The 57,671-nt window shown below is 56.7% G+C and carries 46 protein-coding genes and 1 pseudogene (2 of these 47 running past the window's edge); 17 read left to right on the forward strand and 30 right to left on the reverse strand.

Going from position 1 to position 57,671, the window contains the following annotated elements; all coding sequences use genetic code 11:
• Window positions 1-427: the start of an ABC transporter permease gene (locus ACR0BI_RS10985; protein WP_170422810.1), read on the reverse strand. 698 nt of this gene lie to the left of the window's left edge; 427 of the gene's 1,125 nt are visible here — the first part of the coding sequence; its start codon is at window positions 425-427; the stop codon falls past the left edge of the window.
• A 396-nt stretch (window positions 428-823) separates the two neighbouring features.
• On the opposite strand from ACR0BI_RS10985, the gene aspT reads away from it, so the two are divergent.
• From aspT to ACR0BI_RS11005, 4 genes are read left to right on the forward strand one after another with little or no spacing between them, the layout of a single operon-like run.
• On the forward strand, window positions 824-2,509 hold the full coding sequence (gene aspT, locus ACR0BI_RS10990) for an aspartate-alanine antiporter (RefSeq protein WP_170394528.1): 1,686 nt from the start codon (window positions 824-826) through the stop codon (window positions 2,507-2,509).
• A gap of 18 nt (window positions 2,510-2,527) precedes the next feature.
• Complete coding sequence (locus ACR0BI_RS10995) at window positions 2,528-4,144, forward strand: bifunctional aspartate transaminase/aspartate 4-decarboxylase (protein WP_480562016.1); 1,617 nt, start codon at window positions 2,528-2,530, stop codon at window positions 4,142-4,144.
• A gap of 55 nt (window positions 4,145-4,199) precedes the next feature.
• Window positions 4,200-6,101, forward strand: a complete 1,902-nt coding sequence (locus ACR0BI_RS11000; RefSeq protein WP_480562014.1) for a PAS-domain containing protein — start codon at window positions 4,200-4,202, stop codon at window positions 6,099-6,101.
• On the forward strand, window positions 6,102-6,803 hold the full coding sequence (locus ACR0BI_RS11005) for a response regulator transcription factor (RefSeq protein WP_170394537.1): 702 nt from the start codon (window positions 6,102-6,104) through the stop codon (window positions 6,801-6,803). It begins immediately after the preceding gene.
• 73 nt (window positions 6,804-6,876) lie between these two features.
• On the opposite strand, the gene ACR0BI_RS11010 is transcribed toward ACR0BI_RS11005, so the two are convergent.
• The 5 genes from ACR0BI_RS11010 to ACR0BI_RS11030 all read right to left on the reverse strand — a co-directional run bounded on the left by ACR0BI_RS11010 (window position 6,877) and on the right by ACR0BI_RS11030 (window position 15,575).
• A complete protein-coding gene (locus ACR0BI_RS11010) occupies window positions 6,877-8,187 on the reverse strand; it encodes an HlyD family type I secretion periplasmic adaptor subunit (protein ID WP_480562012.1) in 1,311 nt (436 codons plus the stop codon).
• On the reverse strand, window positions 8,171-10,303 hold the full coding sequence (locus tag ACR0BI_RS11015) for a type I secretion system permease/ATPase (protein ID WP_480562010.1): 2,133 nt from the start codon (window positions 10,301-10,303) through the stop codon (window positions 8,171-8,173). The genes ACR0BI_RS11010 and ACR0BI_RS11015 overlap by 17 nt, the downstream gene beginning before the upstream one ends.
• A complete protein-coding gene (locus tag ACR0BI_RS11020; RefSeq protein ID WP_170394547.1) occupies window positions 10,300-10,482 on the reverse strand; it encodes a hypothetical protein in 183 nt (60 codons plus the stop codon). Before ACR0BI_RS11020 ends, ACR0BI_RS11015 begins: the two co-directional genes overlap by 4 nt.
• A gap of 367 nt (window positions 10,483-10,849) precedes the next feature.
• A complete protein-coding gene (locus ACR0BI_RS11025; RefSeq protein ID WP_480562008.1) occupies window positions 10,850-11,656 on the reverse strand; it encodes a SapC family protein in 807 nt (268 codons plus the stop codon).
• 64 nt (window positions 11,657-11,720) lie between these two features.
• Complete coding sequence (locus ACR0BI_RS11030; protein WP_480562006.1) at window positions 11,721-15,575, reverse strand: Ig-like domain-containing protein; 3,855 nt, start codon at window positions 15,573-15,575, stop codon at window positions 11,721-11,723.
• 349 nt (window positions 15,576-15,924) lie between these two features.
• Between ACR0BI_RS11030 and ACR0BI_RS11035 the strand changes: the two genes are divergently transcribed.
• Complete coding sequence (locus tag ACR0BI_RS11035) at window positions 15,925-17,838, forward strand: M10 family metallopeptidase C-terminal domain-containing protein (protein ID WP_480562004.1); 1,914 nt, start codon at window positions 15,925-15,927, stop codon at window positions 17,836-17,838.
• 20 nt (window positions 17,839-17,858) lie between these two features.
• Here ACR0BI_RS11035 and ACR0BI_RS11040 read toward each other — a convergent pair whose 3' ends face one another.
• The 3 genes from ACR0BI_RS11040 to ACR0BI_RS11050 form a co-directional block, all read right to left on the reverse strand.
• A complete protein-coding gene (locus ACR0BI_RS11040; RefSeq protein WP_170561493.1) occupies window positions 17,859-19,166 on the reverse strand; it encodes an HlyD family type I secretion periplasmic adaptor subunit in 1,308 nt (435 codons plus the stop codon).
• Window positions 19,166-20,905 carry a type I secretion system permease/ATPase gene (locus tag ACR0BI_RS11045; protein WP_480562002.1) on the reverse strand — a complete coding sequence of 580 codons (1,740 nt, stop codon included), beginning with the start codon at window positions 20,903-20,905 and terminating at the stop codon, window positions 19,166-19,168. Before ACR0BI_RS11045 ends, ACR0BI_RS11040 begins: the two co-directional genes overlap by 1 nt.
• Window positions 20,906-21,265: 360 nt before the next feature.
• Window positions 21,266-22,597 carry a nucleotide sugar dehydrogenase gene (locus ACR0BI_RS11050; protein WP_480503043.1) on the reverse strand — a complete coding sequence of 444 codons (1,332 nt, stop codon included), beginning with the start codon at window positions 22,595-22,597 and terminating at the stop codon, window positions 21,266-21,268.
• Between the two features lie 358 nt (window positions 22,598-22,955).
• Here ACR0BI_RS11050 and ACR0BI_RS11055 point away from each other — a divergent pair.
• Together ACR0BI_RS11055 and ACR0BI_RS11060 are read left to right on the forward strand one after the other, a co-directional pair.
• Window positions 22,956-23,166 (forward strand): annotated as a pseudogene (locus ACR0BI_RS11055) (hypothetical protein); the annotation flags it as partial.
• Between the two features lie 144 nt (window positions 23,167-23,310).
• The gene (locus ACR0BI_RS11060; protein ID WP_480562000.1) at window positions 23,311-25,290 is read left to right on the forward strand and encodes a bifunctional 2',3'-cyclic-nucleotide 2'-phosphodiesterase/3'-nucleotidase; all 1,980 of its coding nucleotides are present in this window, start codon (window positions 23,311-23,313) and stop codon (window positions 25,288-25,290) included.
• 89 nt (window positions 25,291-25,379) lie between these two features.
• On the opposite strand, the gene ACR0BI_RS11065 is transcribed toward ACR0BI_RS11060, so the two are convergent.
• From ACR0BI_RS11065 to ACR0BI_RS11095, 7 genes are all read right to left on the reverse strand, one after another.
• Window positions 25,380-26,528, reverse strand: coding sequence for an amidohydrolase (locus ACR0BI_RS11065; RefSeq protein ID WP_480561998.1), 1,149 nt, complete (start codon window positions 26,526-26,528; stop codon window positions 25,380-25,382).
• A gap of 108 nt (window positions 26,529-26,636) precedes the next feature.
• Window positions 26,637-27,653, reverse strand: a complete 1,017-nt coding sequence (locus ACR0BI_RS11070) for a GlxA family transcriptional regulator (RefSeq protein ID WP_170394570.1) — start codon at window positions 27,651-27,653, stop codon at window positions 26,637-26,639.
• Between the two features lie 317 nt (window positions 27,654-27,970).
• Window positions 27,971-28,966 (reverse strand): helix-turn-helix domain-containing protein, encoded by a 996-nt coding sequence (locus ACR0BI_RS11075; protein WP_170637185.1) that lies wholly within the window; start codon window positions 28,964-28,966, stop codon window positions 27,971-27,973.
• A gap of 96 nt (window positions 28,967-29,062) precedes the next feature.
• Window positions 29,063-31,918, reverse strand: coding sequence for an aminomethyl-transferring glycine dehydrogenase (gcvP, locus tag ACR0BI_RS11080; protein ID WP_480561996.1), 2,856 nt, complete (start codon window positions 31,916-31,918; stop codon window positions 29,063-29,065).
• 111 nt (window positions 31,919-32,029) lie between these two features.
• Complete coding sequence (gcvH, locus tag ACR0BI_RS11085) at window positions 32,030-32,395, reverse strand: glycine cleavage system protein GcvH (RefSeq protein ID WP_170393732.1); 366 nt, start codon at window positions 32,393-32,395, stop codon at window positions 32,030-32,032.
• A gap of 17 nt (window positions 32,396-32,412) precedes the next feature.
• Entirely contained in the window at window positions 32,413-33,510 is a 1,098-nt protein-coding gene (gene gcvT, locus ACR0BI_RS11090; RefSeq protein ID WP_480439042.1) for a glycine cleavage system aminomethyltransferase GcvT, read from the reverse strand.
• 291 nt (window positions 33,511-33,801) lie between these two features.
• Window positions 33,802-34,989, reverse strand: coding sequence for a Zn-dependent hydrolase (locus ACR0BI_RS11095; RefSeq protein WP_480561994.1), 1,188 nt, complete (start codon window positions 34,987-34,989; stop codon window positions 33,802-33,804).
• Between the two features lie 129 nt (window positions 34,990-35,118).
• On the opposite strand from ACR0BI_RS11095, the gene ACR0BI_RS11100 reads away from it, so the two are divergent.
• From ACR0BI_RS11100 to ACR0BI_RS11115, 4 genes are read left to right on the forward strand one after another with little or no spacing between them, the layout of a single operon-like run.
• Window positions 35,119-35,769: a histidine phosphatase family protein gene (locus tag ACR0BI_RS11100; RefSeq protein WP_170514965.1), complete on the forward strand. Its 651-nt coding sequence runs from the start codon at window positions 35,119-35,121 to the stop codon at window positions 35,767-35,769.
• A gap of 10 nt (window positions 35,770-35,779) precedes the next feature.
• A complete protein-coding gene (locus ACR0BI_RS11105) occupies window positions 35,780-36,394 on the forward strand; it encodes a glutathione S-transferase family protein (protein WP_480561992.1) in 615 nt (204 codons plus the stop codon).
• A 14-nt stretch (window positions 36,395-36,408) separates the two neighbouring features.
• Window positions 36,409-37,464 carry a saccharopine dehydrogenase gene (locus tag ACR0BI_RS11110; protein WP_480561990.1) on the forward strand — a complete coding sequence of 352 codons (1,056 nt, stop codon included), beginning with the start codon at window positions 36,409-36,411 and terminating at the stop codon, window positions 37,462-37,464.
• Between the two features lie 3 nt (window positions 37,465-37,467).
• Window positions 37,468-38,610, forward strand: a complete 1,143-nt coding sequence (locus tag ACR0BI_RS11115) for a saccharopine dehydrogenase family protein (RefSeq protein ID WP_480561988.1) — start codon at window positions 37,468-37,470, stop codon at window positions 38,608-38,610.
• 66 nt (window positions 38,611-38,676) lie between these two features.
• Here ACR0BI_RS11115 and ACR0BI_RS11120 read toward each other — a convergent pair whose 3' ends face one another.
• The 4 genes from ACR0BI_RS11120 to ACR0BI_RS11135 all read right to left on the reverse strand — a co-directional run bounded on the left by ACR0BI_RS11120 (window position 38,677) and on the right by ACR0BI_RS11135 (window position 40,477).
• Window positions 38,677-38,877: a DUF1127 domain-containing protein gene (locus ACR0BI_RS11120; protein ID WP_480561986.1), complete on the reverse strand. Its 201-nt coding sequence runs from the start codon at window positions 38,875-38,877 to the stop codon at window positions 38,677-38,679.
• A gap of 57 nt (window positions 38,878-38,934) precedes the next feature.
• Window positions 38,935-39,171, reverse strand: a complete 237-nt coding sequence (locus ACR0BI_RS11125; RefSeq protein WP_480561984.1) for a DUF1127 domain-containing protein — start codon at window positions 39,169-39,171, stop codon at window positions 38,935-38,937.
• 130 nt (window positions 39,172-39,301) lie between these two features.
• Window positions 39,302-39,619 (reverse strand): DUF3775 domain-containing protein, encoded by a 318-nt coding sequence (locus ACR0BI_RS11130; RefSeq protein ID WP_170408475.1) that lies wholly within the window; start codon window positions 39,617-39,619, stop codon window positions 39,302-39,304.
• An 87-nt stretch (window positions 39,620-39,706) separates the two neighbouring features.
• Window positions 39,707-40,477 (reverse strand): DUF1365 domain-containing protein, encoded by a 771-nt coding sequence (locus tag ACR0BI_RS11135; RefSeq protein WP_170598437.1) that lies wholly within the window; start codon window positions 40,475-40,477, stop codon window positions 39,707-39,709.
• A 147-nt stretch (window positions 40,478-40,624) separates the two neighbouring features.
• Here ACR0BI_RS11135 and ACR0BI_RS11140 point away from each other — a divergent pair, with 147 nt between their 5' ends.
• From ACR0BI_RS11140 to ACR0BI_RS11150, 3 genes are all read left to right on the forward strand, one after another.
• On the forward strand, window positions 40,625-41,281 hold the full coding sequence (locus ACR0BI_RS11140) for a sigma-70 family RNA polymerase sigma factor (RefSeq protein ID WP_170408600.1): 657 nt from the start codon (window positions 40,625-40,627) through the stop codon (window positions 41,279-41,281).
• 10 nt (window positions 41,282-41,291) lie between these two features.
• Entirely contained in the window at window positions 41,292-41,942 is a 651-nt protein-coding gene (locus ACR0BI_RS11145) for a ChrR family anti-sigma-E factor (protein WP_170408477.1), read from the forward strand.
• Window positions 41,943-42,054: 112 nt separating this feature from the next.
• Window positions 42,055-42,396, forward strand: coding sequence for a hypothetical protein (locus tag ACR0BI_RS11150; protein ID WP_255611950.1), 342 nt, complete (start codon window positions 42,055-42,057; stop codon window positions 42,394-42,396).
• Between the two features lie 3 nt (window positions 42,397-42,399).
• Here the strand turns inward: ACR0BI_RS11150 and ACR0BI_RS11155 are convergent, their stop codons facing one another.
• The 6 genes from ACR0BI_RS11155 to ACR0BI_RS11180 all read right to left on the reverse strand — a co-directional run bounded on the left by ACR0BI_RS11155 (window position 42,400) and on the right by ACR0BI_RS11180 (window position 49,710).
• A complete protein-coding gene (locus ACR0BI_RS11155) occupies window positions 42,400-43,629 on the reverse strand; it encodes a DNA recombination protein RmuC (protein ID WP_170394608.1) in 1,230 nt (409 codons plus the stop codon).
• A gap of 52 nt (window positions 43,630-43,681) precedes the next feature.
• Window positions 43,682-45,532, reverse strand: coding sequence for a DNA mismatch repair endonuclease MutL (mutL, locus tag ACR0BI_RS11160; RefSeq protein WP_480561982.1), 1,851 nt, complete (start codon window positions 45,530-45,532; stop codon window positions 43,682-43,684).
• 283 nt (window positions 45,533-45,815) lie between these two features.
• Window positions 45,816-46,745: a metal ABC transporter permease gene (locus ACR0BI_RS11165; RefSeq protein ID WP_170426196.1), complete on the reverse strand. Its 930-nt coding sequence runs from the start codon at window positions 46,743-46,745 to the stop codon at window positions 45,816-45,818.
• Window positions 46,742-47,947 carry a metal ABC transporter permease gene (locus tag ACR0BI_RS11170; RefSeq protein ID WP_480561980.1) on the reverse strand — a complete coding sequence of 402 codons (1,206 nt, stop codon included), beginning with the start codon at window positions 47,945-47,947 and terminating at the stop codon, window positions 46,742-46,744. Before ACR0BI_RS11170 ends, ACR0BI_RS11165 begins: the two co-directional genes overlap by 4 nt.
• Window positions 47,948-47,949: 2 nt before the next feature.
• A complete protein-coding gene (locus ACR0BI_RS11175) occupies window positions 47,950-48,753 on the reverse strand; it encodes a metal ABC transporter ATP-binding protein (RefSeq protein ID WP_480561978.1) in 804 nt (267 codons plus the stop codon).
• 3 nt (window positions 48,754-48,756) lie between these two features.
• Complete coding sequence (locus ACR0BI_RS11180) at window positions 48,757-49,710, reverse strand: metal ABC transporter solute-binding protein, Zn/Mn family (protein WP_170426190.1); 954 nt, start codon at window positions 49,708-49,710, stop codon at window positions 48,757-48,759.
• Window positions 49,711-49,909: 199 nt separating this feature from the next.
• Between ACR0BI_RS11180 and deoC the strand changes: the two genes are divergently transcribed.
• The 3 genes from deoC to ACR0BI_RS11195 are packed head-to-tail and all read left to right on the forward strand — an operon-like array spanning window position 49,910 to window position 54,094.
• The gene (gene deoC / locus ACR0BI_RS11185) at window positions 49,910-50,908 is read left to right on the forward strand and encodes a deoxyribose-phosphate aldolase (protein ID WP_480561976.1); all 999 of its coding nucleotides are present in this window, start codon (window positions 49,910-49,912) and stop codon (window positions 50,906-50,908) included.
• An 11-nt stretch (window positions 50,909-50,919) separates the two neighbouring features.
• Window positions 50,920-53,253: an aldehyde dehydrogenase family protein gene (locus ACR0BI_RS11190; RefSeq protein WP_480561974.1), complete on the forward strand. Its 2,334-nt coding sequence runs from the start codon at window positions 50,920-50,922 to the stop codon at window positions 53,251-53,253.
• Window positions 53,254-53,278: 25 nt separating this feature from the next.
• Window positions 53,279-54,094 (forward strand): SDR family oxidoreductase, encoded by an 816-nt coding sequence (locus ACR0BI_RS11195; protein ID WP_480561972.1) that lies wholly within the window; start codon window positions 53,279-53,281, stop codon window positions 54,092-54,094.
• Between the two features lie 69 nt (window positions 54,095-54,163).
• On the opposite strand, the gene ACR0BI_RS11200 is transcribed toward ACR0BI_RS11195, so the two are convergent.
• The 4 genes from ACR0BI_RS11200 to ACR0BI_RS11215 all read right to left on the reverse strand — a co-directional run.
• On the reverse strand, window positions 54,164-54,313 hold the full coding sequence (locus tag ACR0BI_RS11200) for a hypothetical protein (RefSeq protein ID WP_170426181.1): 150 nt from the start codon (window positions 54,311-54,313) through the stop codon (window positions 54,164-54,166).
• Window positions 54,314-54,620: 307 nt separating this feature from the next.
• On the reverse strand, window positions 54,621-55,925 hold the full coding sequence (locus ACR0BI_RS11205; protein ID WP_170426179.1) for a M16 family metallopeptidase: 1,305 nt from the start codon (window positions 55,923-55,925) through the stop codon (window positions 54,621-54,623).
• Complete coding sequence (locus tag ACR0BI_RS11210) at window positions 55,922-57,262, reverse strand: M16 family metallopeptidase (RefSeq protein ID WP_170513933.1); 1,341 nt, start codon at window positions 57,260-57,262, stop codon at window positions 55,922-55,924. The genes ACR0BI_RS11205 and ACR0BI_RS11210 overlap by 4 nt, the downstream gene beginning before the upstream one ends.
• Before the next feature lie 85 nt (window positions 57,263-57,347).
• Window positions 57,348-57,671 carry the 3' portion of a DUF3035 domain-containing protein gene (locus ACR0BI_RS11215; RefSeq protein WP_170466572.1) on the reverse strand. Its footprint extends 192 nt past the window's final position, so only the last 324 of its 516 coding nucleotides appear in the window; its start codon lies beyond the right edge, outside the window; its stop codon occupies window positions 57,348-57,350.

The following is a 57,671-nucleotide window of genomic DNA, read 5'->3' on the forward strand; positions in this document are numbered from 1 at the left end:
CCAATCGATGCAGAGTAAGGCCAAGAAAGCCGATGATTGATAATGTGTCCTGCCAGGCGCCAAAAGTTTTTTGCCCAATCCGGGCAACCCAATTCACAAAGCCATGCGGCGGCAGTTCTTCTCCTGTAACCTCGGATATGTTGTGCGATACTGTTTCGATCAATGACGAATGCGCAGGGGCCAACCCTTCGAGCTGGACCTGAGCGCCCTCGCTTCCCATCCGCTGCACCAGATTGGCGACTAGCCAGGCCCCTCCGGTATCCAGCGATTCCACCTGCGACATGTCCACAATGACATCTTGGCCGTTGGGCTTTTGGGCAGCAAAACCCGCTTCGACACGATCCAACGATTGAGTGCGCAGATCTCCGGCAAGGCGGATACAAACGCCGGTTGCGCTGGTCTCGGAAATAATCGTCGGCCGTGTCATAGCGGTATGTGATGGCAAACACCGGGTCGCTGCAATGGATTTGTTCGAACCCCTCAGGATTTTGCACCCGCGCATTGCGGTAGAGCGACAGTGAAGCCCATGGTTCCGGTTCTGGAGCAGGCAGAGCGGGCGAGCCATGCGTTTCGCGTGTTTGCATTGTGGCGCAGGCTCAGTCGGGGTGTTCTGAATGAGGGCGGACAAGCAGAACTATTAATATTCAGATAATTATAGACAAATGTCCTTTGTAAGGTATCGTGAAGCCGAAGTTTTCCTGTTGCGGTTGTGTGTTCGAACAGGCGGCTTGGTCGGGCAGTAAGTGGGCCAATTGGGCGCTTCTTCACCTTGTCTCCGGCTTTTGCCTCAAATGCCTGTCAGGCGCGGATTGAGAGGTGATTGATGGTCGATTGGCTGGTGCATATTCTTCAAAATTACCCTGAACTGGCGGTGTTCCTGTCCATCGGTATCGGCTTTCTCGTTGGTCCTTGGAAACTGATGGGGTTCAGTCTGGGCACGGTCACGGCAACCTTGTTGGCGGCGGTGGTGATCGGACAGGCCCAGATTGAAATCGACTCGGCGGTCAAATCGACTTTCTTCATCTTGTTCATCTTTGCTGTGGGCTACGGTGTCGGACCTCAGTTCATCCGCGGCCTGAAAGCAGACGGCGCTCGCGAGGTGTTCTTTGCGCTCAGCGTACTTGCGCTTTGCCTTGTTATCCCAATCATCGCAGCTAAGGTCGCGGGTCTGGAACTTGGCTATGCTGCGGGGCTTTATGCCGGATCGCAGACGATTTCAGCGGCGATCGGTGTTGCCACCGACCAAATTGGCCAGCTGGGCCTGTCGGCGGAACAGGCCAAAACCTATGCTAACCAGATTCCGATTGCCTATGCGGTGACCTATATTTACGGCACAATCGGGTCGGCCATCATTCTGGCCAAGATCGGCCCGCGTCTGATTGGCGTCGATCTGGTCGCGGCCTGCAAGGAATATGAGGCTAAGCTGGGTGGCACGACGTCGGTTGAAACCGGTGATGGCATCGTCTCGGCATATCGCGCGATCGAGGCGCGGGCCTTTGAGATCCCAGAAGGTAGCGATCTGCTGGGGCAACCGGTCAAAGATCTGATGCCCGGTATCCGCATCTATGCCGAACGCCTGAGACGTGACGGGAAGATCATAGAGGTAGATGATAACACCGTATTGCAGGCCGGAGATGTTGTGATGTTCTCAGGCCGCCGCGCTGATCTGGTGGGTTTGCTTGAGACCAATCTTACAGAAGCTGACGCGCCTGATCTGCTGAGCATACCGTCGGAAAAACTGGATGTGCTGATCACCAGCAAAGAGGTTCATAACAAGACGCTTGAAGAGCTAAGCAAACTGTCGATCGCGCGGGGCATTTATGTCTCGAAACTGATGCGAAACATGCAGGATTTGCCGCTGCTACCCGGGACAGTCGTGCATCGTGGTGACATCGTCACAATTCAGGGCAGCAAGCGGCATGTCGAGGCCGCAGTTGCCCAGATTGGCTATGCCGACCGCCCGGTAGACACCACAGATCTGGCCTTTGTAGGCTGGGGGATTTTCATCGGCGGCATCATTGGAACACTGTCAGTCATGATGGGTGGTTTCCCGATCAGCCTTTCCACTACCGGAGGCGCGCTGCTGGCTGGGCTGGTGCTGGGTTGGCTGCGTACGGTGCACCCGACCTTTGGGCGCATCCCGGGTCCGGCGCTTTGGTTGATGAACACTCTGGGTCTGAACGTGTTTATCGCGGTGATAGGGATCACCGCAGGGCCGGGATTTGTCGCGGGACTGCAACAGGCCGGTATTGCGCTGCTGCTATGGGGAATCGTCGCGACTTCGCTACCAATGATCTTTGCAGTTTACGTCGGGCATTACGTGTTCAAATTCCACCCGGCCATTCTGTTTGGTGCCTGCGCAGGTGCGCGCACCACGACGGCGGCGTTGGGTATGATCCAGGAAGCCGCGCAAAGTCGCATCCCGGCGCTTGGCTACGGAATGCCGTATGCGATCGGAAATACATTATTGACCATCTTCGGGATGGTCGTTGTTTTGATCCTAAGCTGATTTGGAGAGGTTCACGTTATGGATAGAGTAACGCTGCACGATTACGAAGCACTCAGCCCGTTTCAGATCAAGGATGAGCTGATCAAACTGGCCTCGGCCGAGGCGCGTAAGGCCAATAGTGCTTTCCTGAACGCGGGGCGCGGCAATCCTAACTGGGTTGCCACCCGTCCGCGTGAGGCGTTCTTTGCCCTTGGTCAATTTGCCATAACTGAATCCAAACGTGTGATGGACCACCCCGCTGGTTTAGGCGGAATGCCGGCGCAGAAAGGTTGCCATGGACGGCTGCAGAGCTGGGCGTCTGATCATTCCGACACGCCGGGCGTCGATACGCTGCTTGAGGTCGTGGCGCATGCCATATCCGCATTTGATTTCGATGCGGACGAGTTTGTGCATGAACTGACGGATTCGATCATCGGTGATAACTATCCGGTGCCTGACCGCATCCTGAAACACAATGCCACCATTGCCCATGAATACCTGATGTGGTCCATGTGCCGAGGTCACCGGCCTGACGCTCAGTTCGATCTGTTCGCAGTCGAAGGCGGCACGGCGGCGATGTGTTATATCTTCAAGTCTCTCAAAGCCAATCGGCTGCTGAACCCGGGTGATACGATCGCGTTGTGTACACCGATCTTCACCCCCTATCTGGAAATGCCAGAGCTTGAGGATTACAGCCTTGAATCCGTCCATGTGGAAACCGACGAGGAAGACGGCTTCCAACTGACGGATGCCGCAGTGGAAAAGCTGAAAGATCCCAAGGTAAAGGCGTTCTTTCTGGTCAACCCGGGCAATCCGTCTTCGGTTGCACTAAGCACCGCATCACTGCGAAAACTGGCGGATTTGGTGGAAAACCACCGTCCCGATCTGATCGTGTTGACGGATGATGTCTACGGCACCTTTGTGCATGATTTTACCTCGGTCATGGGCCATCTGCCACGCAACACGATCGGGGTGTATTCCTATTCCAAGTACTTTGGCTGCACCGGCTGGCGTCTTGGCGTGATTGCTGTCGCGCAAGACAACATCTTCGATCTGAAACTGGCGGATCACCCGGATGAGATCAAACAGGCCCTGGACAAGCGCTATGGCACGCTTAGCCTGACACCGCGCGACATTCGCTTTATCGACCGGCTTGTGGCCGATAGCCGCGATGTGGCTTTGAACCACACGGCGGGCCTGTCGCTGCCGCAGCAGGTGATGATGACACTGTTTTCACTCAGTGAGTTGGTCGACAGCAAGAAGATCTATCAGACCGCCTGTATGGAGTTGGTTCATCGCCGTTTCAAACTGCTGACCGAAGCGATGGGCATCGAGGTGCAGGCAGGTGAGCATTACGACGCCTATTACGGCATCATCGATTTCGAATACTGGTTGCGAAAATATGTCGGTGAAGATGTCGTGGCTTGGATCAAGCAGAATGTTCATCCATTGGATATCGCGTTCAAGCTGGCCGAAGACTATGGCATCGTTTTGCTGAACGGCAGCGGATTTGATGCGCCCGGATGGTCGGCCCGTGTGTCCTTTGCCAACCTGCCGGACGAGGCTTATTCGCAGATTGGTACAGCCGTTCGATCAGTGGCACGCGGCTATGTTCAAGCCTACCGTGCCGCGAACAATTTGCCGCTGCACGGATAGGTAAATCTCCCTACACCTGCGCCTGAACTGGTGATACCCATGGGCGCAGGGGAGGATGAATTTGGACATTTCCGAACAGCGCATCAAGGCGATGACCACGGCTGGCCTGAACCTGATCGGTCAGGCGCTGTCAATTTATGACAGCCAATTGCGTCTCGTTGTCAGCAACCTGCGGTTTCAGGAAATGTTCGACCTGCCAAACGAACTTGTCGAGCCGGGGGCTCTGTTTCGCGACACAATTTATTTTCTCGCTAGCCGCGGGGAATACGGTTCGGTCGGCGATGTTGACGAGATGGTCGAGCTACGCGTTTCACAGGCCCTCGCGTTCGAGCCGCATTATATGGAGCGCACCCGGCCCAATGGTCAGGTGATCTCGGTTGAAGGTGCACCTTTGCCCAATGGGGGTTGGGTGGCCGTCTATACCGACATAACTCGCACGAAGCGGGTAGAAGATTTGCTGCGCGCCCGTTCAGAAGAACTGTCTGGCCAACTTCTGAGCCATGCCGAAGAGCTTTCTGCAACAAACCGCAAACTGGCCGCAACCATCACCGCGCTGGAAGAAGCCAAGCGTCAACTGACCGAGATCGAGGCCCGCACGCGGATGACGACCGAGATGATGCCGGCTCATATCGCGCATCTGGATGCCGATGGACGATACGACTACTCAAACCGCCGCCTTAGTTCGGTCATGCCCGGCCGTCCGTCTGACATTCTGGGCCTTCATATATCAAAGGCTTTGGGGTCATCTGCCTATGACCGGGTAAAGCCACATCTGGAACAGGCCTATGGAGGCCAACCTTCGGTTTTTGAGTTTACCGAAGATCAGGATTCACGCCGCATTCGGGTATCATTCACCCCGGATAAAGCGGGTGGTGTTTATGTCATGTCGGTGGATATCACCGAAGAAACTCAAGCCCGTGTTGCCCTTCAGCAAACGCGGCGCAGAGCCATGGCGGCGCAGATGACAAGCGGTCTTGCCCATGACTTTTCTAATTTGCTGACCATCATTCTGGGCATGCAGGCGCGATTAGAGAGGATGAATCTGCCCGAGGAAGCCGATCAGCTAGTCACGGCTACGCAACAAACTGCCCGACGCGGGGGGCAATTGCTGAATCGCATCGCAGACATGACCGGCAATCGCACGCCTCAACCTCAGGCGACGGATATGCGCGGTTTACTGGAGGATTTGCGAATCCTTGCCACCCCGTCCTTGCCGCGGGGCATGGGGTTGTCGGTGGTCAATACTCTACCCGACAAGGCGCTGATGCTCGATCCCGGCATGGTTCAGGATGCACTGCTGAACCTGGTTCTGAATGCGCGGGATGCTTGCGGCACATCGGGCCAGATCACGATCACTGCGCATGCAATCGGGACAATATGGGTTGAGATCACGGTGTCGGACACTGGCCCGGGGTTTACCGGGGAAGCATTAAAGAAGGCGTTAAACCCATTCTTTTCCACCAAAGGCAGCGATGGCTCGGGGTTGGGACTTCCAATGGTCTACGACACGGTAAAGCTGGCGGGCGGTGACCTTAATTTGCGCAACACGCCTTCTGGTGCTTCGGTCGTGATACGTTTGCCCTACCGTCCTGCCCCATCCGCGCAAGCGGGTCTCGTATTGTTGGTTGAAGACAGCGATGACCTGCGCAGTCAGTTCCGGGACATGCTGGTCGATTTGGGTTGTTCGGTGATCGAGGCAAGCTCGGTCGATGAAGCTTTGACCTTGACGTCGGAAATCGGTGATATCGCGCTGGTTCTATCAGATATTAAGCTGGAGGGCGAAGGCACTGGGATCGACATTGTCGACCGGCTGAATGGTGCGTTGCCCTGCATACTGATGACGTCGCTGCCGCTAAATGACCCGCTACATCATAAGGCATTGACCCGTGCACCTGTCCTAAGCAAACCATTCACATCGTCGCAATTGTCGGCGTTGATCCGAACCGAGGCCGCCTGAATGACACAACCTTTGGTGACCATTCTCGATGACGAACCTGAAATCCGCCGTATCCTAACGGAAGCGCTGGAAGATGCCGGGTTTCAAACTCAAAGCTTTTCACGTGCCCGTGAATTTGAAGCTTCGCTGAAAAGGGTCACTCCGGATCTGTGTTTGGTGGATTTATCATTGCCGGATACCGACGGTCTTGCACTTGTGCACAAACTTGCGCTTGAGCAAGGTGCTGCCGTCATCATCATTTCAGGCCGCGCTCAGGTACAGGACCGGGTAACGGGATTGGAGCTTGGCGCAGATGATTACATCACCAAACCATTTGATCCAGCCGAAGTAATTGCTCGGGTCCGCGCCCGGCTACGCTCTACTGGACCAGCAACGCCGAATTCAGACATAGCCGAATTCAATGGTTGGACCGCACAGTTTGATCGATATGTCTTGATCAATGCCGATGGCGTCGAGACACCTTTCAGTCATGCCGAAGGTGAGGTTCTGCGATTGTTTCTTGAAAGTCCCAAACGACTGATCAGCCGCGCGCGCATGCAGGACATGTTGGGTGGCGGGGCAGGTGACAGCTTTGACCGCGCTATGGATGTTCGGATTTCCCGCTTGCGAACGAAGCTGGGCGAAGATCCCAAAAACCCGCGCCTTATTAAAACGATATATGGTGCGGGATATATCTTTCTTGGTGACGTGACCTGGTCTTAGTCGTCGGTCCCCTCGACGCCTAAGATGTCTATCGGCTGGCGCTTTGCTATCTGCTGCCCACCTGTCGGTCTCTTCAATCGCGCAGCGCCTCGTCTTTTATCTTCAGAACAGGTTGGATCAGATAATCCAGAACTGACTTTCGGCCTGACAGAATATCGACCTGAGCGATCATTCCTGGGATGATTTCAACCGCTGTACCACCCGCATCCAACATCGTGTCTGACGTCTGAATTTCGACGACGAAAACCTCTTCTTCACTTCGTTCCGAGCGAGTGATGGTGTCGGCACCGATTCGAACGATCTCGCCATCCAGACTGCCGTACCGCGAAAAATCGTAGGCCGTGATCTTGATTTTGACCTTTTGCTCTGGGTGCAGGAAGGCGATGTCTTTGGGTCGAACATAGGCTTCCACCAACAATCGGTCGTCCAACGGAACAATCTCAATCAGTTCCTCACCGCTTCGGGCCATCCCGCCGATCGTCGTCCGGTGAATCCGGTTTACGACACCCCGTACGGGGGCCCGGATCTGCGCGCGAGACGCACGGTCACGCAAAGAGGGCAGGGCAGGTTGCAAGGCGGCAAGCTCTGCCGAAACCAAAGCCAGATCAGTTAGTGCGGCACTACGAAACCGACTGCGCGTAGCGCGGACCTTGTCATCCACTTCATCCAGCCCGGCCTTCAACCGGTTGATCATCGCCTCTGCTCTGACCTTGCGGCCCTTCCATTCCGCCTCGCTACGACGCAGGGCCAAAAGGGTTGTTGCCGGTTCCATCTTCTGTTTGACCAACGGCATCATCATAGCGCGCTCATCGGCCAACACATTCAGGGTCTCGGTTGACGTGACCTGGTCAACCAATCCCTCTTCGTACTCGCGTTGCCTCTGGTCGCGCTGTCGAGAGAGAATTGCAATCTCAGCTTCAAGTTCTGCTTGCCGCCCGTGGTACAGCGCAGTCTCCGACCGCACGACATCTGGCGCGCCAGTCAGAAGATCGTCGTCGAACTCAAGCTCAGCCCCATCGATTTCGGCACGTAGTCGTTGTGCGCGGGCCATCAAACCATAGGCACGCTGTTGCTCTTGGCTCAACTCTCGTTCGATCTGAGTAGTATTCAGTTCCATCAGCAATGTACCAGCCTCAACCACCAGACCCTCGCGCACGTGAACGGACCGCAAAACACCGGGTTCGGTCGCTTCGATCACCTGAATGTCGCCGGATGGCACGATACGCCCATCTGCCCTCACGACATCGTCGAGTTCAGTTAAATGAGCCCAGGCGACGGCGCTTATCAAACAACTGAGTATCAGGAGGAGCAGCAATGATCCCCGCAGCGGTGACCCGCCACGCATTTCACGGGCGAGGCTTTCCAGATCAGGATGCCGCGACATTCAGATGCCTCCCGTGTTTGCGAACTGTCTGCGTCAGGATGTTTTTGGGTCCGTCCATCGCAATTTTGCCTTCCTCAATCACTATGACCCGATCAACCAGTTCCAGCAGGCTGGTTCGGTGCGTCACGATGATCATCGTGGTATCTGGCGTGGTCTTTTTAAGGCGGCGTATAATTTCGGATTCGGATTTGACGTCCATCGCGCTCGTAGGCTCATCCAGCAGCAGGACAGGAGGATGCCCGATAAGCGCCCGGGCCAATGCAATCGCCTGCCTTTGACCACCTGACAATCCTTCTCCTCGTTCGGCTACAGGCTGATCATAGCCCCGTGGGTGCCGCGCGATAAAATCTTCGACACCTGCAATGCGCCCTGCACGGATCAGTTCATCATCACGCGGGCGCACCGACCCGCTGGCAATGTTTTCCCGGACGGTACCGGAAAACAGCCAGATGTCTTGCAAGACTGAACCAATATTTCGCCGCAAGTCGCCGGGATCAATCTGGCGAATGTCCAGCCCGTCCAACATCACCGAGCCCACACGCGGTTGGTAGAGGCCCAACAGCAGTCGCGCAATCGTACTCTTGCCCGACCCAATCTGGCCCAGGACAGCGACTTTTTCACCGGGTTCGATTGTAAATGAAACACCTTTCATCGCATCTTCCGTTTGATCAGGATATGCGAAATGAACATTGTTAAACGTTATCCGCCCGGAAAACTCGGATCTGCTGATCCAAGATTTGCCTTCAGGCCGCTCATTGCTCGCCTGCATTAACGTGTCCAGATTGCGGTAGGCACTGCGTGCCTGATTGACACGTGTCAGGGTTTGCGCCAATTGTCCCAGCGGTGCCAGGGCACGGCCGGTCAGCATCACCGACGCAACAAGTGCCCCCATGCTCGTCTGGCCATCCGTGATCAGAAATACACCATAAAAGACGATAAGTACTTGCGCGGCCTGCTGAGTAAATCCAGTTAGGTTCAGGGCAAATTGAGTAACGGCCCTGCTGCGTGATCCGTAGTTTGACTGGCGTGCAATTGCACCTTCCCACCGCATTCGCATCTGCCGACTGGCGGCGGTTGTCTTGATGGTTTCCAAGCCTGATACAGCCTCAACCAGAACAGATTGCTTGGATTGTCCGTCTGCAAAACTTTGTTCAGCAAGACGCGACAGGATCGGTTGAACAGCCAGTCCGCTGAGAAGAACGACTGGTACAGCGAGTGCCGGAACAAGCGCCAGCGGGCCGCCCACCATATAGATCGCGAATATGAATACCGCGATGAATGGCAAGTCTACGACAGCGACGAGTGTGGCAGAAGTAAAGAATTCACGCAAAGTTTCGAATTCGCGGATGGTACTGGCCATTGCACCCGTTGAGCCCGTTCGGGACGACATGCGAATATTCAGCACCTGGTCAAATACTCGCCGTCCCATGGACATGTCAGCATTCTGGCCGGCGCGATCTATGAACCCCGCGCGAAGGAGCTTCAACGCGAAGTCAAAAAGAAGCGCCAACCCCACGCCAAGCGTCAAAGCAATCAGCGACTCGGTCGCCTCGTTGGGCAAGACCCGGTCGTAGACGATCATGATAAAGACTGAGGTCGTAAGTCCCAGAACGTTTGCCATCGCCGCAGCCAGCGCCACCTGAACGTAAGACCAGCGGTTTGCGGAAAGGGCCGACCAGAACCAATGACCCCGCTGATCCGCTTGATCTGCGTTAACCTCGTCGCGGTGCAAGGGTCGAAACAACAATGCATAGCCCGTGTAGACTTCGCCCACGCCGCTTTCAGGAACCTCTCCGATACCGTCATCTAAAGCGGGGTCGTAAAGCAATAGATCGCCATTGCGCGTGCGCCCGTGGTACACAACGGCGCGATCGCCTTCCAACAACAAGATCGCAGGTGCCAGCGATGCATCAAATGCCGACAGCTTTCGCGCACCAAACCCGACCTGCAGGCCTGCTCGTTGTGCCGCGTGCATCGCATCGCGCACGGTCAACTCACCTGTATCACCAGATTGGCAGGCGTTCAGTGCTGCCACTGTCAACGGTCGCTCAAGTGTCGCCGCGACATTCAACAAGCAAGCTTCCAGTTCGGTCAGAGTTGCACGATCAACATTCATAGCGACTTATCCAGCGTGTCCATCGTGAACCCCGGAAAACCCAGAATGGTCTCGGTTCGGATCGATGAGGTGTAATTGGCCAAAGCGAAGTTCTGTTCTGCCAGAATCAGCCGTTCCTGTAGCTGCATGTCGTTGCGTTTCGCACCCGACACTCGGGATCTCGCAGTCAATACATCCATTCTAGGTTCATGACCTTCCGATACCCGCCAGTAAGGGGGCGCTTCACTACTATTGGAGTTCGTCTGAACGGGCCGCGCTATCAACCCCAATAAGGCCTGAGCCAAGAATGCACCGCCAGCGGCATTCTGGTAAGCTTGGATTGTCCTTGTTTTGGACCCACTTCGTGCCACAATCGAACTGCTCTGAACAGCCTGTCGCACTTGTTGGTCAAAAGCGTTCTTTGAAAGTTGTTTTGATCGTGCTGTTGCGCTTGCTCCGGTCGTTCCTCGCGTTAAAGATGTCTCGACATCGGCTAGGTTGGGCGTTGAGGTGCAGGCTGAAACTGACAGTAACCCCGCTGTTATGCCAAGGATTCCAAGCCCGAGCTTAACCCATTGCATGGATCGCGCCCTCCTTGCATTGTCCGTGCCGAACCTCTTCAGCAAGTGCAGTCATGAATCCGCCAAAGGTGCCGTTTTGTTCTGAACTCCTCGTGCCTGATTGGCTCTGTGCACTGGACAGCCAAACGCAATGCGACAGGGATACTTGATGAGCGTGAATCAACCGTAGCGCGCCGCTGGAAAGCAGGGCCAATTTATAAGACTCGGGCAATCGTTCCAGCAGAATTGGATCAACGCCCCAGTAACCCTCGGTCAAAGTGACGCCATTCTGTTCGTCCAGTGGTACAAGCAGACCCATTTCAGCGATCAAAGAGCAGACTTGGTCCGTTTTGTTTGCCGAGGCCAGGCGATTTTGCAGAAAGCGGCGCACACGGCAGAGATCCTGCGTCAAAAGTCCGTCCACTGTAAAAAATGGTTGGTCCTTAGGGTCATGTGTTACCAACCCTGAATCCTCGTCGACAAACAGACGTGACCGAGAGTCGCCCTTTTTTAAAGCTTCTGCCTGGAATGGAAAGCAACGCAACGCTGAAGGCACATAAGGCGCAAGCCAGCGACCGTTTTGGTCGACGAAGGGCGGTGCCATTTCCGGGATGACTGAGAATAGTGCGACGGGAGAAAAACCTGTTTGGTTTGACAGGAACACAATCGGAAAAGATGTGGCAATTTGCGGAACTTCTGAGATGACGATGGGACAGGCGTCCATCTCTGCAACAAATTGGTATGATGTGAACCGGCGCCAGAATCGATTCCTGTGCCGTACAAGGCTGACTGGGAAAAGGCCGTTCTCTTCCATGTGATCCTCTTGTTCTGAAGAGGCGAGGCTACATTTGTGCATCGCCCCAAGCTACGTGCGCCGTTTAGGCTGAAGCGCCAGTTGGGTCAGTGATCAGGATGTTGTCGTCGGACAAACTGCTCAGATCGGAAAGGCCATCGAACTGTGCAAGCGCTTCGACCGACGCCGAATCTGGGCCAGAGTAGTCAACCTTGACCAGAATGCTGTCAGTGCCGTCCGTTGCCAGCAGATACATCTCATCACCTGATTGAGCACCATTCAGGTTTTCGGCTGCGCTAGTGATTGTATCCAGATCAAGGTCCGAAAGCGTGGTCTCCAGCCCGACGAACCCGGTGTTGGCACCAATTGTGCCGCCGGCCACCAAGGTCTCCACACCGGTCCCGTCGCCGCGAAGCGATGTGGTATTCAACCCCTGGAACATCAAGGCGTCAGAAACGCTGGCTGCTGGGCCCAGTGTGAAACCATTGATCGTATCAATGCCATTTGAAGATGAGTCAGCTTCGAAAACGATGACGTCTCGACCCGCCCCGGACACATCTATGGTGTCGTCGCCCTGGTTGCCGCGGATGACATCATCAACATCCGAGCCCGTAATGGTATCATTCCCACCGGTGCCGAGATGGAGCTGTGATGGCCCTCCGTCTGGAGTGGTCAACGTCAAGACGATGGGTTGGTTCGCGTCCTGAACTGTCATGGTAAATGTCACCACAGGCTGCGATAAATCCCCATAGCTCGTGGCCGCGCCCGCGAAACTGATTGCGGAACCTCCATTCGGGTTAGCCAGAAAGAGATTGAAGTCAGGGTTTTCTGACTCGGAGCCGCTATCGTAGGTCGCCACCGAAGGATCGAACCCCAGCTCGGCGGTAAAGGCCAGACCGCTTGAGATATCGCGATCGGAATCTGCGTAGACCTCGAACGTCACTGTCGTTCCGCTGCGACCGGCTTCAACGATGGTGTAGGCCGCCGGAACATGAGCAATTGCCTGTTCGGACACCGGATCAGGATCGGGGCCGCCTGCGACTGTCGCCTGTGCTTCGAAATCGAGGGCGTCTCCCGCTTCAATCGAGGCAAAGCTTGCAGCAGGCGCGGACAGGGTCCAGCTCCCATCGGCTGCAACTGTGGCCGAACCAAGCGAGACCGAGTTAAGCGTGAGATCGACCGCTTGTCCGGCAGACAGGCCTGCGGAACTGCCTGATACGGTCATTCCAGTGTTTTGTGCATCGATCAGCGACACGGCACTATTGGCACCCACATCATCGATGTAGAGGATAGGTTTGAAATCCGTGGCCAACATGGTTGTCGCATCGGTTGCCGGGTTTCCTGCGGCGTCTTGAACCGATGCCGTGACCGCAAAATTGCCTCCATCGGCCAAACTGGCCAAATCCGCCGAAGGAATGCTTGTGCTCCACAAGCCACCAGAAACCACCGCACTGTAGGTCTGGCTATTAAGGCTAATCGTTACAATCTGCCCGTCCTCGGCATTTGTTGTCCCCGACACATTGAGGTCTGTTCCCTGTTCAACGATATCCAGAACCCATCCAACCGAAAGCGGGTTCAATGCAATTGTTGGTGCGCTGAGGTCGGTGCTGAAACTGGTCGTCGCAGCATTCGTGTTGCCAGCCGCATCCGTGATTGAGGCGTTCACGTCATACGTTTGCCCGTCCTGCAGGCTGCTCAAATCGGCAGCAGCCGCTGTGAATGTCCAGATGCCACCATTTACAGTGGCGGTTCCGCCGGTCAGAACCGCACCTCCGGATTGGATGATCTGTACCGAAACTTGCGTACCATTGGCCGCATCAGAAGTTCCCGAGACCACCAGATCCGTTGCTTGTTCGGTCAGGTTGACTACTGCTCCATCTGAGAGTGATGATATGGCGAGCGACGGGGCGGAGAAGTCCGTGTCGAAGCTGTTGGTCGCCTGTATCGCCGGATTGCCGGCGGCATCCGATACATCCGCTATCGCGCTGATCGTAGCTCCATTGGGTAACGTCGCCAAATCCGCCGAGGGGACACTCACCGACCACCCCCCGGTTGAAGCCTGTCCAGTGTAGGATTGGCCGTTCAGATTTACGGTGATTGTCTGACCATCTTCGGCGGATGTAGTGCCCGTAATGGTCAAGTCCGTACCACGTTCCGCAGCATTCAAAACCGCTCCGCCCGAAAAACTGTCGATACTCAGAGTTGGGGCGGTGACATCTTTGGATAAGTTGACGCTGACTTGCGGTGCGACAAGGCCGTCGGCGTCCGTCACGTCGCCCGTGATATTGAAGTCTCCACCATCGGCAAGCGCTATGAGATCGGCGCTGGGGATTGTCACACTCCAACTGCCGCCCGAGACCGAGTCGGTATAAGTCTGCCCATCAAGGGTTACTGTTACCTGCTGCCCGTCGGTTACGTTCCCTGTTGTCCCGCTTACGACCAGGTCAGATCCGGTTTCGACCGCATTCAGGATAGCCCCGACCGACAAGGGAGTGATTGCAATTGATGGGCCCGTAAGATCGACCGGAACGGATACCGATATCGGTGTTGCCGAATTGCCTGCTGTGTCGCTGACGGCAACTGAAACGGATGCGGGCACACCGGTAGTCAAACCAGACAAATCGGCATTCGGGATCGTCACTGACCAACTGCCGCCCGATACAGAACCCGTGTAATCCTGACCGTCGAAAGATACATTGACCATCTGGCCGTTTTCAGCTGTGGTCGTGCCCGACAAGACAAGATCCCCAACGACATCGGCCAGATCTATTGAACCGCCACCCACTGGGTTTAATGTCAGATCAGGCGCGGTCAGATCAGTTTCAAAACTTCCATTGGCCTGAGCTGCTGGGTTCCCAACGCGATCTGATACATCAGCCGTCACCGTGACGCTTGACCCGTCTGGCAGCGTGGTAAGATCTGAAGCGGGCACCGAAACGCTCCAGCCGCCGCCCGAAACGGTGCCACTATAGGATTGCCCACCAATCGCTACCGTTACGGTCTGCCCATTCTCGGCATCCGTTGTGCCAGAGATTTCGAGATTTGTACCTTGTTCTGCAGCATTCATTACCGCACCCGGCGAGAATGTATCGATGGTCAGGACCGGCGGAATGGTATCAACGTCGAACCTTGCGGTTTCAGCCGATAGCTCCATCCCGCTACCATCCAGATGGCGCACGGAAACATCCGAGATCCCCTGAGGCAGGGCCGCTGCCTCGGCCTGCGTCAGTGAAACGCTCCAGCTTCCGTCGCCTGCAGGAGTGACTGATTTTGTCACCGATCCGATGGTAACTTCGACAGTCGTCGTTCCATCCGGCGCTGTTGTTTGGCTGCTGAGATTGCTCAATGCGTTTGATTGCAGCTCAGCCAGGTTCAGGCTGGGCGGTCGAGGAGGTGAGGGGGTAACGCTGGGTTCGGCATCAGTTTCATCGTCGCTGTCTCCACCGCCGCCGCCTCCGCCACCAGCAGCTGCAGCACCGGCTATTCCCAGCCCGCCCAAGGCCAGCCCGGCACCGCTTACGCCACCTGCGGTCGCTGCGGTCGCACCTGCGGCCTCTGCGGCTAGACCTAATTGTGCAATTTCGCCGACGACTTCATCTGCAACCATTATGGTGCCGTTTTCCAGAATCTGTACGTTCTCGGCAGAGACAACAATCGTCCGCCCATCTGTCAGTTTCAGCTGCACGTCGCCATTCGAAAGCAGCTTTGCCACCCGAACGCCCGGAATTGACTCAGCAAACTGATGTGACGCAAGCTGTTCATCGGTGGCCTGCGCAAGAGCTGGTAATGCGAATAGTGTCGAGCCAAGGCCGCCAGCAACCCCGCGTCCTACCCATCGCTGAAGTTTTTTGTCGAACCATTTGCGGATATGGCGCGTACGTTGCGCATCGGGCCCGGCGTCCGTGGTCGATTTATTGGTCGAAACGGTATCTTTGGTCATTTTGCCCTCTCATTAGATGGACGCTGGTCGTTGCGTGATATGCTGTTTTCGGCCGATCTGGTCTGTGGTTTGATCTTATGCGCCATTCGACCGCTGCGAAAAATTTGAGTTAATCTGGAACTGAAGTCCTTGTTTTCACCACATTTCTGTTCTGGTTCAGAACCGAACATCGTTTCATCCTGTATGTGTTGCCAGGGGTGGCAGGGGGTAACGGGCGATGATGCTTCAGTTCGAAAGAGTGGTGGCAACGGGGACCGCAGCGCTCGATTCAGGTATCGGCGATACGGCTTTAAAAACGTTTAACGGGGAAACGTATCTTTACAGCACGAGCGGATCCGGGGGAGGGCTCGTGTCTTGGCGCCTTGTGGAGGGGGCTGGCCCACAAGAACAGGACCAACAATATTTCGATGCCTCGATTGCCCATCAGGTCGGGCACAGCGGAACCCCGATTCATCTGGCGGGCAATGATCAACTGGTCCTCGACGTCGATACTGCCACAGGGCTTGTGGGTTATGAACTAAACGCGGATGGCACTATCGGTGCCTTGCAAGAAACCAATGCCTTGACGGGCGGCGGGGATATCGCTGCAGCGGTCCAGGTAACGATTGGGGCTGGCGACTTGCTTGCGCTTGCGCATGAGGACACAGGCCAGATCGGCACCTATAGTATCAATGGTGATGGATCGCTGAGCCCGGCGCATAGCATCAACGCGTCTGCCAGTACGCTTCAGACCCTGCAATCGGGGTCGAATCATTTCATTGTCGGCGCAGATGCAACCAGTGGAACAATCTCGTCATATTCGATCGATCAAGGCAGTGGCGTGCTCTCTGAGGTTGCCGGTAATGACGATATCCAAACGCTGGGCATCAGTTCTCCTACGGCGGTTGAGACAATTCAAGCCTATGGAAAGTCATGGATTGTTGTGGCCGGATCGCAAAGCAATTCGCTAAGCGTTATGGAATTGGACGCCAGCGGGCAGTTAAAGCCGACGGATCATATTCTGGATACCCTGCATACCCGGTTTGGGGCCGTACAGGATCTTTCAATTCTTGAAGTTAATGGTCGGGTTTTCGTGGTGGCTGGGGGCGGGGATGATGGGATCACGCTGTTTACAATGACGCCGGACGGGCAGCTCATCCATATGGATAGTTTTGCTGATACCCTGGACAGTGGATTGCAAAATGTCCAAACGATCAGCGTTGCGCATATGGGGGATGAGCTGCAGATATTTGTATCATCTCAACAGGATGCAGGGCTCACTCAGTTGAGCGTATCGATTGCCGACCTTGGAATTGTTGTCGAAGGCTTCGGTACAGTAACCGGTACCGCGCAGGACGACATGCTAAAAGGCGGCATACTGGACACTATTCTGGACGGCGGAGCAGGGGACGATATGCTGACTACCGGCACTAGTTCCACGACCATGACGGGTGGTGCTGGCGCGGACATCTTTGTGATCCGTCAAACAAGTGGCCCGACTGTGATCACGGACTTTCAGGCCGGCACCGATCGTTTGGATCTGACCGATTATCCTTTTCTGCGCACCCCAGCGCAGTTGGATTTCACTTCCACCGCTCAAGGCGCCCAAATCGCTTATCGCGACGAAACGATAGAACTTGTTTCAGCTAATGGCACCTCCCTGACAACTGAGCAGGTATTCGGCGCAGGGTTTGGTGGTCCCGATCATATTCCTGTCAATCTGGGTAGCGGGCCGGATAACAACTCATCAGACGGGGTAGCTGGTGGGTTCACGCTGAATTCGACGACTCCAAACGCAGCGTTGGGAAATGCTGAAATCCGGTTCACCCCAGACGGAGGGTCTGCAATTGTTGCGCAGGCAAATGCACAAGGTGAATTTGATCTGGATCTACCAGACGGCGCGTTTCCCGGCCAATTGGACATCATTAAATCGTATTCAACGGCAAGCAGCGAGATAACAGCGCTGGATGCATTGCAGGTTTTGCGCATGTCGGTTGGACTTGATCCGACATGGGGTCCGGCAACGGCCGAAAATTACATCGCGGCCGATATCACCCGGGATGGATCGGTAAACGCGTTGGATGCACTGGCAATTCTTCAGGTTGCGGTTGGCCAGCCTTCTGCGCACAACGCTGAGTGGGTTTTTCTGGATGCAAATGCGGATCTATCCGGAATTTCACGCAGCAACGTCACCTACGAAACCGGAGCAGAGGTCACTATTGTTGATAGTGATCTGTCGGTCGACATGACCTCAATACTGCTTGGCAATATCGAGGCAGTTTGAATGAGACTGCGTGACCGGTGCTATTCTCGAAACGCGCGGTAGAAGTAATCTGCCAATGGTTTGACCAGGTAAGAAAGCGGAGTGCGTTCATCAGTTTTGATCATGGCTTCGACAGGCATACCCGGCAACAGTTCCTGGCCATTCAAACGGTCCAGTTGTCCTTCGTCAGGCACAACTTCAGCACGGTAGAAGGTAAAGCCGCTTGTCTCATCTGTGAATGAATCTGCTGAGACATTGATCACACGGCCATTCAGCTCGGGCGTGTCGCGTTGATTGAATGCGGGAAAGCGCAGGGCGACTTCCTGTCCGCGATGTAACTGATCCACATGCAACGCATCCACCCGTGCTGCGACCAACAAGGGCGTATCCTGCGGCACTACATACATCATCGGCTCACCCGGCTGGATCACAGACTGGATGGCAAAAACCTGACTGTCGTAAACTGTGCCAGCGACGGGTGCACGGATGTCTAGACGCGACAAACGCTCGGAAAGGGAAAGACGACGTTCTGCCAGTTCTACAACGCGAGACTGCACATCCCGAAGCTCGGTGATGGCTTCTTCGCGCCGCGTGGCCTGCAATTCAACAATTTGAATTTCGGTCGTAGCGATCTGGCCTGTCAGTCGCGCAACTGTGGATTCGAGGCTGCCAATTTGCCCTGTTAGATTTGCCTCTTCCCGCTGCAATGCAGAAACGCGGCTGGCCTGCGTCAGGCCGCGATCAAGCAAACCTTGCTGATCTTCGAGCTCCGTTCTGATCAATTCAACCTGAGTATTCAGTGACGCCAATTGCGCCTGCGTCCCCTCAATCTCGTTCTGGATCTGTATCTTCTGTTTCCCAAGCTGGTCGATCTGCTGGGTCAGCGTTTCCAACCTGGCGTTGAACAGACGTTGTTGGCCTTCCAACAGATCGTCGTCGATCGATTCGCGGGTTTTGAGCTCTTGCAGATTTTTCTTCAACGTATCTGCGTTCGCACCATCCCGTTCAGCCTCTAGCCGGGTCTTTCGGGCAAGTAACTCAAATAGCTGAGATTCCACGATCGTTTGTTCCGAGGCCAAAAACGTATCGTCAAGCCGCAGCATCATGTCCCCACGCGCCACTGCGTCACCGTCACGAACGAATATCTCGCCTACAACGCCACCATCGGGGTGTTCGATGACCTGACGATTGCTCTGAACTTCGATCACACCTTGCGAGATAATAGCACCGGCCAGCTCAGTGCGGACGCTCCATAATCCCAGTCCCAGGATCAAAACTGCCAGAGCCAAAAGGCCGACAAAAGCGGGCGCTTTAATACTCCAAACGGGACGTGAACTCTTGTCTGCCATTATTCACCCACCTTGTTCAGGTGCCTTTTGATAACGTTGGCGTTTTGGACCATCGTGTTCAAAACTTCATCGCGCCCACCGGATTTGACGATCTGGCCTTTCTCGACAACGACAAGATCGTCGCATTCCGAGATCGCTTGAGGCCGGTGCGTCATGATAATCGTGGATTTGCCCGCGCTCTTGAGCTCGCGGACCGCGTTGTTCAGGGCGAGGGTTCCGTCTGCATCCAGGGCCGAGTTTGGCTCATCCAGAATCAACAATACCGGATTACCATAGAGAGCGCGCGCCAATGCAATCCGCTGTTTCTGCCCACCGGAAAGCTGGCTGTCATTGCCCTCAAGGAAAGTATCGTATCCTTTCTCAAGCCCCAGAATCAGCTCATGCGCATTGGCTGTTTTCGCTGCGGCAACTACAGCTTCGGGATCAGGGGTTTGTGACATCCGGGCGATGTTTTCAGCAACCGTTCCGTTAAAGAGGGTCACTTGCTGTGGCAAATAGCCAATATGTTGCCCAAGATCATCAGGGTCGTATTGATCAAGTGTAGCGCCGGCCAAACGGATTTCCCCTGCCGCCGGTTGCCAAAGGCCCAACAACGCTTTGGCTAGGGTTGTTTTGCCAGACCCACTTTTACCAATCACACCCAGAGCTGTGCCGGGGCGCAACTCAAGTGCCGCATTCCGTAGTGTCGGTGTCTTCGCGCCCGGAGGGATCACCGTCAGGCCCTTTGCGACAAGATGTGCTTTGGGAACGGGCAGTTTGGTGCGCGACGCCTCGGGGGGCGTTGAATCAAGAAATGTGTTCAGGTTAATCCATGCCGTGCGCGCGCGTTCGATCATCGACCATTGACCCACCGCCATTTCGACCGGAGCCAAAGCGCGACCTAGAAGGATCGTGCCAGCAATCATAGCACCGGGCGTCATTTCGTTGCGCAGAACCAGCAACGCGCCAAGCGCCAGCATGGCGGATTGCAAAAACAGCCGCAGAGACTTGGTCAACGAAGTAAAGCTGCCGGTCCAGTCGCTTGCGGATATGGATTGAGAAAGCGCCTCGGTGCGTTGGTTCAACCAGCGTTTTGAGACATCTTCCTGCATGCCCTGAGATCTGACGACCTCGGCAGCTTGTCTGGCGTGTTCAGAAAATGCATTTGCTTTGGCAGAGGCGATTTGAGCATCTGCCACTTTGCGATGGGTCAACGCTTGGTTTAGTAGGGCGATAACAACCAGAAGCGTTCCGCCTGCGACGGCCAACCAGCCTAGCAACGGGTGGAACAGGAAAATTGCAGCCACAAAGACTGGAGTCCAAGGGATGTCCATCACCGCCAACAAAACGGGCGAGGCACATAGTGCACGGATCGATTCTAGATCTCGCAATGCAGTCGCAGGTGCTGATCGAACCTGTGGGAACAATGCGCGTCGCATGGTCCCTTCAAACACGCGTTCATCGAGTGCTGATTGAAATCGCGCTCCGAACCGAGCCACAATTCGGCCGCGCGCATAGTCCAACATCGCCATCAGCGCATAAAGCAGCGCGACAAGCAGAAATAGCGCTGATAAAGTCTCGACCGAGCGTGACCCAAGGACCCGATCATACACTTGCAGCATGAACAGCGGTCCGGTCAGCATAAGCAGATTGACAAAAACGCTGAAAATGAAGGCAAGCGCCAGGAAACTGTTCCCCTGATTACGCACCTTTCGCAGCTCATGGCGCTGAGGCGGGGTGTTGCGGTTTTTCAAGCTCACGCGTTTTGGCCCTTGATTGCTCACAATTGGAACTCGTCAACAGCCAATCTTCCTGTACCCGAAGGCGGCCTGACATTTCCCGCAACTATATCTGCCTACCTGCACCGGAACAACGCGCGTTTCATGCGCCGCCAATTGTTTAGGCGGTGTTCGTACCGATGAATTGATTGGAATGGCAGGAAAGTGCCGACATTTTTGCCTTGCGGGTCCAATTCTAAGCGCATTCATCCAGCGCTTAGGACACCGTCAAACCATTCAGAGTTTTGGTCCCGCGTAAGCGGTCATACGAGCGACAGCCGTTCCTAAGTACCATCCGCCAGGTGTTCCGGCCCTGCTCGGCAAAGCCGGTCGCAGTTTCATTTAAGCACGAACAATATTTTGCTCAGAGGTACGGTATTTACCGCGGGTGTCGATGAGGAGCTTCGCGTGATTTTTGATCAACTCATAATCAAAGGCATCGTGATTGGTCGCCAGAATAACTGCATCCTGCTCCGACAGAACCTCAGGGGTAAGGGTTTCAGATGACAATTCAAAGAAGTGTTCCCGCATCGTGGGAAATTCGGGCACATGGGGGTCCGAGTAGCTGAGATCTCCTCCATTGTCTCGGATCAGCTCCATCAAGGTGACAGAAGGGCTCTCTCGCATGTCGTCGACATTTTTTTTGTACGCGATGCCCAAAACCATGATTTTACTGCCACGAATCGCTTTGCTGCGATCATTCAGCGCATTGGCGAGTTTGCCAAACACATATTCCGGCATCGCCGTGTTCACTTCACCGGCCAATTCGATGAAGCGTGTGTTGATGCCGTATTCACGTGCTTTCCAGGTCAGGTAAAATGGATCGATAGGGATGCAGTGCCCTCCAAGTCCCGGACCCGGATAGTAAGGCGTAAACCCGAAGGGTTTGGTCGCGGCCGCGTCGATAACCTCAAAAATATCGATCCCCATGCGGTCAGCAACGATTTTCATCTCGTTCACGAGGCCAATGTTTACCGCCCGGTGGATATTTTCCAGAAGCTTTGTCATCTCGGCAGTCTCGGTCGAGCTTACCGGTACGAGCTTATCAATCGCGTGCTCATAAAGCGCGATGCCCGCCCTCAGGCAAGCCTCTGTATGTCCGCCGACCACTTTTGGGATTGTATTAGTCGTAAAATCAGGGTTGGCGGGGTCTTCGCGTTCGGGTGAGTAGACAGCAAAAAGATCCTCACCAACCTCAAGTCCATTTTTCTCAAGCCGAGGCAAAACTTCTTCTTTGGTTGTGCCTGGATAAGTCGTGCTTTCCAGCGCAATAACCTGACCCGGACGCAAATGATCTGATATTTGGTCACACGTATCGGTGACAAAGCTCAGATCTGGCTCGCGATATTTGTTGAGTGGCGTTGGCACGCAAAGCATAATGCCATCCGCCTCAGCGATACGCGAAAAATCCGTGGTAGCCTCGAACCCATTTTCCCGTGCCGCTGTGATGCGGGCATCGTCGATATGCTCAATCGAACTGTGACCGGAGTTTAAGTCCTGCACCTTTGTGGCATCCAGGTCGAAGCCAATGACCCGGTATCCAATTTCGGTATATCTGAGGGCCAGGGGCTGTCCGACATATCCCAGTCCAACAATCCCGATCACAGCCTGCTTCGCATTAAGTTTGTGTAGCAGGTTGTCCAGTGATGTCTGTGTCATGACAAAATCGCTCATTATCTAAGTCTGCGCAGGAAAGTCAGAGGGGGCCCGAATACGAAGTCGCGTCTCTACTAGTTGCTTTGGTGGAAAAGGCAATGGGTATTTGCTTTGCAAACAGTTTTGGCCATTGTAACTTCGTCAAGTTCGGAAGCCATTGACTTGCAGCTTTCACTTTTTTCCCGATTGGAAAATTGAACTGAAATCATGATTGAGTTCATCGGCTGGCTGACGCGCAGATAGCACGCCTAGACCCTTCATCCCGAAGTCGCCTAGAAAGCCCCGGTTCGACGATAGGTGTGTACTGAGAGAAATAGTCTTTTTCATTCACAATGATATGCACTGACGTGCCGCTCCTGCCGATTATGGTCCGTGCAAGACCCCGGTCAAATATGACAAGCGTCGGTACAGACGGCAAAACCGCATCGAGATCATATCCGATAGGCTCAAGGGTCTAATGCGCGTTGCGACGCGCTTTGACCGCTGTCTGTCACTCAGCCATCGCTCTCGCGGAAACCGCCATCCATCGGTTGGAAGGCCTGACGATGGGGGCAGTTCGCTGCAATCGCCTTTGGTGCGTAAAGTGACTTGGACTGTGCAATTCAATACAATAGGCTTTTAGGATCCTACCCCCAAGTTCGACATGTTTGATGCAAAGATCTTCACTGTCATACCCTTGTTGTGAAAAGCATCCAGAACACGCGTCGATCCACAAACCTGAGAGGTGCCTTATGTCCTATTCCAATCGTAGTTTGATTTCGCGCCGTCAGTTTCTTGCCACTACGACCGCCAGCGCAGCTGCCATCACCTTGCATCCCTTTTCGGCGGCGGCGGCCAACAATCAGGCGCATCTGAGGATCATGGAAACCACTGACATCCATGTTCACGTGTTCCCATACGATTACTATGCGGACAAACCGCGCGATACTGTCGGACTGTCGCGGACCGCTTCGATCATCAATGAGATTCGTTCCGAGGCGACAAATTCGCTGCTCGTCGATAATGGAGATTTTCTGCAAGGCAATCCGATGGGCGATTACATCGCCTATGAGCGTGGCATGAAAGAAGGCGACAGCCATCCGATCATCACTGCCTTCAATACTGTTGGTTATGACGCTGCCACTTTGGGCAATCACGAGTTCAACTATGGTCTAGATTTCCTTGAAAAGGCGCTTGCTGGTGCAGAATTCCCTGTTGTTCTGGCCAATGTTGCAAAAGAGACTGGGGCGTCCCCCCGCGATGATACGACTCTGGTAAAGCCCTATGCCATCCTTGAGCGTGAGGTTGAAATGGGGGATGGCAGCAAGCATCCGATCAAGATTGGTGTCATCGGTTTCACGCCACCGCAGATCATGAACTGGGATCGCAAGCATCTGGAAGGCAACGTGCAGGCGCGTGACATAGTCGAAACGGCGCAGGCTTACGTACCCGAGATGCAAGAACAAGGGTGCGACCTGATCATCGCCTTGTCGCATTCCGGCATTGGGGATGCGGATCACGCTGATGGAATGGAAAATGCTTCAGTCGTTTTGGCAGGGGTCGATGGCATCGACGCGCTGGTGACCGGGCACAATCACCTCGTATTCCCGTCCGCTACCTTTGCTGATCGTCCCGGCATTGATGTCGACAAGGGGACCTTGATGGGCAAACCGGCGGTGATGGGCGGATTTTGGGGGTCACATCTTGGCCTGCTGGACATGCTGCTTGAGCGCGACGGAAACGAATGGCGGGTTGTGACGACAACGTCCGAGGCGCGCCCGATTTCAAAGCGAAACGAAGACCGTTCGATCACAGCACTTGTTGGCGACGATCAGAAGGTGCTGGACTCGGTCGCGAAAGATCACGACGAAACACTGGCTTATGTACGCCGCGCGGTCGGCAAGACTTCGGCTCCGCTGCACAGCTACTTCGCGTTAGTTGCGGATGACCCATCGGTGCAAATCGTCTCGATCGCGCAGAAATGGTACGTCGAAGAGATGATGAAGGGCACCGAACATGAAGGTCTGCCCATTCTATCGGCTGCAGCGCCGTTCAAGGCCGGGGGTCGCGGCGGCCCGGACTATTACACAGATGTTCCGGTGGGCGATGTTGCGATCAAAAACGTAGCTGATCTTTACCTGTATCCCAATACCGTGCGCGCGGTACGCGTGAACGGTGCTCAGGTTCGGGGTTGGTTGGAACGCTCGGCGGGTATGTTCAACCAGATCGAGGCGGGATCCGAGGATGCGATTTTGCTAAACCCGGACTTCCCTTCCTACAATTTCGACGTGATGGACGGTGTGACCTACCAGATCGACTTATCGCAACCGTCGCGCTTTGGACCCAAGGGGGAAGAGATCAACCCGGATGCAGCCCGTATCGTAGATTTGGCCTTCAACGGTGAGACGGTCACGGATGACATGGAGTTCATCATTGCCACCAACAACTATCGTGCTTCGGGCGGCGGTTCTTTCCCGGGCGCAATGGGTGATACCGTCGTGTTCGAAGCCCCTGACACCAACCGCGACGTGATCGTGCGGTATATCGTCGAGCAAGGAACAATCGATCCCAAGGCCGATGCAAACTGGTCGTTTGCGCCGCTTTCTGACACCACCGTGTTGTTTGAAACTGGTCCAAAGGCGCGCGACTACATGGGCGAAGTCAAAGGCGTCACCATCGAGGATGCCGGTGAAGGCGCTGATGGGTTTGCGGCATTCCGCATCAGGCTCTAGCAAGGGTAAGGTCCAAATTACAGTGTGAGCGGCCGTCTTAGATCATTCATCTGACGGCCGTTCGAAGGTGCTATGTTGCTGGGCCCCGTTCAGTCTTCGTCTTGAAGCGGAAGCCTATCGCGCACGAGATTTGCCCAGAATTCCGCGCCGATCGGCAGTAACGCATCGTTGAAGTCGTAGTCATTCGAATGCAGCGGTTGCCCATTCGGGCCAGTTTCACCGTTGCCCAGTAGAATAAAGCAGCCGGGTACGGCTTCGCAGAAATGCGCGAAATCCTCTGAAAAGCTCATCGGTTGACGATTGGGAAGTGTGTCCAGCCCGGATTGCTGCGCGACGCGGATGGCAGCTTCGGTCGGGATCGGTGCGTTGATCGTTTCGATGAACTCAGTTTTGAAATCCACTTGGACTTCGACGCCATGCGCGGATGCGATGCCATGCGCAATCTTGCGCATGTGTTCTTCAATCATATTTCGATCTTCAGGGCTGCGAGCCCGCGCATCACCCTTTAGCGTTGCAGTTCCAGGTAGAACGTTGCGCTGCCCGTCGGTCAGAAACTCGGTCACTGACACAACCGCCCCGGCGCCCGGGGCCAGCTTGCGCGCGACAATTGTCTGAAGCGCCAGAACGATTTCTGACCCAACGGTTAGCGCATCACGTCCAGACTGCGGCATGGATGCATGGCCGCCTTGTCCATTGATCGTAATTTCGAAAAGGCTTTCTGATGTGCATATTAAACCGGTTCGGGTCGACATCTGCCCGACGGGTGCCCCAGGCAGGTTATGTATGGCGTAGACTTCTTCGATTGGAAATCGCGTCAAGACATTCTCGTCCAGCATTGCTTTAGCCCCCAGTCCAAGCTCTTCATTCGGTTGAAACAGGAACACCACCGTGCCGCTGAAACCGGGATCCGAGGACAAAGTCTTTGCTGCGCCCAACAGCATCGTCATGTGACCATCATGGCCACAGGCGTGCATAATGCCGGGATTTTGCGACACGTAATCATGATCGCTGGCTTCCTGAATGGGTAGCGCGTCCATATCTGCGCGTAATCCGATCGCGCGGTTGCCTTGACCGGCCCTGAGGATACCCACTACGCCCACGCCTTCATGAACTTCAAGCCCGTATTGACGCAGCAGCGCCGCAACTTTGGCTTTGGTTTTCGTTTCATTGAAGCCCAATTCGGGGTGTCTGTGGAACGACCGCCTAAGTTGGCGCAGTTCGGTTTGGTTCAATTCCATGGCGGTTAATGTTCCCAGATTACAGGTGCTATCCGAGCGGGGCGAACTCAGACTCTAGCCCTGATTGGTAGAGTACGATGGCAGACGGGTCCACCGGCCCGGCATCTCTCAATCGTTCTGTCCCGACCAGCCTCGCCTGAATGAGGTCGGCGCTGCGCCGTATCGTTTCTTGAACCGAACTGTCAGTTGGGTCGCGCTGCCAAAACCCGTGGCGGCCGCAATTTCAGCAACGGTCATTTCTGTTTCGCTTAGCAACGCGTAAGCGCGCGCCACACGCAACTCGATGTAGAATTGTACCGGGGAAACCTCGACATACTTTTGAAACAGCCGCTCCAACTGTCGGCGAGAAATCTGAACGATCTTGGCGATCTCAGAGATATCCAGAGGCTCTTCCAGATTCTCATGCATGATCTGGATGGCGTTGATCAGGTATTGGTTCCGACTGCCCAACGCGACAGAAAACGCGGATTTCTGGAGCGTTTTTTGATTGTTGGATCGTGAGTGGATGCACATGTCCGAGACGATGATGGCCAGATCCTTTCCGAAGTCGGTTTCAATCATGTCCAGTACCATATCGGTTGCCGCGTTACCTCCACCGCAGGTCATCAGATCATTGTCAATCTCATACAGGTTCGCCGATGGTGTCAGGTGTTCGAAGTGTTCAACAAAGGCGGGTTGGTTTTCCCAATGCAGTGTGAACCTCTTGCCGGTCAGCATACCTGCCTTGGCCAGCGTAAATGCGCCGGTACAAATTCCACCAAGCTTGCAGCCAAACGCTTTCTGACGGCTGATCCACGAAAGGATCGTTGAATTAATGCTTTCCGATGGTTCGATCCCTGAACACACAAACAATCTGGATGATCGCGGTAAATTATGCAGAGCCAAGTCAGCTGCTATTTCGACTCCATTGGAGCATCGAACAGGGTTCCCATCCTCAGAGATCAGAAACCACTTGTAGAGCTCTTTGTTGGTGACCTGATTGGCGATCCTCAGCGGTTCAACCGCTGCACTAAAGGCAAGCATGGTGAGTTTCGGCAGCAACAGAAAATAGATCTCGTTGGATGATCCGTCATAATCGATGTCGAACGTCGCGGCCCCTTTCGGAACGAAATTCCTAGGTTTCATGCTCTCTTTTCCCAGTGCGGACCTGGATGGATAACCGGCCCGTACAATATCGTATCGATCGAAACACCAGCGTATCAACTTCGCAGATCACAAGCGAGTGGTCCTACGACAACAATTGGCCAGCGAGTAGCTGCGAGCTTGTCTGTAAGACGGCAATTGAGGATGTGGCCGGGTCATTAATTGAACCGGTGGCAAAGCATTGTTAACTGGACTAACAATCGTATCTGTCGTCAACCTCATGAATGGTGAATGCCAAAAGGTCAGGCCCAGTGTGGTATCAACCGCATTCGACTGCGCTGTCGATTCACACGATCAAGCTAAACAGCCTGAGTTTTGCCTGCAAATCGCCGATTTCGTACACTTTCGGGCGATGCATCATAGTGATCCCGGAACGCACGCACCAATGCACTTGTGGAAGAAAAGCCCGTAGCAGTCGCCACTTCAAGATAGGTCATCTCGGTAAATTGAAGCAGGCCATAGGCCCGTTCTAGGCGAAGTTCCCGATACGTTGTCAGCAGTTTTACACCCGTTCTGTCCAGAAACCGCCGCTGTAACTGGCGCGTTGATGTACCAAGCGCCATCGCAAGTTCCGGTATCCTAACCGGATCCTCCAGATTGTTCTGCATCTTTTCAACAACCTGTCGCACCATTGGGTCGGCTTTTGAACGTCTGATCAATCGAGCTGCCAGTTGGCTTGCGCATGTAGTTTGCCTGTCGGCCAACCCGATATAGCTGCGTACTGACTCGGCAAGATGCTCGCCGTGATCAAAGGCAACAAAATCGGACAACAAACGCAACGTGCCCAATCTGGTTGATGCGCTATGGGTGCGGCTATCTGAGGACCAGTATGTACCCGAACCGACGTCGATCAGTCCAACCTCTTGCGCTGCGGCAGAAAAGTTGGGGTGAACCGATGCAATCCGCTTGGTTGCGCGACTAGTCTGGGCGAGAAGAAACACTGCACCGCCAACGAGAATTGATCGGTAGGACAGGTTCAATACTTGGGCGATCCAGGTTTTGTCCGACGGTGTCAGAGGCCAGCTTTTGTAGATATCCCCCCAGAAAATCGCGGTTCGCCCGGCCCAGTGCAAGGGTCCGCCCGCAGCACCGTCGGCAATGGTGCGGATATTTGTAATGTATGTATGGCCTTCGTTCAGTTCATTCAGGGCACGATAGAAATCAACCAGCATATCTGCCGATGCTTCCGCTCCGCCCTCGCAAAGAATGATCTCGATCTGATGGTCTCGTTTGGGTCGTGCCAACGTGGTTTCGGTCAAATGCGCATGGTCATTTGCAGGGACATAATGCTTCATTTCTCCTCCACCTTCTTTAGCGCTTCGGCCGCGAGCAATCGTTCCCGAACTTGGATTGAAACCCCCGCCAGTTGGCGGGGGTTTATTGATTGAGGTTTATTCAGCTGCGTCCATGTATTCTGACATTGGCGGGCATGTGCAGATTAGGTTTCGGTCTCCGTATGCGTTGTCGACGCGGTTGACGGGGGACCAGTATTTGTCGACGCCCATGGAGCCTGGGGGGAAGCAGGCCTGTTCACGGGTGTAGGGACGGTCCCAGTCGCCGACCAGATCGCGCACCGTGTGGGGGGCGTTTTTCAGCGGGTTGTTTTCCGCGTCGATCTTGCCGTCGATGATGTCCTGTGCCTCGGAGCGGATGGACAGCATGGCGTCGCAGAAGCGGTCCAGCTCATCCATGGGTTCCGATTCCGTGGGCTCGACCATCAGGGTGCCGGCCACCGGCCAGGACATGGTGGGCGCGTGGAAGCCGCTGTCCACCAGACGTTTGGCAATGTCATCGACGCTGACATGGGCCGCCTCGTCCAGCGGGCGGGTGTCGAGGATGCATTCATGCGCCACGCGACCCGTTTCCGAGGTGTAGAGGATCGGGTAGGCATCCTTGAGCCGCGCCGCGATGTAGTTGGCGTTCAGGATCGCCACCTTGGTCGCCTGCGTCAGACCCGCGCCGCCCATCAGCAGCACATAGGCCCAGCTAACCGGCAAGATCGAGGGCGACCCAAAGGGCGCCGCCGAGACCGGACCCACGGCAGTGCCGTATTCCGGGTGGCCGGGCAGGTGCTCGGTCAGATGCGCTTTGACGCCGATCGGACCCATGCCGGGGCCGCCGCCGCCATGGGGGATGCAGAAGGTCTTGTGCAGGTTCAGGTGGCTGACGTCACCGCCGATGTCTCCGGGACGCGACAGACCCACCATGGCGTTCATGTTGGCGCCGTCGATATAGACCTGACCGCCGTGATCATGGGTGATCTGGCAGACCTCCTGCACGGTGGTCTCGAACACGCCATGGGTCGAGGGGTAGGTGATCATGCAGGCGGCCAGATGATCGGAGTGCTTTTCGGCCTTGGCGCGGAAGTCATTCAGATCAATGTTGCCCTTCTCATCCGCCTGCACAGGCACAACCTGCCAGCCGACCATCTGCGCCGAGGCCGGGTTGGTCCCATGCGCCGAGGTCGGGATCAGGCAGACATTGCGCTGCCCTTCGCCCCGGGCGAAGTGATAGTTGCGGATGGTCAAGAGGCCTGCGTATTCACCCTGCGCGCCCGAGTTGGGCTGCTGGCTGATCGCGTCATAGCCGGTGATCTGGCACAACTTGTCGTTCAGATCATCGATCATCTCATGATAGCCCTGCGCCTGATCTTCGGGGCAGAACGGGTGCAGGTTGCCGAACTCGGGCCAGGTGACCGGGATCATCTCGATCGTGGCGTTCAGCTTCATGGTGCACGAGCCCAGCGGGATCATCGCCCGGTCCAGCGCCAGGTCGCGGTCGGCCAGACGGCGCATGTAGCGCGTGATCTCGGCCTCGGCCCGGTTCTTGTGGAAGATCGGGTGGGTCAGGTACTCGCTTTCGCGCAGCGCGTAATCCGGCAGGCGATAGGCCACGTTCGAGCTGTCATCCTTGCGGTCGATGCCGAAGGCCCCCCAGACCGCCTCGATGGTCTCGGGCCGGGTCTGTTCGTCCAGGCTGATGCCCACTTTCGTGTCGCCGACCTTACGCAGGTTGACGCCCCGGGCCACAGCGGCCTCCATGACCGTTTTCTGCAGATGGCCAACCTCAACCGTGATCGTGTCGAAGAACACTTCCGGCTCCACAGCAAAGCCTGCCTCTTCCAGACCGGCGGCCATACGCGAGGTCTTGCGGTGCACCGATTGCGCGATGGCCTTGATGCCGTCGGGGCCGTGATACACGGCATACATCGAGGCAATCACCGCCAGCAGCGCCTGCGCGGTGCAGACGTTCGAGTTGGCTTTCTCACGCCGGATGTGCTGTTCGCGGGTCTGCAGCGCCAGGCGGTAAGCCTTGTTGCCCCGGCTGTCGATGCTGACACCGATGATCCGGCCCGGCATCGAGCGCTTCAGCTTGTCGGTGGTCGCCATATACGCGGCGTGCGGGCCACCATAGCCCATCGGCACACCAAAGCGCTGGGTCGAGCCGATGGCGATATCCGCGCCCATCTCACCGGGCGACTTCAGCAGCGCCAGCGACAGGATATCGGCGGCGACGATGGCAATCGCCTTGTGTTCATGCAGGGCCGCAATCTCGGCGGTGAAGTCGCGCACATGGCCATGGGTGCCGGGGTACTGGAAGATGGCGCCAAAGACCGCGCCCGCATCCAGCGTGTCCGGATCAGCCACCTGCACCTCGATGCCCAGAGGCTCGGCGCGCGTTTTAATCACCGCGATGGTCTGCGGGTGGCAGTTCTTGTCGACAAAGAAGGCTGCATTGTTGGCCTTGGACCGGCCGCCGCGCTTGGCCATCGCCATCGCTTCGGCTGCCGCCGTGGCTTCGTCCAGCAAGGATGCGTTGGCCACGTCCAGCCCGGTCAGATCGCTGACCATGGTCTGGAAGTTCAAGAGCGCCTCAAGTCGGCCCTGGCTGATCTCGGGCTGATAGGGGGTATAGGCCGTGTACCAAGCCGGGTTCTCCAGAATGTTGCGCAGGATCGGCGCAGGCGTCGTGGTGCCGTAATAGCCCTGGCCGATCAGCGAGGTCAGAACCTTGTTCTTGCTCGCCACTTCTTTCATGTGAAAGAGCGCATCGCGTTCCGTCATCGCCGGGCCCCAGTCCAGCGGCTCTTTCTGCCGGATCGCGGGCGGGACGGTGGCGTCGATCAGCTCGTCCAGCGTCTTGAAGCCGATCACCTTGAGCATGTCGCGCATCTCGGTCGGGCTGGGCCCGATATGGCGGCGGTTGGCGAAGTCATAGGCTTCGTAATCGGTCAGTTTGAAGGCCATGTGTGCGCTCCTCAAGGATAGGTCAGGCCCGGCGGAGACGGCAGGAGCCTCCGGCGGAAGTATTTGGAAACAGATGAAGGGGCGGGGCCGCGCACGGACCCGCCGCCTGAGTTAACCGATGAAGGCCTTGTAGCCGGCCTCGTCCATCAGGTCTTCGAGCTGCGAGGCGTCCGCGATCTTGATCTTGTAGATCCAGGCCTCGCCTTCGGGGTCTTCGTTCAGCGCGCCGGGATTGTCGGCCAGTGCCTCGTTCACCTCGGTGATCTCGCCGTCGACCGGTGCGTAAAGCTCGGACGCCGCCTTGACGGATTCAATCACGCCGATCTCGCCGCCTTTTTCGAACTCGTCGCCTGCTTCCTGCTGTTCCACGAACACCACGTCACCCAATTGCTCGGCGGCGTGTTTGGTGATGCCCAGCGTGGCGGTGTCGCCGTCAACGCTCAGCCATTCATGCTCTTCGGAATAATAGGTTGCCATGTCTCTCTCTCCTGACTTCAACGCTTGTAATTCTGTTTGACGAAGGGCAGCGCCACGATCTCAGCCGGTTGCGGCTTGCCCCGGATGATCAGGTTCACCTTCTCGCCCGGCTCGCCATGGCCTTTGCTCACATAGCCCATCGCCACCGGTCCACCCACCGTGGGGCCAAACACGCCCGAGGTGATCTGACCGATGCTGTTGCCCTCAAGGCACCGCACTTCCACACCCTGACGCGCAGGCGCACGGCCTTCGGGCTTGATGCCCACCAGCTTGCGCGCGGGACCTTCGGCCAGTTCCTTTTGCACGCGGGCCGCGCCCGGGAAACCGCCCTCTTCCTTGCGGCGCTTTTGCATCGCCCAGCCCAGCGAGGCCTCGACCGGCGAGGTGCTCTGGTCGATGTCATTGCCATAAAGGCACAGACCTGCCTCCAGCCGCAGGCTGTCGCGCGCGCCCAGACCGGCCGGCTCGCAATCCTCATGCGCCAGAAACGCCTTGGTGATCTCGATCGCCTTGTCCTCGGGGATCGAGATCTCGTAGCCATCCTCGCCGGTATAGCCCAGCCGCGAGATACGGCACTCAACACCGTTGATATCGGCAACCGTGGTTTCCATGAACTTTAGATCACGCGCGGCGGGGCACAGTTCGCCCACAACGTTTTCCGCCGCAGGGCCCTGAACCGCCACCAGCGCGCGGTCGAAAATCTCGATCACTTCAACGCCTTCAAGGTGCTCACGCATATGCGGAATGTCCTGATGCCGCAGCGCCGCGTTCACCACCACAAAGTAATGATCGCCCGCATTCGACACGATCAGGTCATCCATGATCCCGCCTTCTGCGTTCGTAAAGAACCCGTACCGCGCCTTGCCTTCCTTCAGCGTCGCATAGGCCTGCGGGCAAAGCGCTTCCAGCTTCTCACCCACATTCTCGCCCCGCAAAATCACCTGACCCATATGGCTCACATCAAACACCGCCGCCTTCTCACGACACTGCTTATGCTCCCCCATAATCCCCAAAGGATACTGAACAGGCATCTCCCAACCCGCAAAATCAACCAACTTACCTCCCAACTCAACATGCAAAGCGTGCAAGGGAGTGCGTTTTAAGGATGAAGTCATGGTGGCCACCTGCTTTGTATCAGTTACCCAGAAACGTTCCTGTCAGTCTGACCCAAGCTGCACAGATTGCAACGATTCAGCCCAGGATTTCAGCAGATCGCCTCGATCACGGCAGAACAGTATACGGGTGCATGCATCAATAATGTTCCTATAGGAAACTTTTTTCCGTTAGGCAACACTCCTTGTTCGGAGTCAGTAAAACTGTGCCGAGCACCCGCCCATAGCTGGTGGACATCCCCGATAGTAACTTGGTTTCGCGTGGAAAATCATGAAATGGTCTTCAACTTACCTTCATTCCTCAAGGGAATGAACTGCGCGATCAAGCACCCTGAGACCCGCAACCAAATCCTCTTCGGCTGTGTCTTCGGCAAAATCGTGGCTGATTCCGTCAATCGACGGGACAAAGAGCATCGCAACCGGCATCAGGCGCGAGACATTGGTGGCATCGTGGAGCGCTCCGGATGGCATATTGCGCCAACGCCCAGGCGAAATGGCCTGCGCGCCGCTTTCCAGCGCACCGCGCAAAACCGGGTCCATGCTGACGGGCTCTAACCCCAGCATCGGGCCGTAGGTTAGTGTTACGCCCTGCTCTTCGGCAATCTGCTGTGCGGTCGCGCGAATGATGTCTTCCATACGCACCAGACGCTCAGGATCGCCGTCGCGCCATTGCATCGAAAACCGCACCCGTCCCGGCACGATAGAGGACGCATTGGGGTGAACATCAACACGCCCGATGGTCCAGACGGTTTGCGGCGTGACCACATTACGGAACCGGTCGTTGAGACGCGCGTTAAACAGCGACAGGGCCTGAAACGCATCACGTCGCAAATGCATTGGCGTGGTTCCGGCGTGGTTTTGCTGGCCTTGGAAGGTGATGGCCATATCGCGGATGCCGACGATATCGGTGACAACGCCGATCTGTTCACCGGCTGCATCCAGTGCCGGGCCCTGTTCGATGTGCATTTCGATGAAACCGCTGAACCGAGCAGGATCAACAAAGCCTTGCGACTTCTTTGCCATTTCAGCCCGCGCGCTGCCAAAGGTGACGCCTGAGCCATCAGTCAGCACGTCCGCCTGTTCCAAAGATAATCCACCTGACCAGACCGCCGATCCGGTGGTGACGCCGAACCGCCCCTCTTCGTCCTGAAAACTGACGACCGAGATGGGTCGATCACTAGAACGCGCGATTTCCAGTGCCGCAATAACGCCCAGGGCTCCGTCCAGCCAACCGCCCTCGGGCTGGCTGTCGGAATGCGAGCCCATCAGCAGCGAGGGTCCATCAGCCAACCCGAACAGGTTTCCAACCGGGTCGACATGCGGAGTCAGGCCAGCCTCGGTCATGCGCCCGACGAGCCACTGGCGCGCGGCGATATCAGCTTTGGAATAGGCGGGGCGGACGACGCCCTTGCCGACGCCCGAAGCCCCGAATGAACGCAGCGTGTGTAGATCGGTCAGAAACCGTGTGTGATCGACAGCCATGGGTCCTCCTTGTCGGGGTGACCATAGCGGTAAACTTCGCCTGATATAGGAGTTTTTTCGGGCCCGCGTGAAAGCCCTCTGGTCCCGGCCCCGAACCTGCCCTAAGACGTCAACGCAAGAGGGATCATCATGTCACATATCACATTAGTGCGCCACGGGCAGGCCAACACAACCGCACGGGATGAGCTGAGCTATGACCGGCTGAGCGAACTGGGTCACCAACAGGCCCGTTGGCTGGGCGCGCATTTGCGCGATACCCGCCTGCATTACCCTCGGGTTTATTGCGGCACACTCAACCGGCACGTGGAAACTGCGGCTAGCATGGGGCTGCCGCAGCCAACTCGGGATGCGCGGCTGAATGAGATCGAGTATTTCACCCTCGCCCAGTTATTCCAACAGCAGCACGGGGTTGAAATACCAACCGACCGCGAAGGCTTTGTCGAGCACTTGCCCCGCACCTTTGCCGCCTGGTCCCGGGGCGAGATCGAAGATACGCCGGAAACCTTTGAAGAGTTCGAGACTCGCGTTCGCGACGCTCTGCGTGAGATAGGCACCGAAGGCGGTCCGGCAATTGTCGTGACCTCGGGCGGGCTGATCTCGATGGTGGTGCGGCAGGCGATGGGCTTGGATATCCCATCGATGGCGCGGGTGGCGCTTGCCATCATGAACACGTCGATGCATCGTCTGCACCCGATTGGCGCGCAGCTAAGTCCGGTTCTGTTCAACGCAGTGCCCCATCTGGAAGCGCCAGACCGTCAGTTCGCGCAGACCCATCTGTAAGGAGGCTACAATGCAACTTTATTATGCCCCCCGCACAATCTCGGTCGCCGTGGCAATTGCGCTGGAAGAGGCCGGGCTTGAGTATGAGGCCATCCAACTGGACTTTGCCGGAGGTGAGCAAACCAAACCCGCCTATAAGCAGATCAATCCAAAAGGTCGGGTCCCGGCACTGGTTGTGGATGGCGGCATTCTGACCGAAACCGGAGCGTTGTTGGAATACATTGCCGCTGAAGCGCCCGAGGCGGGATTGGTGCCATCAGATTCGGTTATGGCGGCGCGGATGCGAGAGGTGATGTTTTATCTCGCCTCGACCATGCATGTGAACCATGCCCACAAGATGCGCGGGCCCCGTTGGGCAGACAAGAAATCCAGCTGGAAAGACATGAAGGACAAAGTCGCGCAAAACATGACTGAGTCCTGCGCATATATCTCGTCGAACGGGTTGCGTGGGACGTTTGTTTTGGGCGAGGCGTTCTCGCTGGCCGACGCGTACCTGTACGTGGTTTGCAGCTGGCTGGAGGGCGACGGTGTTGACGTCTCGGCCTTTCCAAAGATCATCGCCTTCCGAGAAGCGATGGAGGCGCGTCCCTCGGTACAGGCGGTACGCGCTGCCGGTATGCTCTGACAAAAGGAATTGGAATGACACATCTCTGGGTCCGGGCAGAACAGCGCCCGAACGAGGAACGGGTCGGGCTGACCCCCGAAGGCACTGCCGCGTTGATCGCGGCAGGCATCCGCGTGACGGTCGAGGAAAGTTCCGTCCGCGCCATCGCAATTGATGGCTACAAGGACTCGGGCTGTGAAATCGCGGCTGAGAATTCCTGGCCCAATGCCCCGCTGGACGCGATCATCTTTGGCCTCAAGGAGCTGCCCGAGGACGGCACGCCCCTGCCCCACCGCCATATCATGTTCGGCCATGCCTATAAGGGGCAACATTCAGGACGCGCGCTTTTGCAGCGGTTCAAGGCTGGCGGCGGCACACTTTATGATCTGGAGTATCTGGTCGAGGAAAACGGCCGCCGGGTTGCCGCTTTCGGCTATTGGGCTGGATACGCGGGGGCTGCCGTGACGCTCAAGACATGGGCGGCCCAGCAACGAAATGAAGAATGCCCGCCGGTTGGTGTTTATAAGAACAAAGACACGTTGAATGCCGAATTGCTGGCCGAGCTGGACTCCACCGGCGCCGACCGTCCCCGCGCCATCGTCATCGGTGCGTTGGGCCGTGTTGGCACAGGCGCGGCTGATCTCTGCGAGGCAATGGGCGTCAGCATTACCAAGTGGGACATGGCCGAAACCGCCCGCGGCGGACCATTCCCAGAAATCCTCGACCACGACCTGTTCTTGAACTGTATCTTCGCTCGTCCCGGCACACCGGTCTTTGTCCCACGGTCAGCGCTGACCACCTCGCGGAACCTTACAGCTATCGGCGATGTGGCCTGCGACCCGGATAGCGATTACAACCCAGTGCCGGTCTATGACCGCGCGACCACATGGGATGCCCCCGCCTTGCGCGTGGCCACCGATCCGGTGATGGATGTTATGGCGATCGACAACCTGCCGTCGATGCTGCCTGTCGAAAGTTCCGAGGACTACGCGGCGCAATTGCTTCCGTCGTTGTTGACCCTCACCGATCTGGACAGCGGCGTCTGGGGCCGGGCAGAAGCAACTTACAAAACTCATATTGAAGGGATCTGAGCGATGACGATTCACTGGTGCGGCACCGGCCTGTCGGCCATCCCCGGCCTGCGCCGTCTTATTGAAGGCGGGCACAAAGTCACTGTCTGGAACCGGACCATTGAGAAGGCCAAGACAGAGGTCGGTGACCTCACCGACGACATCCGCGCCTTCGACATCGATGCATTGGGTGAGGTGCTGGGAAAAGGTGACGTCATCGTATCGATGCTGCCTGGTGACTGGCATGTACCTTTGGCAGAGTTGGCAATCACGAAAGAAGCCAACTTTGTCTCTTCCTCATATATCGCACCTGAGATGCGCGCGCTGGACGGCAAGGCCCGCGAGGCCGGGGTTGCACTGGTTAACGAAGTTGGGTTGGACCCGGGCATCGACCATCTGATGGCGCATGCGCTGGTTGCCGATTACCGCGCCTCGGACGCGTTTGATCCCCAAAACCACATGAGCTTTATCTCTTATTGCGGAGGCGTTCCCAAGAATCCCAACCCGTTCCGCTACAAATTCAGCTGGTCACCTCTGGGTGTGCTCAAAGCGCTGCGCTCTCCTTCCAAGTCAATCCGGGACTACGCGCCGCTGGATGTCGCCCGACCTTGGGACGCGATCACCAGCTACATCGCACCGCTGCCCACTCCGGAAAGCTTCGAAGTCTACCCGAACCGCGACTCGATCCCCTTCAAGGCCGAGTACCAGTTCGAGGATCACTGGCCGGTCAAGCAATTTGTCCGTGGCACCCTGCGCCTGAACGGCTGGGCTGAGGCGTGGTCGGATGTGTTCACCGAAATCGAAACGCTGTCCGACCCCGAAGGCGATGCGCGCTTGAAAGAGATGTCGGATCAGTTCTGGGCCGAGAACGCCTATGACGAGGGCGAGCCTGACCGCGTGGTTTTATGTGTGGGCCTGAAGGCGGAAAAGGACGGCGTTGAAGTTTGGCACAAAACCTATGTCATGGATGCCTGGGGCGACGCGCGCGGGACGGCGATGGCGCGGCTGGTTTCGATCCCGGTTTCACTGGCCGTCGAGGCCGTGCTGAACCGCGCTATTCCCGCAGGAGTTCACGCTGCACCCAGCGACCCGAAGCTGGTGCAGGACTGGATGCGCGAGATCGACACGCTGGCACAGCACCTGCAGATCGTGGACCACACGGCCTAAATCACAAACAGCCGCTCCGGTACCTTCGGAGCGGCTGCGTTCTTAATGCGGCTTAACCCGCTATCGTCAGATGTATTGCTCAATCACCGCTTCAACATCACAGCGATTGATGCCCAGTTCTGACAGATCGGAATCAGAAAGCCGGTTCAGTTCCTGGGCGGCACAAACGATATCCGCCCTGATCGCGTGTATTCTCATCGCCCGGTCAAACAGCATCAATGCGCTTTTTGAAGGGGGTTGTTTCGGGATTGGGTTGGCATCCAGCATACTTGTTACCTCAGCAAAATTTAAAATGGACCGATTTCCGTTCAGCGCCGGAAAGGCTTAAACGCCGTTCAGATAGGGTATGTTCTGATAGACGTTCCGATATACGCGCCGCCTGATCTCACCACGCGGAATGCCGATATCAAAAAGCTGACGATCGCTGAGTTCTTCAAGCGCCCGGATCGTGTTCTTGTAGACCTTGCGGCGCTGCCATCCTGACTTTGGCACTGTTTGGTTCACAAGTTGGCCAATAAGCAGATCCCGATGATCTGCTCGGGTTGCATTGACATGTGCCATGACGGTTCCTCCTAGATTCATCGCTGTGTTTGATGAACCTGATCAAAGAACTCGACATTAACCCCGACGGAAGGCCGCATTAATTTTGCTTCATACGCTAGGATAAGCTGACCCGTCGCCAGATCACCGACTACATCAGATCGTTTTCAACGTCCTCGGCTGAAATTCCCAGCGCATCCAAACCGTTTTCCAGATGGTCCGACAAATGCGGTGTTCCGATCAGATAATCCGCGCAAGGCGTCGAGGCTTCGGACTTAGCCGTCGCAATCGCTTCGGCCAAATCCTCGGCAAAAAAGCTTTCTCGACCGATCCACATGACGGCTACCAGCTCTGCTTGCTCATCCTCACCCATACGGTCGATGAATGCGCGCAATTCGCCCTCGGCCCGGTCCAGTTCACGCCCCATCATGGCGACCTGGGCGATCTTTCTTGCCGAGATTTCCAACATCTGTCTCAACTCCTCGTGTTCGCGGTCCAGGCATTTCTGCACGATCCCGCAGGTGACCGTCTTTGATCTTGCGCAAAGCGGAGGGCTTTAGTGCCGCGACCGGGATACAGGCTGATCGGGAACCGGCGCGGTACGAAACGGGCTGAACCGCGCCCGTTTGAACCACAGCTTCACCGCCTGCCAGTGGATCAGAAACACCGCCCGACGCGCGCCGAACGGACGCCGCCAGAGAGACTGAAAAATGATCCGGTTGCTGTACGGCTGGCGCGGACCGGTCAGCGTGGCAATCAAACCGCCTCGGGCACGCCCATAATCGATCCAGACACCAACACGTTCGTCCTGATAGTCAAAGCGGAAGGTATAGGTGCCCTCGATCTTCTGAAACGGAGAGACATGCATCAGCTTGTCCGCAAGTATCCGATCGGTAGGTGCAATCGATGAAAGATCGGGTTTGTGGCACAAGTAGCTATGGCGTGTGCCATAAGTGTTGGTCACCTCGGCCACCACAGCATAAAGCTGGTTATCTTTATCAAAACAGAACCAGAAACTGACCGGATTGAACACATGCCCCAACACACGGGGTTGTGTCAGCAAGGTCATCCTGTCCGGTTGTGGAATATCTTGCGCCTCAAAGCATTCACGCAGCCAGATCGCCCCGCGACCCTGACCAGGTTCACCCCCATGATCGCAATCTTGCCAGCTTGTCAGGTTCGCGCCATTGATCGAAAACAGGGATGGGGTCTTGGGGTGGGCCTCGGGGTCTAGCAAGATGTAATCGACGGAATAGCGAAACGCATTCTCGACCGCACCTTTGCGCCCGTGAAAGGTATGGCCCGCGATATAGTCAATTCTGTTCATAAAACAGATTTCCCGTCCTGCCCGCAAATCATTCAATTGACATGCATTTCCGCATATCTGGTATCTCACAATACGATATTCAGCCGGTTTTGGATGAAATTTATCCAACCGACTGATCCACCTTGGGTGTCCCCACGTATTGTGGTTATGTTTACCGAGACTGACACCGCGACATTGGACGAACCGGCGGCAGAAGCTGCTGGAAGAATTGTTTGGCGCGGACCTAAGCGTTTTAAGGGCAACTCGGTGAACGGACAGAATAATACTTGCGGCGCCAGAAAGGATTGGGTGGAACACGTCCGTCGAATCCGAGACGCTCAGGATCAGGCGGCCTTCGCCGAACTGTTTCAGCATTTCGCGCCTCGTATCAAGGCGTTCCTGATCAAGTCCGGTTCGGATGCCGCCCTGGCTGAAGAATGCGCGCAGGAAGTCATGGCGACCTTGTGGCACAAAGCGCATCTGTTTGACCCGACAAGGGCAACGGTTGCGACCTGGGTGTTCACGATCGCAAGGAACAAGCGCATTGACGTATTGCGCAAGCAACGCCGCCCCGAACCCGAAGACCTCGGGTGGGGGCCGGAGGCGGAGCCGGAACAGGAAGACGTTCTAGCGCTGCAACAGGAAACCGCGCAGCTGCGTGATGCCATGGCGGCATTACCTGAGGCGCAAAGACAGCTGATCGAGAAGGCCTACTTCGGAGATCTGAGCCATCGAGAAATCGCATCTCAGACCGGGTTGCCCTTGGGAACGATCAAATCACGGATACGGCTGGCGCTGGACCGCTTGCGCCACGCGATGAACTGAGATGACGAGCATGAAAAACGAGATTAAACATCACCTGACAGACGACCTGCTGATGGCCTATGCCGCAGGCAATCTGCCCGAAGCGTTTGACCTGATGGTCGCAACGCATCTGTCTCTGTGCGACCACTGCCGCGCCCGCGCTGAAAGCTTTGACGCAGTTGGCGGATGCGTTTTGCAGGAACAAGATGCGTCAGCAAGCATGAGTGACGGTTCACTGGCGGCAACAATGGCATTGATTGCTCAGGGCGCACCAAAGGTGAAACCCGCGCACCCGTCTTGTGCAGTTCTTCCGACACCGCTGCAGGACTATGTCGGCGGCGACGTGAACGCGATCAAATGGAAGCCCGTCGGCATGGGTGTCAAACAGGCAATCCTGCCCACGACCAGCGAAGCCACCGCCCGGTTGTTGTTTATCCCCGCCGGGGCAGCAGTGCCGGATCACAGCCATAAAGGCATAGAACTGACGATGGTCCTGCAGGGTGCATTCTCTGACGAGATCGACCGCTTCGACCGCGGCGATGTCGAAATCGCTGACCAGTCTATCCATCATACCCCCACGGCAGATATCTCTGAAGACTGCATTTGCCTGGCCGTCACTGATGCTCCACTGAAGTTCAGCAAGCTGATGCCACGCCTGTTCCAGCCATTCCTTCGAATCTGACCCGTCGTGGTAGGGTTGTTTATCGACGCTAACTAAATCGGGGTTTTCAATGTTCTTAAGGATGGCAGTCACAGCGCTTTTGCTGACTTTTGGAGCCAGCGTTTCCGCACAGATGTCCGCAGACGTTAAATTCCAACCGGGCAATTTCGGCACGATGGTGAATGGGACTGTCACCGGCGACGAATATTTCGACTATAAACTCGGAGCCAAGGCTGGGCAGGAGATGTTCGCCGACCTTAAGGTCAGTGACACCAATGGCAACGGCGTGATCTATTTCAACATCTTGCCGCCGGATAGCGACGGCGTCGCAATTTACAACGGCTCAATCGATGGAAATACCGCCCGGATCGAGCTTCCCGATGATGGCGACTACACCATACGTGTTTATCTGATGGGTAACGATCGCGACACAGGCAAGACGGTTGGTTACAATTTGGACCTGTCGATCCAATAACGCTTACCCTTCGGTTTTGCCCAGCGGCACGACGTTTGTTTGGTCATCCGGCGCAAGCTCTTCGAAATCGAAATTATCCAACCGTTGCGCCCGGCGACCCGCCTTTTCCGCGCTGATCTTGATTTCCGAGATATCCTTTGCAGCCTGCCCGAAATGACGGTCGAGGTTCGACACCCGGTCGCCTAAACGTTCCACATCCTTATGCAGCAGCCCCAATTCCTTGCGGATCGCACCGGCCTGTTCGCGCATGCGCGCATCTTTAAGGATCGCCCGCATGGTGTTCAGCGTCGCCATGCAAGTTGTGGGTGAAACGATCCAAACGCGTTTCGAGAAACTCTCTTGCACCAATTCAGGGAACTTGGCGTGCAGCTCGGCATAGACTGCCTCAGAGGGCAGAAACATCAGCGCCCCATCTGCAGTTTCACCGTCCAGAATGTACTTCTCGGCAATATCGTTGATGTGCTTACGCACGGTACTGCGGAACATTTGTACCGCTGCTTTCAGCTCCATATCATTGGTCGATCCGATCAGTGCCTCATAGGCTTCCAGCGGGAACTTACTGTCGATCACGATCGGTCCGGGAGGGTTCGGCAGGTTGATCAGGCAATCAGCGCGCCGTCCGTTCGATAACGTGGCCTGCAGCAGAAAACTATCTGATGGCAGCGCCTTCGAAACGATATCGTTCAGCTGAATTTCCCCGAAAGCCCCGCGCGTCTGCTTATTCGACAGAATATCCTGCAATGACAGCACGTCGCCTGAAAGCTTGGTGATATTGTCCTGCGCCTTGTCGATGGCTGCCAGACGTTCCTGCAATTGCGTCAGCGAGGTCGCCGTCTGTTTCGACGAACCATGCAGCGATTCCTTCATCCGCTCCTGCATCTCAGCCAGAGCGCGCGCCGATTTCATCGCGTTATCGGCCAGCCGGTCATTCATCTGCTGTTGCACCGATGACAGGCGGGATTCAACGGTCTGGATCACCTGCACCTGCGCGTTGGCCTGCGTGTCCGAGACATGCTGTAGGCCACCCCGCAGTTGTTCCTGCCCCTGGCCCAGTTGCTGCACATGCTGCCCAAGGTGCGCCATCTGCCGGGCCAGCGGCTCCGCCATCCGAGCTGAACGCTGTGACGCTCGAAGTGACAGAAACAGAAGCAGCAGAATCAACACCACCACCCCGCCTGCAATCAGGATGATAGGGTCATTCAACGCATATTGGGTGCCAGCAATCTCGATCATATCGCCTCAGATGTTCTTGTTTTATTCTTCATAGCCCGAGCGGGCCAGCGGATCAACTGCGGCCGAACAGGCGTTCGATATCGCTCAGCTTCAGTTCCACATAAGTTGGCCGCCCGTGGTTGCACTGCCCGGAATGGGGCGTCGCCTCCATCTCACGCAGCAGGGCATTCATCTCTTCGGCCCGCATCCGACGGCCAGACCGAACCGAGCCATGGCAGGCCACGCGGCTCAGGATCGCCTCGATCCGCGCTTGCACCATCTGGCTTTCGCCCTGATCGGAGAGCTCATCAAGGATGTCGAGGATCATCGCGCGGGCATCGACCTCGCCAAGAATGGCCGGAGTTTCGCGCACGGCGATTGCCCCGCCACCAAAGGGTTCGATGGTCAATCCAAAGCGCGACAGGTCCTCTGCAACGGCCATCAGACGTGTGCAGTCACCGTCTGTCAGTTCGACGATTTCGGGGATCAACAACGCTTGTGCGGCAACGCCATTTTCGGCCATCTGGGACTTGAGCTTTTCGTAAACCAGCCGTTCATGTGCGGCGTGTTGATCCACGATCACCATGCCGTCTGCCGTTTGGGCGATGATGTAATTCTCGTGCACCTGCCCGCGCGCCGCCCCCAAGGGCAGGTCTTGCAGCTCATCCACCGGTGCAATTTCGGGCACAGGTTCCATGATGCGTCCGCTATAGTCCTGCGACAGTTCCGCAAAGCCTGGAGACTGCGCCCGATAGGCCGCCTCACGCGCCGCGGGTGACGGGCGATCCATTTGATACACCCGCGCCGGGGTTGCAGGTGCCGGCTCGGGCCGCATCGCACCCAAGGTTGCGTTGGCCACGGTCGAAGATGCCCGGTGCCCGGCCTCGGCCAACGCGTGACGCAGGCTGGACACGATCAAGCCACGCGCGAGGCCGGGATCGCGGAACCGAACCTCGGATTTTGCCGGATGTACATTCACATCCACCAGCGTTGGATCGCAATCTATGAACAGCGCCGCCGCCGGATGCCGGTCGCGGCTGAGGAAATCGAAATAGGCCGCTCGCAGCGCACCGGTCAGCATCTTGTCCCGCACGGGTCGCCCATTGACGAACAGATACTGCGCCACTGCAGCCCCGCGCGAATAGGTCGGCAGCGCGGCATAGCCATAAAGCCTGAGCCCTTCGCGTGTGGCATCGATCTGCAAAGCATTCTCAGCGAACTCACGGCCAAGAACGCGCGCCAATCGGGCATGCAGCGCATCAAACAGATCGCCATTCTCGCGGTCGGCGCGGAAGGTCACGCGCCCCTCTCCCCAGCCCGAGACATCGCGCAGGGTGAACGCGACCGAAGGCTCGGCCATCGCCAAACGTTTCACAATGTCTGAAATCGCCTGCGCCTCGGCCCGGTCCGTGCGCATGAACTTCAGCCGTGCCGGGGTGGCGTAAAACAGGTCTCGCAACTCAACCACAGTCCCAGCGCGCAAGGCTGCTGGCTTCACTGCATCCATTTTGCCACCGGACACCTGGATCGAGGCCGCATCAGCACCCGAGACACGGCTGGTGATGGTCAAACGCCCGACAGCCCCCAGCGAGGGCAGTGCTTCACCGCGAAATCCAAAGGTGTGGATATTCAACAGGTCGGAGCCGTCGATCTTCGATGTCGCATGGCGCGACAGCGCCAGTGGCAAATCCCCGGCTGCGATCCCACACCCATCATCTGTGACACGAATCAGGGTCTTGCCGCCATCCGCGACCTCAATGGCGATGCGTGTGGCCCCGGCATCGATGGCGTTTTCGACCAGTTCCTTGACGGCAGAAGCAGGCCGTTCCACGACTTCACCCGCCGCGATCCGGTTGATCGCTGCGTCATCCAGCTGGCGGATTACCGGACGATCGTCGCTGATATTGGGGTTAGCATACACCATACCGCTAGACCTAGCATAGGCACACGCGATTCGACCACCGGTTTGAATTGTGAAGAGCGGGTTTTAAACGAGGTATCCGGCCAGTTTGACCGCGCCGTTAAGGGGGTAGCGACTAAGGTCAAAACTGGCCGGATATACCAGAGTGAGTGGTGGTCTTGTGGTTTCCAATTGAAAGTTTGGTATCACCGAAAATGGAATAAATCTTGTTAAGAATTCGTGATTGTTTCCACTTGGCGAAGTTCAGCCGAAACTGCGTGATAGGCGTTGGCGTGAATACGCCAAGTCAAGCCTGACTGGGCGCTCCGCTGCGGGTTCGGCATGGGCCAAAAGCAGCGGTCAGCGCCAGAATCAGGCCTGATATCGTGGCGATCATTCCAGCGGCGCTGACAGCATCCGCAGCCCCCAACCACAATGGGCCATAGCCCGCTAAAACATAACCGGACACGGCGGAAAGGGTTGCGAACAGGACACTCCAGACGATCTGGACTTCCAACCGGTTGGTCATCATCCGTGCCGCAGCTGGCGGGCAGATGAACATTGCAATCACGATGATCGACCCCACTGCATCAAATGCCGCGACAGCAGCAATCGCAGCTATGATCACCAGCGCCATCCCTAACGCACCAGTGCGGATACCAATTGTGCGCGCAAAGCCTTCATCGAAGGTTGATATCTTGAGCGGTCGCCAGAACAACCACGTGAACAGCAAGACCCCCGTCAGTGTCAGCGCAATGCGCGGCAATTCAGGTGGCAACCCTGCCAATGCCTGTAGATCCAGCAGCGATGACCAGTCCGTTGCATCCAGCCAGATCAAGCTTTCCAGATTGCCGTAAAGCGCATGTTCAACGTCCAAATGGACGGTCGAAGTGTCAGTCTGCTCAAGCAGTAGGACACCACCGGCGAACATGGTCGTGAATACGACACCCATCGCTGCCCCCGGCTCGATCTGACCCAATCGCCGGATCGCTTCGATCATAACCACGGCGACCACAGCAGCCCCTGCTGCGCCAAGCATCATCGGCCATGTTGAAATTGCGCCTGTCAGCAGAAACGCGACGACAATACCGGGCAACACCACATGGCTGATCGCGTCGCCAATCAGCGCCTGTTTGCGCAGCACCAGAAAGTTGCCGGGCAGAGCGCATGCGATGGCCGCGAATGTCCCAATCAACAAAGGCGTCAGCGACAGGGGTACGAACTCTTCTCCGCTCATGGCGTGACCTCCTGCGGGCCGCCGATACGACGATCAATCTCGGCGATCTGATCGCGAGTCAGCACGGTCTCGATATCGCGCAGCCCATCGTACAGCGCCGCAGTGGCCTCATGCGCCTGATCCGCGCGGACGATCTCCCACCGCTTTTCGTCTCGTAGGGCCTTGGCCGCACGCGCCCTCCCTTCCTCTGTTGCAACTCCATCGGCGCGCACAAGGCCGGTGCGGCGTAACAGGCGAATGGTTAGGGGTTCATAGATTTGCTGCCCCTGCGCCAGTGCCAGCAGTCCCTGCCGAATGTGCACTCGACGCTGGAACCGAAGGTGGCTGAGAATAGCTGCCAACACGCCCCGAACCGGCGCGAACAGGAGCGACAGGGCAAAGAACCCAAAACTGACCAGAACGATGATCGGTCCGGTCGGCAGGTTCGGAGCCGAGGCCGAAATACCTGCCCCCAGAAACCCTGCAAGACCTCCGGCCAAACCGGCCAGAACGACCACGCGGTCGGATCGCTCCGTCCAGAACCGCGCTGTCACAGGCGGGATGATCAGCAGAGCAACAATCAGGATCAGACCAACGATCTTTAGCCCGACCACGGTCACCGCCATCACGAGCCCCATCATCGCCAGATCAATCCGATGCACGGGCAACCCGCGCGCAGCGGCATATTCGGGATCGAAGGCGACCATCGTCATTGGGCGGCGGATGATCATCACCAGTACCAACGTTGCCGCGCCACCGATCGCGATGACCAGAGCATCAGCCCATAGCATCCCAGCAGTAGAACCCAGCAAGAATCCTTCCAATCCTGCCTGGCGTCCAACCCCCATGGTTTGAATAACGGTCAGCAGTACGACACCAAAACCGAAGAACACCGATAACACTGCGCCGATCGCTGCATCTTCTGCCAAACGTGTGCGACTGGTCAGCCAGTTCATACAGAGCAAACCAACCCATGCAGATATTGCCGAACCTGCAAGCAGTCCGATCAAATTCCGACCATCACCACCGAAAGCCACCAGCACCATGAAGGCAAGGCAAACGCCCGGTAGGGTCGCGTGGCTGATGGCATCGCTAACCAGCGCGCGTTTACGCAGGAATAAGAACGTGCCCGTCACACCTGCCGAAACGCCCAGTAACGTCGCACCAATGGCAACCAGCGTGGCGTTATAGCCAAGCTGTAAGGTCAAAGCCTCCCAAAGCATGCTTACCCCAGCGCGCGCGAAATCTGATCGATCTGGGCCGTTGCAAGACGTCCGCCATAAGCGGCTTGCAGCGTTTCAGCGGTAAAGGCCTGCTCCACCGGTCCCTCGGCCACTTTGCGGGTGTTGATCAGGAACACATGATCGAAATAGTCGGTGACCGTGGCCAGATCGTGATGCACTACAACAACGGTCTTGCCAGCCTCTTTCAACGATTTCAGCACGGCGATGATCGCCTTTTCAGTCGCGGCGTCCACGCCTGCAAAAGGTTCGTCCAACAAATACATGTCGGCATCCTGCGCCAAAGCGCGCGCAAGAAAGACCCTCTGTTGCTGACCACCAGAAAGCTGCCCGATCTGACGGTCGGCAAATTCCCGCATCCCGACACGGTGCAGACAGTCCATGGCACGGGCGGTATGGCGGGCACGAACCCGACCCAGCAGGCCCAATTGACGCGACAAGCCCATCAGCACCACATCAATCACGCGCGTCGGGAAATCCCAGTCCACGCTGGCGCGCTGCGGTACATAGGCGATGCGTGCCCGCTGGTCCTCGAGCGGCTGACCAAACACGGTCACCTGACCCGACAACGGAGACACGATCCCCAAAGCAGCCTTTAGCAAGGTTGATTTGCCAGCCCCATTTGGCCCGATAATCGCCGTCATGGCGCCGGGCTGCACCGTCATATCGACCGAGAAAACCGCTGGCTTCTGACCGTATGAGACTGTCAGACCACGAATGGCGAGAGGGCAAAGATCGATGTCCTGCCCGTCGACAGAAACGCCCTGAACTGTTGCGAGTTCAATCATGGTTTAAAACCCCGCCGACAGTTTGCCGTTCATGCCACGTTCGGGAACATCCGCGCCCAGCGCGCCGGCGATAACGGTAATGTTGTGATCAAGCATGCCGATATAAGTACCCTCATATGTGCCCGGCTCGCCCATCGCGTCGGAATACAGCTCTCCGCCGACACCCACTTTGTGACCTTCGGCCGAAGCACCCTCGATCAAGGCACGCATGGATCGATCTGAAACGGAACTCTCCACAAACACGGCGTTCAGCTGACGCTCTACCAGAGTTTCGACCAACTCACCGATCCGGTTCAACCCTGCCTCGGATTGGGTTGAGATGCCCTGAATACCCAGCACCTCATAGCCATATTCATCACCGAAATAGCCAAATGCATCATGCGCAGTCACCAACACGCGGTTGTTTTCGGGAACGGCCGCCAAAACCTGCTTGCCATAGGCGGCCAGCAGATCGATCTCAGCCAGAAAAACTTGTGCGTTGGCTGCGAACTCATCTGCCGCTTCGGGCCGGGCTTCGGTCAGAGCTTCCTGCACTTCGATCACGACATCGCGCCACAGAACCGGGCTCATCCAGACATGCGGGTCAAATTTGTCAGCGTAATCGTCATGGGCGCGCAGTTTCGATGTGTCGATGCCATCCGCCACGGCAACCACTGTCCGCTTGCGGCCCAGATCGTCAAAGAAACCTTCCATCTGAGCCTCTAGATAGAGCCCGTGCCACAGCACTAGATCAGCGCGGGTCATCGCAACAATATCGGTGCGGGTCTGGCGATAGGCGTGCGGGTCGACACCGGGTCCCATCAAGCCCTTCACGTCGACCTGTTCACCGCCGACCTGGCGCGCAGCATCTGCAATCATGCCGGTGGTGGCGACGACTTTCAGCGGCGCTTGAGCGATTGCGGCGACGGGCCACACAAACACGAGAGCCAATGCCGTAAGTAGCGATCGACGAATCATTTCAGACTCCGAACGGTTATCCTGTTAAGTCAAAATATGAGAACCATTCGCAACTAAGTCAATGCAAATGCGAATTACTCGCAAGAAAACGACTATATTTGTCCATTTGGTCAAAAATTTGCCCTTTACGACGCTGGCACACCTTCCCTTTCGCTGCGACCCATGCGATTTTGACGCGAACCTCCAAAAGGACGGAATAATGGAAACGCAGAGCTCAGAAAGCACCGTGCGCACCCCGCATCTGCCGCAAGTGACCGAGCCCCGGAACCCAGGAATGGATCTGGATCTGGATTGGGTGCGGGCCGTGCAGGCCAACACTTCGGCCATCGAGCGCCGCGCAGCGACGCTGCCCGGTCGGCGGTCGGTGAAAAAAGAATACCAGGCCGCATGGCTGCTCAAAGCGATCACAATGATCGACCTGACCACTCTGTCGGGCGATGACACGGTTGGGCGGGTTCGTCGCCTGTGCGCAAAGGCTCGTCAACCTGTCGCGTCTTCAGTTCTGCAGGCGCTGGACATGCCGCCGATCACAACCGGAGCGGTGTGTGTCTACCATGACATGATCGAAACGGCTGTGGACGCATTGGAAGGCACTGGTATTCCGGTTGCGGCGGTATCCACTGGCTTCCCGGCCGGGCTCTCTCCGTTGCATCTGCGTGTGGCAGAGATCGAAGAAAGCGTGAAGGCCGGAGCCGAGGAGATCGACATCGTCATCTCGCGCCGTCATGTGCTGTCTGGCGACTGGCAGGCCCTGTATGATGAGATGAAGGCCTTCCGCATCGCCTGCGGCGATGCACATGTCAAAGCCATTTTGGCGACCGGAGAGCTGGGCAGCCTGCGCAACGTCGCCCGTGCTTCGCTGGTGTGCATGATGGCAGGGGCAGACTTCATCAAGACCTCGACCGGCAAAGAAAGCGTCAACGCCACCTTGCCTGTGTCGTTGGTAATGATCCGAGCCATTCGCGACTATTATGACCGCACCGGCTATCGCGTAGGCTACAAGCCTGCGGGTGGGATTTCGAAAGCCAAGGATGCGCTGGTCTATCTGTCGCTGATCAAGGACGAGCTGGGCGACCGCTGGCTGGAGCCGGATCTGTTTCGCTTTGGCGCCTCATCACTGCTGGGCGATATCGAGCGGCAGTTGGAACACTATGTCACCGGCGCTTACTCTGCCGGTTACCGTCACTCCATGGGCTGAGGACAAAAACAATGACAGTCAAAGAGATTTTCGAGACCATGGACTACGGCCCTGCCCCCGAAAGCGCAGCCGAGGCACTGGCCTGGCTGGTCGATCAGGGCGACAAGTTCGGCCACTACATCGATGGCGCGTTTACCAAACCCGGCAAAGGATTCGACAGCCGCAACCCAGCAACCGGAGAGGTTCTGGCCAAGCTGACACAAGCCAAACAGGCTGACGTGGACGCCGCCGTTTCTGCGGCGCGCAAGGCGCAGCCGAAATGGGAGAAGCTGGGCGGAGCCGGTCGTGCGCGCTACCTCTACGCGATTGCGCGCCTGCTGCAGAAGCACTCGCGTTTGTTTGCTGTGCTCGAAAGCCTCGACAACGGTAAGCCGATCCGAGAATCCCGCGACATCGACATCCCCCTGGCACAGCGGCATTTCTACTATCACGCCGGCATGGCGCAGTTGATGGAAAGCGAATTGCCCGATGCCGAAGCACTGGGTGTTTGCGGCCAGATCATCCCGTGGAACTTCCCGCTGCTGATGATGGCGTGGAAGATCGCGCCTGCAATCGCAATGGGCAACACGGTGGTTCTGAAGCCGGCCGAGTACACCTCGTTGACCGCGCTGCTGTTTGCCGACATCTGCATGCAGGCCGGGTTGCCGAAAGGCGTGGTCAACATCGTCACAGGTGATGGTGCCGTTGGTGAGATGATCGTGTCTTCGGACGTCGACAAAATCGCCTTTACCGGCTCGACCGTCGTGGGCCGTCGCATCCGTGAAGCGACCGCTGGCTCTGGCAAGGAACTGACGTTGGAACTGGGCGGCAAGTCCGCCTACATCGTCTTTGACGACGCCGATATTGATTCAGCGATCGAAGGCTTGGTCGACGCGATCTGGTTCAACCAGGGCCAGGTCTGCTGTGCGGGCTCGCGCCTTCTGGTGCAGGAGGGTATCGCTGATCGCTTCCACGACAAATTGCGTGCCCGTATGGACAAGCTGCGCATCGGCGATCCGCTGGACAAGTGCATCGACGTGGGTGCGGTTGTGGACCCCGTGCAGTTACAGACCATCAAGGGCATGGTCGAAAGCAACACGGTTGGGCATGTTCATCAGGCGGCCTGTGAGCTGCCCTCGAATGGCTGCTACTATCCACCAACTTTGATTTCAGGACTCGAAACCTCCGATCCGCTGATGCAGGAAGAAATCTTTGGCCCGGTTCTGGTTTCTTCGACCTTCCGCACCCCGGAAGAAGCGGTCGAGTTGGCCAACAACACCCGCTACGGGCTGGCCGCGACTGTGTGGACCGAGAACGTGAACCTCGCGCTGGATATCGCGCCCAAGCTGGTTGCGGGCGTGGTCTGGGTGAACGCAACTAACCTGTTCGACGCTGCTGCCGGGTTCGGCGGTGTACGCGAAAGCGGCTTTGGCCGTGAAGGCGGTTGGGAAGGGCTGACGGCCTATACCAAGCCCAAAGCCAAGGCCAAACCGCTGGCGAAGATTGAGGCGGCAATGGGCGAAGGCGCTCCAGTCGATCCTATTGACCGCACCGCCAAGATGTATGTCGGCGGTAAGCAGGCGCGGCCCGATGGCGGCTATTCGAAACCCGTCTGGGGCAAATCCGGCCTACTTGGCCATGTGGGTCTGGCCAACCGTAAGGACGTGCGCAACGCGGTTGAGGCTGCAGCGGGTGCAAAAGGCTGGTCCAAGACCACCGGCCATCTGCGGGCTCAGATTCTGTATTACATCGGTGAAAACCTCTCGGCACGTGCGGGTGAGTTCGCTGCTCGTATTGATGCGATGACCGGTAAGAAAGACGGCGCGAAAGAGGTTGAGGCCTCGATCCAGCGACTGTTCACCGCCGCCGCCTGGGCGGACAAGTATGATGGTCAAGTACATGGTGTTCCGATCCGGGGCGTCGCCATTGCCATGAAAGAGCCGGTTGGCGTTATCGGCGCCCTGTGTGCGGACGAAGCACCCCTGTTGGGTCTAGTTTCGGCCATGGCGCCAGCGATAGCGATGGGCAACCGGGTGGTTCTGGCGGCAAGTGAGCCCTACCCGCTGGCAGCAACGGATTTTTACCAGATCCTAGAAACCTCGGACGTGCCCGCCGGTGTGGTCAACATCCTGACCGGCAGCCACGCAGAGCTGGCAAAGCCGCTGGCCTCGCATCTGAACGTGGATGCGGTCTGGTCGTTCTCGTCCACCGATCTGTCTAAAGAGATCGAGGTCGTCTCGGCCGGAAATCTGAAGCGGACTTGGGTCAATAACGCGACGGCATTTGACTGGAGCGTGGACCATTCGCGCCGCTTCCTGCAGGCTGCGACCGAAGTGAAAAACATCTGGGTGCCCTACGGAGAGTAAGGCCCCCGTACCACCGGAGGCCTAAATGGATTTTTCAAGTAAGACCGTCATCGTCGTTGGTGGCACCAGCGGTATCAATCGCGGCATTGCCGAGGCCTTTGCGGCCTCGGGTGCTAATCTGGCTGTCGCCAGCCGGTCGCAGGAAAAGGTCGATGATACCGTGGCTGCGTTGAAAGCAGCAGGCGCATCCGACGCGATCGGCGCGGCGTTCGACGTTCGCAATCCAGAGGCCGTAGCCGAAGGCCTTAAGCAATTCCACGACGCTTTTGGAGATTTCGATGTCCTGATTTCTGGTGCTGCCGGCAACTTCCCAGCGCTGGCATCTGAAATGTCGGTCAATGCATTCAAGGCGGTCATAGATATCGATCTGATGGGCACGATCCACGTCATGAAAGGGGCCTACCCCTATCTCAAACGTCCCGGTGCCAGCATTATCAACATTTCGGCCCCGCAATCCTATCTGCCTTACGAAGGGCAGGCCCATGTTTGCGCCGCCAAGGCGGGCGTTGATCAGATCACCCGAACCCTTTCAATGGAATGGGGCGTCGAAGGGATTCGCGTGAATTCGGTCGTTCCGGGTTTTATCGAAGGAACCGAAGGCGCAAAACGGCTGGCCCCTACCGAAAATGCCCATGAAGAGCTGCGTCGGGACGTCCCGCTGGGTCGCTGGGGTCAACCCCAGGATGTGGCAAATGCCTGCCTATTCCTTAGCTCTGATATGGCGAGCTATATCAGCGGAACAGTCATGGCCGTTGACGGGGCTTTGTATCAGCGCGGCTCGGGCAAGTTTGGCCAGATGATGGGTCAGATGCTGCGCGCAGCGAAAAAGGGCCAGGCTTAGGTTAGAACACAGGAATCCGATTGGTGGCAAACTTTTCAGTCGCTGGGCTTTATTTCCAACCTACCAAATTCAAGAGCTTCTGAAATAGATACCCGCTGCTAACAAAAGCGATGTCAGCGTACCGGCCACCACGTAAAGTGCGAAAGCGCTGAGCAGAGATTGACCGACAATCAAAGCGGCAGCAAAGGTTAACAACCCTGCAAGTATTCCCAATCCCATTATCGCAACTATCATGGTGCCGCTATCCGTCCCAAGCCTCGTCTCAGGAGATGTTGATCTTCTGAACCCCATCTCCGCTCCCGACTAACATAGAATTCTCGACATTTCTGGCCAAAGTATGGCCAAGGCGAGTTAACGATTACTTAAGGCGGAGAATTGCCGATCTTCTGTCTGGCGCTGCGCCCTGCAAGAGGTCACAAACTCGTTGTTTTCGCCAGTGGTTCGCATCACCCACTGCCGTCAATTCCAAGAAAAATTATTCAATAACAACGAATAATCCTGTTCGGCAGCGGGTAGATGGACGACGTCAGCCGTCCACCCCTTCCGGTTTGCCGACGATGGTGAAATGCAGACTCTCGGGGTCCAGCAGTTCAGACGCCACCCGGTTCACATCCTCCAAGGTCACTGCATTCACCTTGTCGTTGCGAGTCGCAATGTAGTCGATAGGCAGATTTTCCATCTGCATCCCGACCATGATTCCGGCAATCTGGCCATTGCCGTCAAAACGCAGCGGATAGGCCCCGGTCAAATAGGTCTTGGCGTCATCCAATTCTTTCTGCGTCACACCTTCCGCAGCCGCGCGCGCCCATTCCTGTCGGATCACCTCGACCGCTTCGGCGATACGGTCATTGGCAGATGAGACCGAGCCCAGATACACCGACGCCAGATCCTTGGGCACCAGATAGGTCGCCACACCGTAGGTCAGGCCACGTTTCTCACGTACTTCCTGCATCAGGCGACTTTCGAATCCGCCGCCGCCCAGAATGTGATTCAGGATATAGGCCGCAAAGAAATCGGGATCGTCGCGATCAATGCCACTTTGCCCGAACAGGGCGACGGATTGCGGAGTGTTGAAGTCCACTACGCTGACACCGCCGTCAATGGTGACCTTCGCCTTGTCTGGAATGGGTTTCCCGGTTGCTGGCAGATCCAACAGCAATTTGTCCAACAGAACGCCCAGCTCTTCTGCCGTGATGTCGCCAACAGCCCCAACATACAGTCTGTCCTTGGCAAAGACATTGTCGTAGGCAGCGACGATATCGTCGCGGGTCAGGCTTGAAACGCTTTCAATCGTACCTTTACCGTCCGACGCATAAGGATGATCCCCATATGCCATTTCAGCAAAGCTGCGTCCGGCAATATCGCTTGGATCAGTCTGGTCGGACTTCAGACCCGAAATCACCTGAGCGCGCACCCGATCGATCGCATCCTCATCGAAACGCGGTTCATGAATTGTGGTCTGCAGCAAATCAATCACTTCATCCCGGTTCTCAGTCAGGAACCGCGCCGAAATGGAGACCGTATCATCTGTTGCCCTGTAGCTGAAGGATGCAGCCAGAGATTCAAGTTCGCGTGCATAGGTGCGGGCATCCATGTCGCCGGCGCCTTCCTCAATCAGGCCGCTCATCAGATAAACCGCGCCGCGTTTATCGGGATCATCCAGCGACGTTCCTCCACGAAACCGCAGTTCCAGCGCAGTGAAGGGGATCGAATGATCTTGGACCAGCCAAGCGGTAATACCACCGGGCGAGGTTACCTCTTTGATCTTAATCTCGGCCCAGGCGGGAAGGGCAATGATCAGCGCAATCAGCGTTGCGGCAAACCGTTTCATTGTGTCACCTCATCGTCACGCATCAACCAGCCAGTGACCGAGGTTTCAGGTTGCAGCACCTCACGGGCAGCCGCGATGATCTCGTCACCCGTCACAGCCTGCAGGATGTCGGGCCAGGCCTGCACATCTTCGACCGTCAACCCGCTGGTCAACGCACGACCATAGCGGTTTCCAATACCGTCCACGTTATCGCGCGCATAGGTCTGCGCGGCGCGGAGCTGCATCTTAATGCGCTCCAGGTCTTCATCCTTGACACCTTCCGCGATGAAATCCGCAACGGCCTGATCCATGGCATCCTCCGCATCCTGAAGCGAAACGCCCTCAGCCGGCACAACGATCAGATCAAAGGTCGTGTCATCCAATGAGACCCCCTTGTAGAACGCACCGGTATAGACCACCTTCTGCTGCTCAAATTGCAGCTTTTCATTCAGATATGAGGTTGTGCTTCCTCCCAGCAATTCCGCCAAAAGAAACAGGGCAGCGGCCTTCTCCTGCTCACCGGCGTCCCGTTCAGGGGCCAGATAGCTGCGCTGCACGTAGGGTTGTGCCACACGCGCATCCTTGAAGGTCAGGCGACGTTCGGCAGTCTGGGGTGGTTCTTGCGAGCGTACCCGCTCGGGCAAATCAGGGTTGGCTGGGATAACACCGTAGTACTGATCGGCCAACGCCCTGACTTCGTCGGGGTCAACATCTCCGGTGACGACCAATATGGCGTTATTGGGTGCATAATGGGTCTGGTAGAAGGACAGGGCGTCGTCCATATCCAACGCCTCCATCTCGTGGCGCCAGCCGATAATCGGCGCTCCGTAACGGTGGTTCAAATATTGCGCTGCATTCATCTGTTCTCCGAACAGAGCGCGTGGATTGTTTTCGGTCCGCTGATTACGCTCTTCCAGAACCACGTCGCGTTCGGTGATGATATCATTCTCGGTCAGGCGGATGTTGCGCATACGATCTGCCTCCATCCGCATCATCAGTTCCAGCCGGTCAGCGGCGACGCGCTGAAAATAGGCGGTGTAGTCGTAAGAAGTGAAAGCGTTGTCATTGCCGCCATTGGCCGCGACAGTGGCTGACAACTCGCCCGCTTCCATTGTGTCGGTGGCTTTGAACAGCAGATGTTCCAGGAAATGTGCAACGCCAGAGGATCCGATCGGTTCATCGGCGGATCCGGCCCGGTACCAGACCATATGCTGAACAACAGGCGCGCGATGATCCTCGACCACCACGACGTCCATGCCGTTTTCAAGCGTAAATGTGGTGACAGCCTCTTGCCCCTCTTTCGCGAACAAGGGGGTGGCGGCGATCAGGGCAGCCGACAGTGCCAGGGCCCGAACCATGGGGCATCCTCCGTTTCATTTCTGATATTCAAACTACGGTGGTGCCGCCGGGGTTCAAGGCCAATGACGGAAAGTTAAGAAGAATTCATTCCAGCGGCGGGGCCGACGGCGTTTCGATCCCACGACGACGCGCCGCTTCATTGGTCGCGTTCGCATCGATTGACTGACGTTCATAGACCTGCGAGTACCGATCAACCGGGAACAGGCGCAGGCGGGTCCAGCGACCGCGATTTTTGCGGAAAGCCGCATCCTCTTCGGCCGTTACCTGACGCGTATTGGCAGGAACGCCATATCTGCTTGAGGCCGTCACAAGCGCCGCATCGCTGGCCGGTATTGCGGTATTCGGGTTCAGCGCTGCCTCACTACCACCCAGCGCCACAACGGCATCCGCTTTGGGGTTAGGATCGGT

This window comes from Ruegeria sp. E5 (genome assembly GCF_056534105.1).

Excerpts from the sequence above, each read along its gene's own strand:
- aspT (WP_170394528.1), top strand. The coding sequence starts at position 824 with ATGGTCGATTGGCTGGTGCATATTCTTCAAAATTACCCTGAACTGGCG.
- ACR0BI_RS10995 (WP_480562016.1), top strand. The coding sequence starts at position 2,528 with ATGGATAGAGTAACGCTGCACGATTACGAAGCACTCAGCCCGTTTCAG.
- ACR0BI_RS11000 (WP_480562014.1), top strand. The coding sequence starts at position 4,200 with ATGAATTTGGACATTTCCGAACAGCGCATCAAGGCGATGACCACGGCT.
- ACR0BI_RS11005 (WP_170394537.1), top strand. The coding sequence starts at position 6,102 with ATGACACAACCTTTGGTGACCATTCTCGATGACGAACCTGAAATCCGC.
- ACR0BI_RS11010 (WP_480562012.1), bottom strand. The coding sequence starts at position 8,187 with ATGTCGCGGCATCCTGATCTGGAAAGCCTCGCCCGTGAAATGCGTGGC.
- ACR0BI_RS11015 (WP_480562010.1), bottom strand. The coding sequence starts at position 10,303 with ATGAATGTTGATCGTGCAACTCTGACCGAACTGGAAGCTTGCTTGTTG.
- ACR0BI_RS11020 (WP_170394547.1), bottom strand. The coding sequence starts at position 10,482 with ATGGATGTATTGACTGCGAGATCCCGAGTGTCGGGTGCGAAACGCAAC.
- ACR0BI_RS11025 (WP_480562008.1), bottom strand. The coding sequence starts at position 11,656 with ATGGAAGAGAACGGCCTTTTCCCAGTCAGCCTTGTACGGCACAGGAAT.
- ACR0BI_RS11030 (WP_480562006.1), bottom strand. The coding sequence starts at position 15,575 with ATGACCAAAGATACCGTTTCGACCAATAAATCGACCACGGACGCCGGG.
- ACR0BI_RS11040 (WP_170561493.1), bottom strand. The coding sequence starts at position 19,166 with ATGGCAGACAAGAGTTCACGTCCCGTTTGGAGTATTAAAGCGCCCGCT.
- ACR0BI_RS11050 (WP_480503043.1), bottom strand. The coding sequence starts at position 22,597 with ATGAGCGATTTTGTCATGACACAGACATCACTGGACAACCTGCTACAC.
- ACR0BI_RS11060 (WP_480562000.1), top strand. The coding sequence starts at position 23,311 with ATGTCCTATTCCAATCGTAGTTTGATTTCGCGCCGTCAGTTTCTTGCC.
- ACR0BI_RS11065 (WP_480561998.1), bottom strand. The coding sequence starts at position 26,528 with ATGGAATTGAACCAAACCGAACTGCGCCAACTTAGGCGGTCGTTCCAC.
- ACR0BI_RS11070 (WP_170394570.1), bottom strand. The coding sequence starts at position 27,653 with ATGAAACCTAGGAATTTCGTTCCGAAAGGGGCCGCGACGTTCGACATC.
- ACR0BI_RS11075 (WP_170637185.1), bottom strand. The coding sequence starts at position 28,966 with ATGAAGCATTATGTCCCTGCAAATGACCATGCGCATTTGACCGAAACC.
- gcvP (WP_480561996.1), bottom strand. The coding sequence starts at position 31,918 with ATGGCCTTCAAACTGACCGATTACGAAGCCTATGACTTCGCCAACCGC.
- gcvH (WP_170393732.1), bottom strand. The coding sequence starts at position 32,395 with ATGGCAACCTATTATTCCGAAGAGCATGAATGGCTGAGCGTTGACGGC.
- gcvT (WP_480439042.1), bottom strand. The coding sequence starts at position 33,510 with ATGACTTCATCCTTAAAACGCACTCCCTTGCACGCTTTGCATGTTGAG.
- ACR0BI_RS11095 (WP_480561994.1), bottom strand. The coding sequence starts at position 34,989 with ATGGCTGTCGATCACACACGGTTTCTGACCGATCTACACACGCTGCGT.
- ACR0BI_RS11100 (WP_170514965.1), top strand. The coding sequence starts at position 35,119 with ATGTCACATATCACATTAGTGCGCCACGGGCAGGCCAACACAACCGCA.
- ACR0BI_RS11105 (WP_480561992.1), top strand. The coding sequence starts at position 35,780 with ATGCAACTTTATTATGCCCCCCGCACAATCTCGGTCGCCGTGGCAATT.
- ACR0BI_RS11110 (WP_480561990.1), top strand. The coding sequence starts at position 36,409 with ATGACACATCTCTGGGTCCGGGCAGAACAGCGCCCGAACGAGGAACGG.
- ACR0BI_RS11115 (WP_480561988.1), top strand. The coding sequence starts at position 37,468 with ATGACGATTCACTGGTGCGGCACCGGCCTGTCGGCCATCCCCGGCCTG.
- ACR0BI_RS11120 (WP_480561986.1), bottom strand. The coding sequence starts at position 38,877 with ATGCTGGATGCCAACCCAATCCCGAAACAACCCCCTTCAAAAAGCGCA.
- ACR0BI_RS11125 (WP_480561984.1), bottom strand. The coding sequence starts at position 39,171 with ATGGCACATGTCAATGCAACCCGAGCAGATCATCGGGATCTGCTTATT.
- ACR0BI_RS11130 (WP_170408475.1), bottom strand. The coding sequence starts at position 39,619 with ATGTTGGAAATCTCGGCAAGAAAGATCGCCCAGGTCGCCATGATGGGG.
- ACR0BI_RS11135 (WP_170598437.1), bottom strand. The coding sequence starts at position 40,477 with ATGAACAGAATTGACTATATCGCGGGCCATACCTTTCACGGGCGCAAA.
- ACR0BI_RS11140 (WP_170408600.1), top strand. The coding sequence starts at position 40,625 with ATGTTTACCGAGACTGACACCGCGACATTGGACGAACCGGCGGCAGAA.
- ACR0BI_RS11145 (WP_170408477.1), top strand. The coding sequence starts at position 41,292 with ATGAAAAACGAGATTAAACATCACCTGACAGACGACCTGCTGATGGCC.
- ACR0BI_RS11150 (WP_255611950.1), top strand. The coding sequence starts at position 42,055 with ATGTCCGCAGACGTTAAATTCCAACCGGGCAATTTCGGCACGATGGTG.
- ACR0BI_RS11155 (WP_170394608.1), bottom strand. The coding sequence starts at position 43,629 with ATGATCGAGATTGCTGGCACCCAATATGCGTTGAATGACCCTATCATC.
- mutL (WP_480561982.1), bottom strand. The coding sequence starts at position 45,532 with ATGGTGTATGCTAACCCCAATATCAGCGACGATCGTCCGGTAATCCGC.
- ACR0BI_RS11165 (WP_170426196.1), bottom strand. The coding sequence starts at position 46,745 with ATGAGCGGAGAAGAGTTCGTACCCCTGTCGCTGACGCCTTTGTTGATT.
- ACR0BI_RS11170 (WP_480561980.1), bottom strand. The coding sequence starts at position 47,947 with ATGCTTTGGGAGGCTTTGACCTTACAGCTTGGCTATAACGCCACGCTG.
- ACR0BI_RS11175 (WP_480561978.1), bottom strand. The coding sequence starts at position 48,753 with ATGATTGAACTCGCAACAGTTCAGGGCGTTTCTGTCGACGGGCAGGAC.
- ACR0BI_RS11180 (WP_170426190.1), bottom strand. The coding sequence starts at position 49,710 with ATGATTCGTCGATCGCTACTTACGGCATTGGCTCTCGTGTTTGTGTGG.
- deoC (WP_480561976.1), top strand. The coding sequence starts at position 49,910 with ATGGAAACGCAGAGCTCAGAAAGCACCGTGCGCACCCCGCATCTGCCG.
- ACR0BI_RS11190 (WP_480561974.1), top strand. The coding sequence starts at position 50,920 with ATGACAGTCAAAGAGATTTTCGAGACCATGGACTACGGCCCTGCCCCC.
- ACR0BI_RS11195 (WP_480561972.1), top strand. The coding sequence starts at position 53,279 with ATGGATTTTTCAAGTAAGACCGTCATCGTCGTTGGTGGCACCAGCGGT.
- ACR0BI_RS11200 (WP_170426181.1), bottom strand. The coding sequence starts at position 54,313 with ATGGGATTGGGAATACTTGCAGGGTTGTTAACCTTTGCTGCCGCTTTG.
- ACR0BI_RS11205 (WP_170426179.1), bottom strand. The coding sequence starts at position 55,925 with ATGAAACGGTTTGCCGCAACGCTGATTGCGCTGATCATTGCCCTTCCC.
- ACR0BI_RS11210 (WP_170513933.1), bottom strand. The coding sequence starts at position 57,262 with ATGGTTCGGGCCCTGGCACTGTCGGCTGCCCTGATCGCCGCCACCCCC.